The organism is Streptomyces sp. Tek67B01, from assembly GCF_055231995.1.
Map to the genome: position 1 here is coordinate 7,147,443 of NZ_JBUYUY010000001.1, position 57,671 is coordinate 7,205,113.

General features: G+C 68.8%; 41 protein-coding genes, 8 pseudogenes and 2 CRISPR repeat arrays (2 of these 51 cut by a window edge). Of the genes and pseudogenes, 25 read left to right on the forward strand and 24 right to left on the reverse strand.

Annotation, left to right across the window (positions count from 1 at the left end; translation table 11 throughout):
* Positions 1-63 carry the 5' portion of a hypothetical protein gene (locus ACV7NM_RS32800; protein WP_463413711.1) on the reverse strand. It extends 474 nt beyond the left edge of the window, so only the first 63 of its 537 coding nucleotides appear in the window; the start codon lies at positions 61-63; its stop codon lies beyond the left edge, outside the window.
* Between the two features lie 1,703 nt (positions 64-1,766).
* On the opposite strand from ACV7NM_RS32800, the gene ACV7NM_RS32805 reads away from it, so the two are divergent.
* The 4 genes and pseudogenes from ACV7NM_RS32805 (at position 1,767) to ACV7NM_RS32820 (ending at position 8,560) form a co-directional block, all read left to right on the forward strand.
* Positions 1,767-3,665: an ATP-binding SpoIIE family protein phosphatase gene (locus tag ACV7NM_RS32805; protein ID WP_463414144.1), complete on the forward strand. Its 1,899-nt coding sequence runs from the start codon at positions 1,767-1,769 to the stop codon at positions 3,663-3,665.
* Positions 3,666-3,785: 120 nt separating this feature from the next.
* Positions 3,786-4,187: pseudogene (locus tag ACV7NM_RS32810) on the forward strand (transposase).
* Between the two features lie 1,047 nt (positions 4,188-5,234).
* A complete protein-coding gene (locus tag ACV7NM_RS32815; protein ID WP_463413712.1) occupies positions 5,235-7,205 on the forward strand; it encodes an ISL3 family transposase in 1,971 nt (656 codons plus the stop codon).
* A 953-nt stretch (positions 7,206-8,158) separates the two neighbouring features.
* Positions 8,159-8,560 (forward strand): hypothetical protein, encoded by a 402-nt coding sequence (locus tag ACV7NM_RS32820; RefSeq protein WP_463414166.1) that lies wholly within the window; start codon positions 8,159-8,161, stop codon positions 8,558-8,560.
* Here ACV7NM_RS32820 and ACV7NM_RS32825 read toward each other — a convergent pair.
* From ACV7NM_RS32825 to ACV7NM_RS32840, 4 genes and pseudogenes are all read right to left on the reverse strand, one after another.
* Positions 8,521-8,673: pseudogene (locus tag ACV7NM_RS32825) on the reverse strand (IS481 family transposase); the annotation flags it as partial. The gene ACV7NM_RS32820 and the pseudogene ACV7NM_RS32825 overlap by 40 nt on opposite strands.
* Before the next feature lie 381 nt (positions 8,674-9,054).
* Complete coding sequence (locus ACV7NM_RS32830; RefSeq protein ID WP_463413713.1) at positions 9,055-9,333, reverse strand: hypothetical protein; 279 nt, start codon at positions 9,331-9,333, stop codon at positions 9,055-9,057.
* Between the two features lie 448 nt (positions 9,334-9,781).
* Positions 9,782-13,726, reverse strand: coding sequence for a hypothetical protein (locus ACV7NM_RS32835; protein WP_463413714.1), 3,945 nt, complete (start codon positions 13,724-13,726; stop codon positions 9,782-9,784).
* Positions 13,723-16,563, reverse strand: a complete 2,841-nt coding sequence (locus ACV7NM_RS32840; protein WP_463413715.1) for a hypothetical protein — start codon at positions 16,561-16,563, stop codon at positions 13,723-13,725. Before ACV7NM_RS32840 ends, ACV7NM_RS32835 begins: the two co-directional genes overlap by 4 nt.
* A gap of 377 nt (positions 16,564-16,940) precedes the next feature.
* On the opposite strand from ACV7NM_RS32840, the gene ACV7NM_RS32845 reads away from it, so the two are divergent.
* Positions 16,941-17,750 (forward strand): matrixin family metalloprotease, encoded by an 810-nt coding sequence (locus tag ACV7NM_RS32845; RefSeq protein WP_463413716.1) that lies wholly within the window; start codon positions 16,941-16,943, stop codon positions 17,748-17,750.
* A gap of 79 nt (positions 17,751-17,829) precedes the next feature.
* On the opposite strand, the pseudogene ACV7NM_RS32850 reads toward ACV7NM_RS32845, so the two are convergent.
* The 3 genes and pseudogenes from ACV7NM_RS32850 to ACV7NM_RS32860 form a co-directional block, all read right to left on the reverse strand.
* Positions 17,830-18,355, reverse strand: a pseudogene (locus ACV7NM_RS32850) (transposase family protein); the annotation flags it as partial.
* A 4-nt stretch (positions 18,356-18,359) separates the two neighbouring features.
* Positions 18,360-18,761, reverse strand: a pseudogene (locus ACV7NM_RS32855) (transposase).
* A 69-nt stretch (positions 18,762-18,830) separates the two neighbouring features.
* A complete protein-coding gene (locus ACV7NM_RS32860) occupies positions 18,831-19,055 on the reverse strand; it encodes a transposase family protein (protein WP_463413717.1) in 225 nt (74 codons plus the stop codon).
* Positions 19,056-19,703: 648 nt separating this feature from the next.
* Here ACV7NM_RS32860 and ACV7NM_RS32865 point away from each other — a divergent pair.
* The 5 genes from ACV7NM_RS32865 (at position 19,704) to ACV7NM_RS32885 (ending at position 24,318) form a co-directional block, all read left to right on the forward strand.
* Entirely contained in the window at positions 19,704-20,633 is a 930-nt protein-coding gene (locus ACV7NM_RS32865; protein ID WP_463413718.1) for a cyanobactin maturation protease PatG family protein, read from the forward strand.
* A 973-nt stretch (positions 20,634-21,606) separates the two neighbouring features.
* A complete protein-coding gene (locus ACV7NM_RS32870) occupies positions 21,607-22,485 on the forward strand; it encodes a S8 family serine peptidase (RefSeq protein WP_463413719.1) in 879 nt (292 codons plus the stop codon).
* A 95-nt stretch (positions 22,486-22,580) separates the two neighbouring features.
* Positions 22,581-23,189, forward strand: coding sequence for a winged helix-turn-helix domain-containing protein (locus ACV7NM_RS32875; protein WP_463414145.1), 609 nt, complete (start codon positions 22,581-22,583; stop codon positions 23,187-23,189).
* Positions 23,102-23,626, forward strand: a complete 525-nt coding sequence (locus ACV7NM_RS32880; protein ID WP_463413720.1) for a Ku protein — start codon at positions 23,102-23,104, stop codon at positions 23,624-23,626. The genes ACV7NM_RS32875 and ACV7NM_RS32880 overlap by 88 nt, the downstream gene beginning before the upstream one ends.
* Before the next feature lie 512 nt (positions 23,627-24,138).
* On the forward strand, positions 24,139-24,318 hold the full coding sequence (locus ACV7NM_RS32885) for a hypothetical protein (RefSeq protein WP_463408300.1): 180 nt from the start codon (positions 24,139-24,141) through the stop codon (positions 24,316-24,318).
* An 18-nt stretch (positions 24,319-24,336) separates the two neighbouring features.
* Here the strand turns inward: ACV7NM_RS32885 and ACV7NM_RS32890 are convergent, their stop codons facing one another.
* On the reverse strand, positions 24,337-24,570 hold the full coding sequence (locus ACV7NM_RS32890; protein WP_463413721.1) for a hypothetical protein: 234 nt from the start codon (positions 24,568-24,570) through the stop codon (positions 24,337-24,339).
* Between the two features lie 23 nt (positions 24,571-24,593).
* The gene (locus tag ACV7NM_RS32895) at positions 24,594-24,926 is read right to left on the reverse strand and encodes a DUF6233 domain-containing protein (protein ID WP_463413722.1); all 333 of its coding nucleotides are present in this window, start codon (positions 24,924-24,926) and stop codon (positions 24,594-24,596) included.
* Between the two features lie 329 nt (positions 24,927-25,255).
* Here ACV7NM_RS32895 and ACV7NM_RS32900 point away from each other — a divergent pair, with 329 nt between their 5' ends.
* The 5 genes from ACV7NM_RS32900 to ACV7NM_RS32920 all read left to right on the forward strand — a co-directional run bounded on the left by ACV7NM_RS32900 (position 25,256) and on the right by ACV7NM_RS32920 (position 30,128).
* On the forward strand, positions 25,256-26,308 hold the full coding sequence (locus ACV7NM_RS32900; RefSeq protein ID WP_463413723.1) for an ATP-dependent DNA ligase: 1,053 nt from the start codon (positions 25,256-25,258) through the stop codon (positions 26,306-26,308).
* 413 nt (positions 26,309-26,721) lie between these two features.
* Positions 26,722-26,949 carry a hypothetical protein gene (locus ACV7NM_RS32905; protein ID WP_463413724.1) on the forward strand — a complete coding sequence of 76 codons (228 nt, stop codon included), beginning with the start codon at positions 26,722-26,724 and terminating at the stop codon, positions 26,947-26,949.
* Positions 26,946-27,521, forward strand: a complete 576-nt coding sequence (locus tag ACV7NM_RS32910; protein ID WP_463413725.1) for a sigma-70 family RNA polymerase sigma factor — start codon at positions 26,946-26,948, stop codon at positions 27,519-27,521. The genes ACV7NM_RS32905 and ACV7NM_RS32910 overlap by 4 nt, the downstream gene beginning before the upstream one ends.
* Before the next feature lie 5 nt (positions 27,522-27,526).
* A complete protein-coding gene (locus ACV7NM_RS32915; RefSeq protein ID WP_463414146.1) occupies positions 27,527-29,173 on the forward strand; it encodes an IclR family transcriptional regulator in 1,647 nt (548 codons plus the stop codon).
* Positions 29,174-29,450: 277 nt separating this feature from the next.
* Entirely contained in the window at positions 29,451-30,128 is a 678-nt protein-coding gene (locus tag ACV7NM_RS32920; protein WP_463414147.1) for an HNH endonuclease family protein, read from the forward strand.
* Positions 30,129-30,270: 142 nt separating this feature from the next.
* Here ACV7NM_RS32920 and ACV7NM_RS32925 read toward each other — a convergent pair whose 3' ends face one another.
* Entirely contained in the window at positions 30,271-30,726 is a 456-nt protein-coding gene (locus ACV7NM_RS32925; RefSeq protein WP_463413726.1) for a hypothetical protein, read from the reverse strand.
* A gap of 276 nt (positions 30,727-31,002) precedes the next feature.
* On the reverse strand, positions 31,003-31,413 hold the full coding sequence (locus ACV7NM_RS32930; protein ID WP_463413727.1) for a hypothetical protein: 411 nt from the start codon (positions 31,411-31,413) through the stop codon (positions 31,003-31,005).
* A gap of 536 nt (positions 31,414-31,949) precedes the next feature.
* On the opposite strand from ACV7NM_RS32930, the gene ACV7NM_RS32935 reads away from it, so the two are divergent.
* Complete coding sequence (locus ACV7NM_RS32935; RefSeq protein ID WP_463413728.1) at positions 31,950-32,180, forward strand: hypothetical protein; 231 nt, start codon at positions 31,950-31,952, stop codon at positions 32,178-32,180.
* Positions 32,181-32,350: 170 nt separating this feature from the next.
* On the forward strand, positions 32,351-33,403 hold the full coding sequence (locus ACV7NM_RS32940) for an ATP-dependent DNA ligase (protein WP_463413729.1): 1,053 nt from the start codon (positions 32,351-32,353) through the stop codon (positions 33,401-33,403).
* Between the two features lie 152 nt (positions 33,404-33,555).
* Here the strand turns inward: ACV7NM_RS32940 and ACV7NM_RS32945 are convergent.
* Positions 33,556-33,974 (reverse strand): annotated as a pseudogene (locus ACV7NM_RS32945) ((R)-mandelonitrile lyase).
* A 76-nt stretch (positions 33,975-34,050) separates the two neighbouring features.
* Positions 34,051-34,368: an SDR family oxidoreductase gene (locus tag ACV7NM_RS32950; RefSeq protein WP_463414148.1), complete on the reverse strand. Its 318-nt coding sequence runs from the start codon at positions 34,366-34,368 to the stop codon at positions 34,051-34,053.
* Between the two features lie 515 nt (positions 34,369-34,883).
* On the opposite strand from ACV7NM_RS32950, the pseudogene ACV7NM_RS32955 reads away from it, so the two are divergent.
* The 3 genes and pseudogenes from ACV7NM_RS32955 to ACV7NM_RS32965 form a co-directional block, all read left to right on the forward strand.
* Positions 34,884-35,000 (forward strand): annotated as a pseudogene (locus ACV7NM_RS32955) (transcriptional regulator); the annotation flags it as partial.
* 96 nt (positions 35,001-35,096) lie between these two features.
* Positions 35,097-35,279 (forward strand): hypothetical protein, encoded by a 183-nt coding sequence (locus ACV7NM_RS32960; protein WP_463413730.1) that lies wholly within the window; start codon positions 35,097-35,099, stop codon positions 35,277-35,279.
* 43 nt (positions 35,280-35,322) lie between these two features.
* Entirely contained in the window at positions 35,323-35,715 is a 393-nt protein-coding gene (locus ACV7NM_RS32965; RefSeq protein ID WP_463413731.1) for a DUF6415 family natural product biosynthesis protein, read from the forward strand.
* 450 nt (positions 35,716-36,165) lie between these two features.
* Here ACV7NM_RS32965 and ACV7NM_RS32970 read toward each other — a convergent pair whose 3' ends face one another.
* The 7 genes and pseudogenes from ACV7NM_RS32970 to ACV7NM_RS33000 form a co-directional block, all read right to left on the reverse strand.
* Positions 36,166-37,242 (reverse strand): hypothetical protein, encoded by a 1,077-nt coding sequence (locus ACV7NM_RS32970; RefSeq protein ID WP_463413732.1) that lies wholly within the window; start codon positions 37,240-37,242, stop codon positions 36,166-36,168.
* A 3-nt stretch (positions 37,243-37,245) separates the two neighbouring features.
* Entirely contained in the window at positions 37,246-38,142 is an 897-nt protein-coding gene (locus ACV7NM_RS32975) for a serine/threonine-protein kinase (RefSeq protein WP_463413733.1), read from the reverse strand.
* A 415-nt stretch (positions 38,143-38,557) separates the two neighbouring features.
* A complete protein-coding gene (locus tag ACV7NM_RS32980) occupies positions 38,558-39,400 on the reverse strand; it encodes an SDR family oxidoreductase (RefSeq protein WP_463413734.1) in 843 nt (280 codons plus the stop codon).
* 69 nt (positions 39,401-39,469) lie between these two features.
* Positions 39,470-39,936 (reverse strand): annotated as a pseudogene (locus ACV7NM_RS32985) (N-acetyltransferase family protein).
* 64 nt (positions 39,937-40,000) lie between these two features.
* Entirely contained in the window at positions 40,001-41,323 is a 1,323-nt protein-coding gene (locus ACV7NM_RS32990; protein WP_463413735.1) for a UDP-glucose dehydrogenase family protein, read from the reverse strand.
* Between the two features lie 85 nt (positions 41,324-41,408).
* On the reverse strand, positions 41,409-42,653 hold the full coding sequence (locus ACV7NM_RS32995; protein ID WP_463413736.1) for an SIR2 family protein: 1,245 nt from the start codon (positions 42,651-42,653) through the stop codon (positions 41,409-41,411).
* A gap of 61 nt (positions 42,654-42,714) precedes the next feature.
* Entirely contained in the window at positions 42,715-44,001 is a 1,287-nt protein-coding gene (locus ACV7NM_RS33000) for an aminotransferase class III-fold pyridoxal phosphate-dependent enzyme (protein WP_463413737.1), read from the reverse strand.
* A 221-nt stretch (positions 44,002-44,222) separates the two neighbouring features.
* Between ACV7NM_RS33000 and ACV7NM_RS33005 the strand changes: the two genes are divergently transcribed.
* Entirely contained in the window at positions 44,223-45,611 is a 1,389-nt protein-coding gene (locus ACV7NM_RS33005) for a helix-turn-helix domain-containing protein (protein WP_463413738.1), read from the forward strand.
* Positions 45,612-46,735: 1,124 nt separating this feature from the next.
* On the opposite strand, the pseudogene ACV7NM_RS33010 reads toward ACV7NM_RS33005, so the two are convergent.
* Positions 46,736-47,208: pseudogene (locus tag ACV7NM_RS33010) on the reverse strand (XRE family transcriptional regulator); the annotation flags it as partial.
* Between the two features lie 708 nt (positions 47,209-47,916).
* Positions 47,917-48,207, reverse strand: a complete 291-nt coding sequence (locus ACV7NM_RS33015) for a LysE family translocator (protein ID WP_463413739.1) — start codon at positions 48,205-48,207, stop codon at positions 47,917-47,919.
* Positions 48,208-48,810: 603 nt separating this feature from the next.
* A CRISPR array of direct repeats spans positions 48,811-49,145; the repeat unit is 29 nt; unit sequence CGAACCACCCCCGCGTCGGCGGGGAGCAC.
* Between the two features lie 98 nt (positions 49,146-49,243).
* A CRISPR array of direct repeats spans positions 49,244-51,468; the repeat unit is 29 nt; unit sequence CGAACCACCCCCGCGTCGGCGGGGAGCAC.
* Between the two features lie 175 nt (positions 51,469-51,643).
* On the opposite strand from ACV7NM_RS33015, the gene cas3 reads away from it, so the two are divergent.
* Complete coding sequence (cas3, locus tag ACV7NM_RS33020) at positions 51,644-54,532, forward strand: CRISPR-associated helicase Cas3' (RefSeq protein WP_463413740.1); 2,889 nt, start codon at positions 51,644-51,646, stop codon at positions 54,530-54,532.
* Positions 54,533-54,711: 179 nt separating this feature from the next.
* On the opposite strand, the gene ACV7NM_RS33025 is transcribed toward cas3, so the two are convergent.
* Positions 54,712-54,894, reverse strand: coding sequence for a hypothetical protein (locus tag ACV7NM_RS33025; protein WP_463413741.1), 183 nt, complete (start codon positions 54,892-54,894; stop codon positions 54,712-54,714).
* Positions 54,895-55,184: 290 nt separating this feature from the next.
* Here ACV7NM_RS33025 and casA point away from each other — a divergent pair, with 290 nt between their 5' ends.
* The 3 genes from casA to cas7e form a co-directional block, all read left to right on the forward strand.
* Positions 55,185-56,819, forward strand: a complete 1,635-nt coding sequence (casA, locus tag ACV7NM_RS33030) for a type I-E CRISPR-associated protein Cse1/CasA (RefSeq protein ID WP_463413742.1) — start codon at positions 55,185-55,187, stop codon at positions 56,817-56,819.
* Positions 56,820-56,881: 62 nt separating this feature from the next.
* Positions 56,882-57,586, forward strand: a complete 705-nt coding sequence (casB, locus tag ACV7NM_RS33035) for a type I-E CRISPR-associated protein Cse2/CasB (protein WP_463413743.1) — start codon at positions 56,882-56,884, stop codon at positions 57,584-57,586.
* Positions 57,583-57,671: the 5' portion of a type I-E CRISPR-associated protein Cas7/Cse4/CasC gene (gene cas7e / locus ACV7NM_RS33040; protein WP_463413744.1), read on the forward strand. It continues 1,054 nt past the right edge of the window; the window shows 89 of its 1,143 coding nt (coding positions 1-89); its start codon is at positions 57,583-57,585; its stop codon lies off the right edge, out of view. The genes casB and cas7e overlap by 4 nt, the downstream gene beginning before the upstream one ends.

The window sequence follows — 57,671 nt, forward strand, 5'->3', positions numbered from 1 at the left end:
CGCGGTGACGGTGGCCGCCACGAACACCACCGAGAGCCGCGCGGCGGAAAGTGTCCTACGCAAGGGTCCGCCTCCGTGGGTCGGATGACCAGGACAACGAGGCGATGGCGGGGAAGAAGCGTGCCGACGCGGGTGATGCGGGCGTGGAGGCGGTGACGGCGCCGAGCGCCCTCGCGGGGGTACTCGACCACGAAAGCAAGCGTGCACGTCTTTCCGTGGGGTGCACCCGCAAAGTGTTCTTGTGCCAGGCACGTACACATCGGTCGCCTGGCCGGCGGTCCTTTCCAAGGCGAACCAGGCGAGAACGATTCGAAGGAAAGCGTCGGCGTTCGGCCACGCCGGCGGCACGTCTTCCTCGCCGCGGCCAGGACGAGGCGGGAGGGCAGGCGCCGGTACGTCGGCGCGGTGTGCGGGATCAGACCTCCGACCACCAAGAATCGCCCTGGGTCCGGCTACCGGCCTGTGCTGAACAAGATGGCGATAACAGCGCAGCACAGCGTCAAGGTGCCGCCGAAGGCAACGCCACCGCGGGTGAGCGCTGTCGGGAGGGACCCGCCGTCCCAGCGGACGAGAGCTATGGCGGCGCCACCGATGATCATGGACAGCAGGATAGAGGTGGCGAGTGTGAAGAGGAGGACGACAGCGGAACTGGGGATCATTGAGCGAAGCTCCTGACTACTGCGGTTGCAACGGTTATCGGAGGGGCGAAGTCGAGGATCTACCTGCGGAGCTGTGCTTCGAAGCAGTTGGATGTTGTCCACTGCACAACAGGGGGTTGTCCGAAGCACAATGTGGGGGTGGAGCCAGTGGGGGCGAAGAGGCCAGGTCGTCCGTGGGCGCCAGCGCGTGGGTCATGCAGGGAGATCAACACCCTGGTGGATCTCGTACGTGGGTGGCTGGACAGCGCATCAGTCTCGGTATCCCATTTGCATCGGCTGCTGACCGCTGAGCACTTCGTCCTGGGCCGGGTGCCCGAGCTGCGGAAGCTACGGGATCAGCTGGCTGGCGACGGCCTCCAGTGGGATCTGGTCGAGGCCGTTGCCGACTTGTGCTTTCCGCGCGACGCTGCTGCCGATTCCGCAGCCAGACTTGATCAGGCCCGCGAACTCTGGCGTCTGGCACAGGAAGCGCCGACGCCCCTCGCCGGTGGCTTAGCCGACACCGTCCCCGCAGCGGCCCTGCTGGAAGCGCAGGAGCGCACTATCCGGGTGTACGAGGATATGGACCGGGCCCGGCAGGCCTACGCCGCAAGTGAACAGGGACGTCAGCAGGCGCTGCAGATCGCGACCTACCTGTTCGGGATGCTAGGTCAAGCTCACTCCAAGATCGCAGAACTCCGCCGACGCGTCGATGCCCTCCAGTCTTCTCCGGTGGGTCGCGGCGAGCTGCAGGCCGCCCGGCGCCGCCTGGAGCGAGCAGAGGAACAGGAAGGGGAACTCCGTAAGGAACTGCAACGCGCGGAGCGGGAGCGAGACACCGCCCAACAAGTTGCGGATCTGGCCGCCCGCCGCGTGCACGAGCTCGAGCAGGAGCTGAGCCGGATCAGGAGCGACTACCAGGTAGGCGAAGGGCCGGCGGCATCGACACTCGACGAGCCCTCACTGCCTGCCCTGCTCGGCGACGGCAGTGAAGGAGCGGACGCGGAGCTGGACGAGGTGGATCAGGTGCTTGAGAAAGTCCGTGATGCCCTGGATCGGGAGCACGAAACGATCCTTGACGCCGCCGGCGAGGTCGGCTGGGCGTCCCCTGGCACGCCAGCTCCGGGCGTGGTTGTTCCCGGCCAGGTCATCCGAACAGAAGATGACGCGCAGAGCAGTGCCGACGGATTGTTCGGAACAACGCCGGACAATCTCGTGAGCAGCCACGACCATGCGCCGAGCACGGATGTGGCCACTCGTCGGTCCGCCGACCGGTTGCGGTTTGTGGGGGCCGCAACCCGCCGTATCTCACGCGGTGTCGACCTGGATGAGATTGTGCTCGGACTGTGCAGAGCCGCTGTGCCAAGCTACGCGGACGCCATCTTGGTGTACTTACGCGATCCCCTGCCGGTAGGTGACACCCCGCCCACGGGCCCGGTCATCCTACGGCTGCGCCGTACCGACCGGCTCCGGCCGCTTGACGACCTGACCGCCGAAGCGGTGAACGCCGGAGTGCGCCTCGACATCGACTTCGACCAGCTGCCCTTGGCCCTCGCGCAGGTGCACAGTCCCTCCGCCGCCGAGCTGTGCGAGGTTCTGCCTGGCAGCGCGCTCGCCGAGATGCTACGCGGCGTACGGCCAGCCTTCGGGTCTTCCCGGGACGCTCAGATTGCGCTCTCCGATCTGCTGGGTGCGCAGTATCCCGTGCCACGCGATCAGAGAGTCATCCTGGCCCCCTTGCGGGGACGCCGCCGGGTGATCGGCGCGGCCGTGTTCCTGCGCCATCCCGAGCGACCCGCATTCGAGACCAATGACCTGCTGATTGCAGCCCAACTGGTGACGCACACCGCGCTTGGCATTGACAAAGCAGCTCTGTATGGCCGCGAGGCGTACATCGCGGACGAGCTCCAGCGCGAGATGCTTCCCCATGGGCTTCCCCAACCCCCTGGGGTACGGCTGGTAAGCCGCTACCTGCCGGCCTCCGAAACGGCCCGGGTCGGCGGCGACTGGTATGACGCAGTGGCTCTGCCCGGCAGTCGAGTAGGGCTTGTAGTCGGCGACGTCATGGGCCACTCCATGACCTCCGCAGCGATCATGGGCCAGCTACGTAGCGCTGCACAGACCCTCGCCCAGTTGGACCTGCATCCGGCCGAGCTGCTGCGCCATCTCGACTTGCATGCTCAAAGCATGGGCCCAGACCGCTTGGCGACCTGCTTGTATGTGGTCTACGACCCCGTGGCGGACCGGATCACACTGGCCAGTGCGGGCCATCCGCCCCCGATCCTCCTGCCCCCTGCCGGTGACGCCGAGGTGCTGCGGGTACCGCCGGGCGCGCCGATCGGGGCCGGTCACGGCTTCTTCGAAGCCGTGGAAATCGAAGCGCCCGCCGGGGCCACGCTGCTGTTGTACACCGACGGATTGGTTGAGTCCCGGAGCCTGGATGTGTGGACCGGCATCGAGCGACTCCGTGAGCGCCTTACCGTGGCAGCGCAACTGATCGGCCAATCTTCGCCACCTCCCATGGAGCTGCTGTGTGACGACGTTCTCGACATGCTGGAACCCGGGGACCGCGATGACGATATTGCGCTTCTGGCGGCTCGCTTCGATGGAATCCCACCGAGTGACGTGGTGCAGCTGCTCGTCGAGCCGGACGACGGGGCTGCGACAGCCCATGCGCGCCACTTTGCCGACCGTGCGTTGACGCAATGGGGACTGCACGGACTGCTGGAATCGCTGGGCCCGCTCCTCGACGAAGTGGTCACCAATGCCGCTTCCAACGCGAGACGGCCGGTGACGGTGCGCCTGCTGCGGACAACTGCGCTGCGTTGCGAGGTCGAGGACGACTCTCCGCAACTGCCGCAAGCGGGCCCGCACACCGATGAGGGGCGTCGCTTCCTCTTGGTAGACAAGATGGCTCGTCGGTGGGGCGCGATGCCGGTCAGCAGCGGCAAGGTGGTGTGGTTCGAACTTGCGCTTCCCCTCCCCGTCCAGAGGTCAGCAGGCAGTACGAATCAAGATCACCGCTGAGGGCGCCACACTTTGCTGGCGCAGCATGCGCCGTCCTCGCGCTGCCGCCAATTCCCGGAGATCGGGCGAGAGCGCCGCTAACCTCACAGGGCAATACAGGAATCCGGTAGGACTAGGTTCGTGACGCGCAGGCAACTCACCAATGCCCAGTGGAAGTTCATCGAGCCGTACCTGCCGATCGGTAGGTACGGGCCGTACCCGGAGCGGTTGCGGGAGCAGTTCGAGGGTGTGATCTGGCGGTTCCGCTCCAGTGGGCAGTGGCGGGAGATGCCTGCCGCGTTCGGCCCCTGGGCGACCGTCTACGGACGCTTCCGCGTGTGGCGGGACGCCAGGAGGCCGACCCATCAGCCACGACGCCGACCTCTACAAAGAACGGAACACCGTCGAACGCCTGATCAACAAGCTGAAGGCCTGGCGAGGCATCGCCACCCGCTACGACAAGACACCGGACAGCTACCTCGCCGGCCTCCATCTCCGCGCCGCAAGATCTGGATCGACGACCTGTTGAAAACCGCCGACTGATCACGACATCACACAGGCCCTAGCAGCCGTGGGCGGTACGTTTGTTCTGCAGGCGGCGAAGACGATTGCCGAGCTTTCCGCGCCCGCTCGGGAGTATGGTCGGATACGTCCTCGACATCGCGGTGAGCTTTCCGTGGGGCTGGCCGCAGTGGAACACCGGCGACCCCGAAGGCGAGGACGGCCGGGCCGCGTCCGTCGGGCATCTGTCCGTGGTCTACGCAGCCAACCGACTCGCCCGGCGCCTCTGCGTCCTGGGCATCTCTGGCTGGGCTAGTAACGGATTAGCGACGACGGCCCTTTGCCGTGGACATGCCGGGGGGCGCGTTCGCTTCTGGTCATGGAGCGGATCCCAGGCAGTTACGTGGGGCGGCGTGAGGTGGGCAGGGGATCAGGACCCGCTCTTTGTGCGGTTTACCCGACAGGCAGTGAGTCTTCCAGGAGTATGGAACTGCGTTGCGGTGAGGCCGCTCTGTGGGCCGTGGCCGCAGCATCGACAGGGGGGCTGGGGAAGAGGGTATGAGCGTGTCGAGGAAGCAGCGGATTGTGGTGGTGGTCGCCGCGATGGTGGGAATCGTCTCGACCCCTGCCATTTGGTTGCTTGATGGCCCAGATACTGCAGGCCTGGTGGGGGCGTCGATTCAGGCTGCCACCGGGGTGGCGGCGTTGGTGTGGGCGTGGGCTCAGCCCGGGGTGAGTACGGCGGGCGCATCAGGAGACACCGCGACGCAGACCGGATCAGCAGAAGCCAGCGGTGGGGGGCAAGCCCATACGGGCGTACGACGCCGCGGTGAGGGCAGCCCTGGCACAGCTCGGGTTCAGGACACCGGTGACGCCGTCTCGCGTGGCGCGGGTAGCAACGCCGGCACTGGCATCGACTACACCGATTAGTGTGGGCATGCCGGTGAAGCGAACGCTGGACGTGACATGAGGTGGCGTCCAAGGAAGCAGCCTGCACCCTCTGCGGGGGACGATCTCGCGGCCTCTTCCGTCAGCGACAGCGGTGACGCCATCGCATCGGCCGCGGGTGCAGTGGCCGTCAGTGGCCATGTGGATCATCTGACGATCACCCATTCCGTCTCGCAAGGGCCAGTCCAGTGGCCGCTCCATCTGGGATCGGTTCCCGCGCTGGCATCCGCATTTCAGCAGCGGCCTGAAGTTCGGGCCGCGATCGACCAAGCCGTCACCGGGCATACCGCGGTGGTGCTGACCCAAGTCCTCTCCGGCGGCGGCGGTGTCGGCAAGACCCAACTTGCCTCCGCATACGCCCACCAAGCCACAGTCGAAGGCGTCGACCTGGTGGTCTGGGTCGACGCCAGCGAAACAGACCAGGTGATCGCCCGCTACGCGGTCGCCGCTCACATTGTGGATGCCCCGAACGCCTTGGCGGGCCAGACCGGCGAAAAGGACGCCAGAGCATTTCTGCAATGGCTGGCAACCACCAAACGATCTTGGCTTGTCATCCTCGATGACATCACCGACCCGGATGCGATGCAGCCGTGGTGGCCGCCATCATCGGCATGGGGCTCTGGTCGGGTTGTGGCAACCACCCGCCGCCAGGACGCCGCCCTCTCCGGCGGTGGACGTGCGGTCGTAGACGTCGATACGTACAGCTCACAAGAAGCTGACACCTACCTACGCGCCCGGCTCAGATCCGCTCGCGCGGAACACCTGCTGGACGCGCAGACAGAACCGCTGGCCAAGGCACTCGGCTATCTCCCCTTGGCCCTGTCTCACGCCGCCGCTTACATGATCAACGAGGACGTGCCCTGCGCGGACTACCTCCTCCGCTTCAACAACAGTGCCGCGAGACTGGACGATCTGTGTCCGCGCCACGCGGACACTGAAGGCTACGGACGTCACGTGGCCGCCGCCCTCCTTCTCTCACTGGACGTCGCCCAAGCCTGCGAACCCGTAGGCCTTGCAATCCCAGCGCTGCGCCTTGCCGCCGTCCTGGATCCTGCCGGTCATCCTCGTGACCTGTGGGGAGGGAAGGCGGTTACCGACTATCTAACTGCCCACCGAGCACCGACGCTGCGTGAGCATCCTGGGATCGAGGTGATCTGCCGGGATCGTGCCGGCTCCTACGCTGAAGGTGCCCGCGTCGGGGCCCCACAGGCAGTCCAGGTCGCTGACCGCTTTCACCTGTGGCAGAACCTCGGCACTGCGGTGGAGCAATGCGTGCACCAGCACACAGGATGCCTGCGGTCACGCGGCTCCGACCTGGGTGACCTGCCGGACGTCGAACCGCCGTCGGCAAAGGAGATGTCGCCGATCGAAGTCCGCATCCGGGAACGTCACGCCGTCGTCCACGCACTCTTCGACCAGGGCCACGGCATCCGGGAGATCGCCCGCGAGTTACACATGGGTGGGAACACGGTCCGCCGATGCGCCCGTGCGGCGACCCCTGAGGAGTTGCTCGGCGGTCGGCGGCAACCCCGGCCCAGCCAGCTGGACCCTTACAAGCCCTACCTGGACAAGCGCTGGGCAGAGGGCCACACCAATGCCGTTCACCTGCACGCAGAGCTCAAAGAGCTTGGCTACCGAGGCAACTACCAGATCATCAGTCACTATCTGCGGCCGCGGCGCCGCCGCCGCGTCAGCGTCGTGGAGCCCGCGCCACCAGGACTCCGGCAAGTCACCGGGTGGATCATGCGTCACCCCGACCGCCTCTCGGAAAGCGAGAACAAGCAGCTGACCGAAGTCCTCGCCCATTGCCCGGAACTCTCGGCGGCCCACCGCCTCGTCCGCAGCTTCGCCGCGATCCTCTCCACCCGCACCGGCCAGCATCTGAAGAACTGGGTCGTCAGCGCGCGAGCCGAGGAATTTCCCGGCCTCCACTCTTTCGCCACCGGCCTGGAGAAGGACTGGGACGCCGTCGTCCAAGGCCTGACGAGCCACTGGAACTCAGGTCCCGTTGAAGGCCGCGTCAACCACATCAAGATGGTCAAGCGCCAGATGTTCGGCCGCGCCAAGCTCCCGCTCCTCCGCAAACGGGTACTTCTCACTGCCGCCCGGTGATGGCCCTGCTCAGGCAGAACGAAGCCGTCGGAGTACGCACTCCGACGGCCAGCAGAGGGCTCGAATAACCACGTTGGTGACGACGAAGTACCCCGGGCTCACCCATCCGTCCTCTTTGCTCACGAGCCCCGGACGGTCCTCGCGGTAGTAGCGACGCAACATACGGCGGCGCAACGGAGCCCCGGCCACCAACAGAACCGGAGCGACGACGACTGCCCCGACCGTCACGGCGAGCCGGACTCCATGGATCCTGGCGACGCTCTCTATCCGCATCTCTCCAGTCTGCCGATCGGAAGAGACTCGTCCACCGCTCTCACGGAATGTGTGCCAGAACCTGCTGAACGTGAACAAAGCCAGACCACCGACCAGCTGCGCACGCCCCTCGAGGCGTTCAACCAGCAGGCCCGTGACGTCCTCTTGCCGGCCTCGGGGCGCCTGGAGCTGGTGGTCCCGGCGTCCGGCTCCGCCGATACCAGCGTGGACGTGACCGCGCTGAGCTTCGGGGCCGAGCCGACGGTCGGCGACCAAGCGGTGCTGGAGGCCGCGGGCCGGCTCCCCGCCTGGCCCCGCCTGACCGGCCTGACGTCCCGGTTGCCAGCGCTGGACGCGCTGGCCCCGCACAGCGCCGCCGCGCCCGCTGTGACAACGGCGCCCGACCCGGTTCGGCTGACCCTGGACGCGGACTACGTGAAGAACGGACTGGACGCGGCCGGCAAGGTCTACGCCGCGGTGCAGCAGCCGTTCAGCGTCACACCACCGGTGACCTCTTCGGGCGGCATCGCCGCTCTCGCCCAGCAGGTCTCCGGACTCTCAGCCGCCACGGGACTCGTGAGCGGCGACCTGGCGACGTTCAGAGCGGCACCTTCGATCCCGTCTCCTACTTACCGCCTCCGGAGTCCGGACTGCCGACCAAGCTGCTGGGCTTCCTGGATCTCCGGCAGATCGTGCAGCGCGTGCAGCCGATGTCCACCGGTGACGGCGACTCGGTTCCCCGTATCGTCACCGAGTTCCTGCCCGCTCCTCCCGCCCGGCCGCAGGCCGTACAGACCGGACTCGTCTGGCGCCCCAAGGTGCCACGCAACACCGACCTATTCCGTGGTCTGCTGCGCACAGGCGGCGGAGCAGCCCTGGAGCTGCGCAACACCACCCTGACCCCCTTGAACGGCTCGCCGCCGCAATTGGACAGCCGAGGCGAACTGCGCGACTTCGCTCTCTCCTTCCTGGACCACCTGCTGACCGTACGCTTCGAGCGGCTGGCGTTCTCCTCCAGGCCCGGCGCGGCCCCGAGCCTGGACGTGAAGGTCGCGGAGGTGCGGTCGACGTGGACCAGCTCACCGGGACGTTCGCGTTCGTAGCGGCGGATCACGGTCCCGGTGGGCCGGTCCATCCATGCCAGACGGTTGAGCCGGTGACGGGTCAGGATGCGGTGGATGGTCGAGGCGGGCAGGCCGAGGATCGGGCCGATCCGGTCCACAATCGCGCTGCGTACCAGCCGAGAGCTGCGGTCATGGGGTCGGCGAGTTCTGGGCGTACAGGCGGCGACGGGGGTTCGTCCAGAGCACGGGACAGGGGCGCGACCGAGAGCAATCGCAGCCGTAGCTCGGGTGCAACACAGCGCGCGATCACCCCGGGGATCGGGTTCTCTGGGTCGCGTTCCGCCTCCAATGCGGCGACGATGCCGAGATCGGGCAGCAGAGATGCCTCGACGCCGGTAACCATGGCCAACACCGTCGCGAACACGTCGTCTCGGTAGGACCGGCCCGGCATCGGGTCGGCCTGCTGGGGTGAGCAGTAGCCACGAGTACCCATGCCGCCCGTGGGCTCTCGGGTCGACGGTCACGACGATGTTCTACGGCTTGAGGTCACCCACTACCCATCCCGCCTCGTGCGCACCTGCCACGGCCGCGCACAGCGAACGGGTCCAGGAACGTACCAAGGCCAGAGGCAACCGCTGCGCCCTGGCGGCGAGTTCGTGGATGACCGAGGAGAGGGTGCGACCCGCGACCGGCGTATAGACCCTGAAGGAGCTCGACGGCTCGTCCCAGTGGTCCACCAGGCGCGGTGCCACGCCCCGTGGGCCCAGGTCCCGCCAGACACACGGCTTCCGCGGCGAGACGGCTGCGGGCATCGCGCCCGGACAGCTCCTCCATGGTGTGGGCGTATGCCTCCTTGACGACGACCAGCGATCCGCGACACCATCGGCCACCTTGATACCTTCCATGGTTCGCCGCGCAAACAGACACTGGACGCCCTGTGATCGCTCTTCACCCGGGCGAAGAAGAACGGCACGATCTTCAATAACCCGATCAGCCGCATAGGGTGCGACCAGCAGGTGCACGGCGTCATCCAGCCCCCGGACACCGGGCACGTTCAGTCCTCAGTCGCCGTGGTGGCTCGAAGCCGCGGGCCTGCGTGGCCCGGGAATACCAGAGGTGCATGCGCGAGTGCACATACGAGCCCTACCGCTACGACGTGCAGAGGGACGATGCCGACGGTAGCGTCTGGAAGCGGACCGTGTGAGGCATCCTCTATGGATGAGTGCCAGCGGAACGACGGGACCGTCATGCACGTGCACATCATGCCGGGCCGGGTACGGGCAGAGTGTCGAGGTAGGTGAGGCGCTGCGCCGGCTGCCCGTCCGGGCCCGGCAGTTGCTCGTACTCCCGGACCAGCACCCGCATCGCACGGGCGCCGAACGCCACCGGCAGTGTTACGGGACCCTCCCAGCGGCCGATGACGCCGGGTACGTCGCGGGGCAGTTCGACGGCCGGGTGGTTGTCCAGCGTCAGCCAGGTGAAGGCTTCGCCCTCCGGGCCCGCCATCGTGGTGCGGACCTGCACTTCGGCCGTGACGGTCGACAGCATGCCGTCCACTCCGGCAGGCGGCGCGGGGCCGAGGACGGCCACGTCGACGCCGGTGTGGGAGGGCTGCAGCTTGACCGTGGTCTTGCGGTAGGCGGGGATCCTGACGAAGCCGGCGTCCACGCCGGGCGACAGCCGCAGGTCGTCGGGGGTGCGCAGGGCGTTCTGCTGGAGGCGCGCGACCTTGAGCCGCACGAAGGGCGAGTACAGCTTCGTGCCGACGAACTGCACGTCGGCGTACCACAGTTGGTGGTCCGGGTCGTACTGGACGGCGTACCCCATCGCGATCCCGGCCGGGAACGCGATGGAGGTGTCGGCGTCCAGGTCGGACGGCTGTGGGAACGCCACCGTGGTCCCGGCCCCCACGTCGCGCACGGGGTCCCGCCCCCACATGGTGGCCGTGTTGGGCGAACCGCCGCTCGCTCCCGCGAGCATCACGGCCAGCATTTCGCCCTCGCCGGAGACGTACCACGGCCGCTCCAGGTAGACCCGCGCGCCGCCCTCGTGCCGGATGCTGACGACCTGCCCGGGGGTGGTGGACTCCTCCCAACGGAAGGCGGGCACCACCGAATGGACGGCAGGGGCGGGCGGACGCACCGTCGCGAGCACGTGGAGGTGCGCTGTGAGGCCTGCCCGGGTGACGGGGGGCACGACGTAGGCCACCTCGACCTGCTGCCCGTCGGTGATCGCGCTCCCCGGGGTGCGGCTGATCCGGCCTGTGTCGTAGTGGACCACGACGTCGTCGTCGATGCTGTAGGTCACCGCCGGTTCGGCCGGGGTGTTTTGGCCTGTCGTCGCGGGGACCACGGCGCGGACGGCGACAGTCCCGGGCACGAAGGCGGGCACGCCGACCCAGACGTCGTCGTTCCTGGTCAGCTTCACCGTGCGGCGCTCGGTGAAGTAGGGCCCGAAGCGCGAGGTGCCGATCGGGGTGAAGGTCATGGCGTGGTGGCGCGTGTCGCCCACGTCGTGGCGGACCTGGAAGGGCGCCGTGACAATAGGGGGAGCTCCAGGCACCGGTTCCGGGCGGATGTCCTGCTCGCTCTGCCGCAGCACGGCGTAGCCGTCGGATTCCTTCGGGCCCGGCTGCGCGATGTCGTCGACGGTGTCGTGCCACCGCGCCTCGGCGTGCACGTTCAGGGTTGAGGGGTCATGTAGCGTCAGCGCCGGGTCCGACAGCACGTACGCGGTCGCGCCCGGCTCCTGTACGACGGCTGCCTGGACGAAGGCGGGCGGGACGACCGGGCACCGCACCGCGTGGACCATGCGGAGTTCGACCGGCGGCGTCAGCTCCCCGATCCGGCCCGCGAGCGCGTCGGCACGGTGTGCGGCGATCTGCGCCGCCGTCGGGTTCGCGGACTCCAGCCAGGCCCACCACAGCCCCATGTCCTCCTCGTCGCCGGCCGCCAGCATGCTGCTGAGCAGGGCGGTGCCGGTGGCGCCGGGTGCGAGGGCGACGCGCACGACCCGCGCGGCGAGGTCAACGGCCGGCGGCGGGGTGGGCGCGCCGATCGGGCCGGGCTGGATAACCAGCCGCACCGGGAACTGCTCGTGCCAGGTAGTGCCGTGCGGCCACGACATGGCCACGTCGGGCTGGCCGGGCAGTCCTCGCAGCGTCAGGCCGCGCGCGACCGGGTCGGGGAGCCACAGCAGTTGCACCTGGTCCACGTCCAGGTACGGGGCTCCCCCAGCGTTCGCGTCCGGCGTGCCGGCCGGCAGCACTCCGCCGTCGAACTGCTTGAGCAGCGCGTAGACCTGGGCGTCGGTGCGGTGCTGGCCGACGGCGTCCAGCACGCCGTGGCGCTCCAGTTGCTGCACGGCGGCCTTGGGCGGCAGCAGGTGCCGCTCGCACGGCAGACCTGCGACGGGCGCGGACGGGTCCGCGTTGTCGGTCCGGACGACGAGGACGGCGACGGACTCCCCCTCCGTGACCGGCCGCCGGGCCACCAGGACGGCTGCCGGCACCGGCTCGTAGCGGGTGTAGCGCAGCGGCGCGCTGGCGTGGTCGTCCGGGCCGGGCTGCGAGGTGAAGGGGGTGCTGCGCCCCGCCAGGTCGACCAGCCGGGCGCGGAAGCGGTACGAGCGGCCGTAGCGCAGGGAGGGCAGCGACCCGTTCGGCACCTGGACCTGGGAGGAGAAGGGCAACTGCGGGTCCACGGCGGGGCCGGGTTCCTGGACCGTGCCGTCCAGGCCCAGCGTCCTGCCCGGCGGCTCGACTACCAGGCTCCAGCCGCTCCAGCGGAAGACCGACTGGTGCAGCCGGGAGACCGGCTTGCCGGCGGCGTCCTTAACCCGGGTGATCGCCTCGCCGACGGTCGCCTCGTCGTCGATCGGGACCTGGGCCCCGTAGCCCCGCACGGTGTACGCGCCGACTCGGCGACACAGCGGGTACCAGTGGCGGGAGGCCACGTCGAACACGTCTACCCGGTAGCCCTGAAGCACGTTGTCCGCGTTGACGGTGGTGGTGTCGCCGGGCCGTCTCATCGAGAGGTCCTCGTTGAAGTCGTTGGCCTCCTGGAGGGCGTTGCGGAAGGCGACCTGGCGGTCCGCCTGGGCCACGAAGATCCCGTCGGAGCCCAGAGCGGGCGGTACCAGGTCGGGCGGCGGATCGCTGCGGGACAGGCGGCGCAGCGTCGCCGCGTACGACTGGAAAGCGAGGCCGGCTGAGTCCACGTCCAAGTCGTGCGGGGTGAACTTCGAGGTGTCGTCGAGCGGCAGGTACAGCGCGTCCGAGACGCCGTCGGCGCGGGCGAGGAACAGCGTCCCCGACCTCTTGAAGCAGGAGGTGACCGGCTGGAACACCTCCAGGAAGGCGGAGTGGTCCACCTGGGCCTGGATGGTCAGCGGCCCGTCGGGCAGGTCGGTCGGCAGCGGTACGGTCAGCCGCCGCAGCAGGCCGATCGGGGCCATCAGCCCGGGGTGGTCGGCCAGCGCCGCGACGAGGCCGTGGAAGTCCCGCTCCGGCGGTTGCGGGCCAGCGAGTGCCCGCTCGGCCGCGGGTGCCGGTGCGGCATGGAAGGCGGCCAGGCGCGCCCAACCGTCCGCGTCGTCCCCGAGGGCGTCGGGCAGCACGCCCTCCTGACGCAACCGTTCGGACAACCCGGCGGCGAAGCCGGGTTCACCGGTCGGGTCGACCGCCGCGACCAGTTGGTCCACGGCCTGCCACCGCTCGGCCTGCGCCGTTGTCCGCTCGGTGTCGGGCACGACGGGACCGCGCCTGCGCCCGGGACCGTCGACATCGACGGCTGCGAAGAGGACGCCGTACCAGTCCCGCAGCGACTGCGCCAGCAGGCGGGACGGGTAGGACTCGATCGGGCCGTTCGCCACGGTCGTGTCGAACTGGAAGGAGTGCACGGGGGTGGTGAGCGGGAACAGTGCCCGCCAGAGCGCAGCGTTAAGCGGCTCGTCAACGAAGGTGGCGTGCACCGTCTTCGACTCGCCGTTCCGCTTGCGGAACACGACGGAGACCGTGTAATCCAGCTCGGGCAGGTCGCGGACCTGCGGGAAGTCCGAGAGCTGGGGCGGTGGCGGCATCGCACCCGATGGTGCCACCGCGTCGGCGGTCAGCCGCGGGCCGAGCACGAGCGACAGTTCCACGGTGGCGCCGGCGGCGGATTGCTGGGGGTCCGGGAGCAGCGTCCAGACGATCGTCTGCTTCATGCGTCCTCCATTGCTGCGAACGCTCTGCACCGGGCCTGCCAGGGCAGCGGGTCGGGGAAGGCGTCGCCGAAGGTGGGGTCTCCGCCGCTGCCGAATTCGCGCGTCACCTCCAGGGAGACCGACTTGGAGAAGAAGGCGACGCGGACCCTCACCACCACCAGGGCGGTGCCGCGGACGACCTTGGTCCCGCTGTCGTAGGTGAGCGCGAGGTAGAACTCGACGGAGATGCTGATGATGCCGAGCACGTCCAGTTCACCTACGGCCCGGAAGAAGCCGCTGACCCTGGCTTCCAGCGTGTGGGGGTCGGTCTCCTTGGGTTGGATCTTGATGTAGATGCCGGCGGTGATCGAGACCGACCCGCTGGCCACGCCGAGGTCGAGGGCTGCAGCCGCCCCGAACTCCACCTGGGCCTCGAACTCCACGATGTCGCCCGACTCGACGGTGATCCCGAAGAACCCCCTTCCGCCGAGCAGCGAGACCGTCACAGTGAACGGGTGGTCGCGCGAGGACAGCGCGAAGTGCGCGCGGACCGGCCTGCCGTTGAAGGGCAGGGTGACCGAGGACGACAGCGTGAGGTTCTGCATCAGTAGCACGCCCGCGGGGATCGCGGGGATGCCCAGGCTGTAGCCGACCTCGATGCCGGTGGCGTCCACCGAGTAGTGCGGACCGTTGGCCGGAGTCGGCAGGTAGTCCCGCAGACGGTCCAGGAACTGCAGGTCACCCCCGAAGCTGACCTTCTTGACCTTGGCGTCGAGCGCTGGGGTGGCACCGGGCTTGGAGGTGAACGCCAGCCGTGTGAAGTCCATCGCCAGGATGCCGCCGACGAACGACATTGAGAAGGATGTGAGTTCGCCGCGGCTCTCCACCTGGGGAGCGCTGCCGTCGAGCGGGGCCAGGGTGGTGTTGTGAAGATCGAGCCCGGTGTCACTGGTCGTCGTCAGGATGCCGAAGAAGGTGCCTGTCTTTAGTCTCGGGCGCCACGCCATCGTGGTGCGCACCGCCTTGGGCGGTTTGTCGACGCCGTCGCGGAGGATCTCGGTGATGATGCGGGGAACGGTCACGCCGTCGTCGGTCGAGGTGCTTGCGACGATGTCGGGAAGGGCGAGGAACCCCATCAGCGTCGGTGGGAGGAGGCCGGAGGGGTCTCCCGGCTTCGGGAAGTAGCTAGTGGGGTCGAACTGCCCCGACTTGACCTTGTTCAGGGCGCCGCCGACGAGGCCGGCCGTCACCGACAAGCCGGAGACCTGCTGGCTGAGCGCCGCCACGCCGCCGGAATCGGTCACCGGCGGGGCGAAGCTCACCGGCCGCAGCGGTGGCAGGGGCTGCTGCACCGCCGCGTACACCTGGCCGGCGGCGGCCAGTCCGGAGCCGACGTAGGTCTGATCGAGCACGAGCCGCACGGGATCGGGTACGGGGGCCGCCGCTGCGGCGCTCAGCACGGTGCCGCTCCGGGGCTGGAACGCCTGCAGCGCGGGCAGCCGCGACGACACGCCGAGCAGTCGCGGGAACGCGGCGAGGCGTCCCGCCTCGACGAGCGGCGTCACGTCGCCGACCGCCGGCTCGGCGCCCAAGGTCAGGCCCTCGACCGCCAAGGTGGTGGTCTCGACGCCGCCGTCGACGGGCGCTAGCTCCAGGTTCCCGGCCGCGGGCAGCGTCATGCCCATCGACTTCTGCTCGTACGCGGTGAGCACCGCGGCCAGTTCCGCGGCGCCGAGGCCGCCCCGGACGAAGGCCAGGGGCGCGTGAAGAGTCAGTGGGTGGCCGCGCTTGTCGGTGCAGAGGACATCGAAGATGACTCGTTCGGTCTGCCCTTGCGCGTGTACCCAGAAGCCGGACGTGCCGATCGGCTCGGCGTTGACGTCCACGCCGTCGATGGCGAGCGGTCCCTGGAGACGCACCCGCGTGAGAGGGAACGCCCGGCCGTCGTGGGGGAGTCCGGGGACGCTGGCGTAGTCGAGGACGGGCACCAGGACCGTCAGGCAGCTGAACGTGACCAGGCCGAAGTCCAGTTCTCGTTTGGTGTGGGTGGACATCTGGACGGGGAAACCGAACGGCAGCAGGTAGCCGCGCTCCACAACGTGGACGGCCACGTCCCGGCCGGTCACCGAGCGGTGCTGGTATACGGTGACGCCGACGCCGGGCAGCCCTGACCAGTCGCCGGCGAGGTCGACGCTCGACCCGAGGGCGCTCAGGTGCAATTCGCTGGCCAGCAGGGGCCTGCGCGCCAGCGCCGCGGCGATCGACTGGCGCTGCCCCGGGTTCAGGGACGAAGCGAACGGCCGGTTCACGCGCGGACTCCCGCCCGGCCCGAGCGGGACCCTGCGGCCTGCGGCCGTCACGGACCCGCCGCGGGGAAGGCCCAGCCGGGTGTGCCACAGCCCAGTCACGCCCGACGGCCCGGTCAGCGGCTCCGTCGGGTTCGACCACACCGCCGGGCCGGATGGGACACCGAGCGGCAGGCCCCACACGCACTCCAGGACAGTCCCGGCAGGGTCGCGCGGCAAGCCTGCCCAGGCGAGCAGCCCGGCCGTGGTGAAGGGCACCGACGTCCCTGCGGGCACCCGGAAGACGAGCCGGCTGCCGCCGGAGAGCCAGCCGCGTTTGACCCCCGTTGAGGGGTGCGTGTTGACGTCAACAGCCTCCTCAAGGAGCGCCTGCGGCAGGAAGTCGACCGTGACGGAGGCTGGCAGGGCACTGTTGGTGATCACGAGCGATTGAGGGTCGGGCCCGCCGGTCCGCGACAGGTTCGTGAAGTGAAACGTCAGGACGACCATGTCCTCCCGCCGCAGCAGGGTCACGGGCGTCTGGTCCATGGGCACGGGTGCGGTGGCGCACATGCGCAACAGCTCCTTCGGCCGCGTAGGGCAAAGAGGTCTGTGGCTGTCTGGTGACCTGCACCGCGGGGGGTCTGAAGAAGGGCCGAGGCTCGGTGCACTGCCCGCTTCCCGCGAGCGATTACGCGGTCGCCCTGATGGGGCGTGACCCGCAATTTCCACTCTACGACGAGCCGAAGGTCCGCTCGACTTGGGGATACAGACTTTTGCGCCCGGCTGCGTGGGGGAGTGCGCCGTGGGAGAATTTAAGTGGTTCGGTCCGTGACGCCGGCGGTGGCTGAAAGCCCTACCGTCGCGACCACCGTGCGCAGGCGGGCCGTGTGTAGTTCCGTACCGAGCAGCCCCAAGAGCTGCCTATTTCTCCCCGAAAGGTGCTGGTCATGTCCAGCACGACAAAACACGCACGTACGAGAATCGCGACTGTCGAGACGGCGAAGCCCGGGGATTCCCCCAAGGGCTTCGGGAGCGTCCTCGCCTTCCTCCACCGATACGGCTACCTCGCCGACCGTGAGCGGGAGCACAACACGCTCACGGAAAGGGTGTCGGCCGCGCTGCGGAAGTACCAGCGGCTGCAATCCCTGCCCGTCACCGGCGAATTCGACGAAGCCACCCGGGTGCAGATGAACACCGGCCGGTGTGGACTTGCCGACCTCCAGCGCGGCATGGGCTTCTCGACCCATTGCCCCTGGGCCGGTCCCTGGGAGGAGTACCCGTCACTTACCTACGCCTTCGACGTGGGCACCTCGGACATCGACGGGGACGGTGAATTCCAGGCCGTCCGGAACGCCTTCGCGACCTGGGAGGCGTTCCTCACGCCGATGAGCTTCGCGGAGATCAAGCCGACTGACAGCCCCGACATCATGGTCGGCTGGCGGCCCACGGTGGATCCGGATCTCGACATGACCGGCAGTGCCATCGCCCACGCCGACCTGCCGCCCAACTGCGAGACGCTGGACCCGGGCCTCCCCCAGCCCCTCCACTTCGACAACGGCGAGACCACCTGGTGCATCGGAGCGAAACCAGCGGCCTTCGACGTGGAGAGCGTCGCGCTGCACGAAATCGGGCACCTCATCGGCCTAGGCCACTCCACCGATCCCACCGCCGTGATGTTCGCATCCATCGACGACAACACCACGCACCGCAACCTCGAAAACGACGATCGCCAGGGAGCACTCTTCCTCTATCCGTAGGGCCGTGGGCTTGCTCCGCTTTACGAGTTGGTGCGTGATAGCGGGTGAGGCGTGCTGGTCCGTTCGAGGACAGCAGTTCAGCTTGAGCGGTGCGGTCGGAGATGAGGCCAGCGATGGCCCGGTAGGTGTCGGGCAGGCAGTCGCGTCGGTGGGTCCAGCGCGGTAGTTGCTTCCAGCGCTTGCGGTCGGCGAGGGCGTGTTCGACGGTGATGCGGTCGGAGGAGTGCGTGGGGCGGTCGTGTTTCCATTGTTCGACTAGGACCTCGACGTCGGGGAAGTGCTGGAAGTAGACGGCGATTCCTTCGTTGCGGGCGGCTGTGGCATCGTGCATACGACCAGGCCGCAGGGCATCGGTCCATAACGTGCGGCCCCGCCAAGCCGCAATGACGGTGGCCTTCATCGTGTTCTGTTTCTCATTCCCGGAAACGAACTCGCGCCGTCCACCGCGGTCGGCCGGGCGTCTGCGGACTTGAATCTCGGGCATCCAGCCGAAGCTCGATGTTTTCGGCCTGGGCGTAGGCGAACAGATCCGGCAGCGTCCGTAGGCGCAGGCCGGGACGGTCGGGGACCGCGCACCCCCGCTCGGCTAGGGCCTGTGTGATGTCGTGATCAGTCGGCGGTTTTCAACAGGTCGTCGATCCAGATCTTGCGGCGCGGAGATGGAGGCCGGCGAGGTAGCTGTCCGGTGTCTTGTCGTAGCGGGTGGCGATGCCTCGCCAGGCCTTCAGCTTGTTGATCAGGCGTTCGACGGTGTTCCGTTCTTTGTAGAGGTCGGCGTCGTGGCTGATGGGTCGGCCTCCTGGCGTCCCGCCACACGCGGAAGCGTCCGTAGACGGTCGCCCAGGGGCCGAACGCGGCAGGCATCTCCCGCCACTGCCCACTGGAGCGGAACCGCCAGATCACACCCTCGAACTGCTCCCGCAACCGCTCCGGGTACGGCCCGTACCTACCGATCGGCAGGTACGGCTCGATGAACTTCCACTGGGCATTGGTGAGTTGCCTGCGCGTCACGACGTCCTACCGGACTCCACCCCGCAAAGAGGGCGGAACCCAGCAGCTGATCACGACATCACACAGGCCCTAGGAGCGGACGTATCTCTGCGACAGTCGGATGACAGTGGAGCGGTCGACCCCGAACAGCAGGCCCAGCACCAAGTGCGGCAGGTCGTGGCGCAGATGGATCAGCGTTGCCACCAGCCGGTCGACGAACACCAGTTGGTGACGGGCCCCAGCGCCTTCGGCCCGCTTCCGGGCCCCGCCTCGTGAAGCATGGCGACGGTCCTCGATCCCGGCTTGCCACGGCACCGCCAACTCCTCAACCAGGCACGCTAGATCCCGTGAACAGCCGATGCGCCAGCACTGCCCGATTGACCATGATCGCCACAGCCGGATCATGCCACTGCCTGGCACGACGCCTCACCCGCTATCACGCACCAACTCGTAAGGACCTGTGTGCCGACGTCGACCGCTGGCTCGTGCCGGTGTGGCGCTCAATCCATTTGCATGCGTGCTAACTAGTCCCGCATGTCCCCCCGCCGTCGCAACGGCGTTCAGCCGGTGTTGTCGAATATCAAGAGGTCTGCCACGCGTATCGCAAAGGTCACGGCGACGCGTCCCGTGAGATGCGGCCCGGCCGGAGCAAGGAGATGATTGGTACAGAGAGGTGACGGTGAATGGGCCAGGAATTGGGAGGCCGGGCGCGGGACGGAGAAAGCCGTTCCGGTCGCAGGGTGCGCCTTCCCGGATTCGTCGGAGACGACGAGATCGGGCTCGGTGAACTGGCAGAGCGCATCACGCACGCCCTGGGGGTCACACCGTGCGGCGGGTGCCAGAAGCGAGCGCGTCGACTAGACCGTTGGATCGCCTTTACGGGTCGCCGCAGTCAGCGTTGATCTCCCCCGACCCTGCTCGTCACCGGCGCGTCGTTCTGGGCCAGCGAGGGTGGATTCAATCATGAATGAACGAGAACTCACGCCAGACGGCAGCATTGAACCCGTCGAGCGCCGTGTGGATCAGCAATCGGCGATCGTCGTGCCCGAGGAGTGTCACAGCTGCGCCTGCAGAGGACACACCGAAGCGGCCGGCAGTTATGACGGTGCGCCGTCCTACGAGCCGTATCCGTATGTGTACGCGCTCGGAAATATCGCCGCAGTCTTTCCCGACCAGGGCGTCGAACGGGAGTTCTCCCAGAGCATCGGCCGTGCCGACGCAGCGCGCATGACCGACCGACAGGCGCTGCATGAGGTGCTCACTCGGCCGGAGAACCGCTACCTCGTGCACCAGCTCTGTTTTATCTTCAAGGTCCAAGGGATGGAGACGTACGTCCTTCAACCCTCCGATCCTCACACCTACGGAGTGCTGGCTGAGGAGGCCGTACGTCCCGACCCCAAACCGACCGACCTCGACGTGGTGATCGGCTGCCGCGGGCCGCTGTCCTCGCCCGAGGCGTGCAACGGGTTGACCCTGCCGACAGTGCGTCTGGCTCAGCTCTACTCCTTCGACCGGGACGCCCTCGTGCGCTCGATCCAGCGACCGGACAATGTGCCAGAAGAGGGATTCGACGAAGCCGCACATGAACTGCTCGACCGCGTCCTGCGGATGACCGACAACATTGGCGCCACACCGAAGCAGCGCACGATGAACTTTCTCGCTGTTCGGTATCCGGTCATCTATCAGAAGACCTTTCAGGAGTTCGCGAACAACGCCTCGCTGACCTCGATCGAAGTGCAGCAATCCGACATAAGCGAGAACCGCACGGTTATGGACGCCATCTTCACCTATATGGACCGCAAAACGTTCGTCACAACGAAGTACGGCGTTCCGACCGACGTACACAACATGTTTCCGTTTGTACGGAGTCCGCTTTCGCACCGCTACGGATGACGTAGGACTTGGTAAGGGGTGAGCTACTGTGAGAATGCCAGGATTCAGCGCCCAGTCGTTGCGGCCTCTCATCACGCTGCCACAGATTGAGACCGAGGATGACTGTGTCAACAGGTGCGTTGGGTCGTGCCCCCCATGGGGGGCAGACCCGGCGGAAACAGTACGCTGTCAGGTCGGCTGCACCGCAGATTGCAGGGATAAACCAGTGCATTGCGCGGATGAATCGACGTGTGACGCCGATGGAATCCACTGGACGCGTAGCGCATGCCTGTGGAGGTACAGCGGAACCCATTACTCGCCGTGGACGGCGGACGCGCCGGTGGATTGCAGGACCGAAGAAAAGTGTGCCGATGGGATCCACTCGACGCGTAAAGTATGCGATACACAGTGTGGCGGTACCTCCACACCGTGGATGTCGGACAGCCTCTGCGGCGGTTCATTCACCGCTTGAGGACTTCACTCTTTCGACCGGGATGCTCTTGCACCCAATCCAGCGGCCGGACAAACGTGCCCGGAAGAGCAATTTCAGAGAACCGCACCAGTGAGCCCAGTTCGAGGTGGGCGCTCTTTTACTCAGCAAGACCTGAAGAATGCATCCTTGGAAGGGGATGAGTGGCTGTGAGGTTGCCGGGATTCACGGCGGAGCCGGTGGTACTTCCCGCACAGATAACTCCCGAGGAGGAGTGCAGGGCTATATGCCGGAACGACTGCTTGAGCCAGTGTCGGCACTCCAGCGACGTGGCTGGCTGCGTGACCAGGTGCATGCCGCCTTGCATGAGGATGTGCACTTATGAGCCGGTCTGTACAGACGAGGGGAAATGTGACGACGGAATCCACTGGACGCGCACCAAATGCAAGCAGTACAACGGCAGCTACGACTACACGCCATGGACGTCGGACGGCCTGTGCGGCTGACTCGCCACCACCTGACGATCTGAACCGACTGTACGACCTGGTGCGGTTGACTCCCCTGATGGCGCTCGGTGCCGGACACCCGAAGACCGTCATTGCGCTGATCGATGGAACCGTCTCTCGGGACCATCCCGGTCTCAATCGCCGCCGGCTGCGTTTCCTCGGCCCCGCGGAAGCCGAATGTCCTGGCACCCCCACCGACACAGCGTGCCGGCACGGCACACTGGTCGCCGGGCTGCTCGGGACGCGAAGAACCGGTGCGGTGCCGGGTATCTGTCCCGGTTGCACCTTGCTGGTGCGGCCCGTTTTCGGGCCCGCCCCCTGCCGTGCTGCCGCCGGGCGTCCAGAGGAGTTGGCCGCCGCCCTGACCGAAGTCCTGGCGGCGGGCGCCACGATCGTCAACCTGAGCCTGACGCTGCGTCACGCTGGCGGCTTCGGCGACACGGGGGGTCTTCGTCGGCTTAGCGCGGCACTCGACACGGTCGCTGCCCACGGTGTGCCGATCGTGGCCGCTGCCGGCGGTCCCGGTTCGCCCGAGAGTTCCATCCTCACCCGCCACCCAGCCGTCCTTCCGGTCGTCGCCTGCACCGCGGCCGGTACCCCCATGAGCGGCTCGCCGCTCGGTACGGAGGTCGGGCGCTGGGGACTGCGCGCACCGGGAGAAAGCGTCCCTGGGATCGCTCCGGACGGCAGCACGACCAGGTTCGCCGGCGCGAGCGCGGCCGTGCCCTTCGTTACCGGCACGATCGCTTTGCTGTGCTCGCGTTACCCGCAGGCTGCGGCGACCGTGGTGCGCTCGGCCGTCGTGCAGTCACCATTCGGGTTGCGCCGCTCGGTGGTTCCCCCGCTCCTTGACGCCTGGGCGGCGGATGCCGTGCTCGCCTCTCCGATCTCGCTCTGGGGGCCCGCGCCTGCAAGCGTGTCGAGGTACACCGGGTGAAGACGTGCATCCTACTGATCTTTTCGTAAGTTCGGTGGGTGTGGTGGCCGTGTGGGTGGGAGGCTGTCGGCGTGGCTTATCAACCTTCTTCTTCGGTGGCCGGCTCCTCCCTTCCTCCTTTGACGCGGCCTCAGTTGGCGGAGGCTCGTCGTGTTCGGGCCGTCGAGTTGTTCGAGGACGGCGCCTCGAATGCGGAGATCGCGAGGGCGGTGGGGGTGGGTGCCGAGAGTGTGCGGCGTTGGCGGCGGGTGTGGGAGCAAGGCGGTGCTTCGGCCTTGCGGCGACGGGCAGCCACCGGACGCCCACCCAAGCTGGACGACACCCGGGTCGAGATGGTCCGGGCCGCGTTGGAACGGGATGCCCAGGCTCATGGTTTCGAAGCCGACCTGTGGACCCTGGAACGAGTCGGAGCGGTCGTCACCCGCACAACGGGGGTGGTGTTGTCGAGGGTGTCGGTATGGCGGCTGCTGACCGGCCGGCTCGGATGGAGCCTGCAACGGCCTGAACGGCGGGCGGTCGAGCGGGACGAATCGGAGATCGCCCGCTGGATCGCGCATGAGTGGCCGCGCATTAAAAAGGGGCCGCGAACACACGTGCCTGGATCGTCTTCCTCGACTTGGAGCGGTCCTCGAAGGTGGCGGTGGCGAAGTTCGCGATGCGCGACCGCGAGCGGCTCGGGCTGCTGCGGGTCCTGGACGACTTGATCGTTTTGCACGGCATGCGATGGCCGGACGAGATCCGCGACGCCTCCCAGGTCGATGTGCCGGATGTGGAGGTCTCCGACGAGGAGATCGAGGCGGCCATCGCTCTCGCGGACACCCTGTCCGGCCGGGACATCGGCGAGATGCACGACGAGTACCGCGAGGCGCTGGAGAAACTGATCGTGGCCAAGGCCGCCGGCACCCGCCCCGAACCGGTCGAGGCACCCGAGCCGGCCTCGGCGGAGGTCGTGGACCTGATTGCCATGCTGGAGAAGTCCGTCAGCGAGGCCAAAGCCTCCCGTGGCGCCGGCGCCGATGCCACCGTCCACGACCTGCCCGCCGCCAAGAAGACCACCAAGAAAACGGCAGCAGCGAAGAAGACTGCCGCGAAGCACACTCCGGCGAAGAAGAGCGCCGGCCGCAAACCACGCAGCGCCTGAGGGAGGGGGCCTGACCGGGCCGGCGCACGTCTGAGGGTTGCGGACCGGTGCGGTACGCACCAGCTGACCGTCCACGCGAGCGGCGCGTGCGTCGGTGTCGCTCGTCCGTGGCGGTTTCGGACCGGGGCCGTGTCGCCGACCGACGAACCGGCATTGAGCGGGCATGAACACCATCAAGCGCGCGGTAGTGGCGACGTTGGCCGCGGCAGCGGTTGCGGCGCCCACCGCGCCCACCGCCACGGCCGCGCCCGCCTACAAGTGCGCGAGCAGTACGAAGACCATTGACGACGCCGGATACAGCGGCCCGTGGGCGGACAACTGGGACGTCACGGTGAGGACGTGCGCGGCGCGGTCCGGGGGCACGGTCTATGCCTATGCCGAGGTGCGGTGGGAGGGCCCCAGTACCTACCCGGTGGATGACCCGGCGATTTTCGACGGGGCCAAGGTGCGGGTGCAGATCAAGCAGTCCCGGGAGGGCACGGACCCGGTGGTGACCGTGCGGGGATTTCTCGGTGGAAGACCGGTTCGAGGACAGCACGTCGAGCAGCAAGCGCAGCGGAAGCTATCGCACCCCGACGATCAGCCACCGGGCCGGCCCCCGGGCCTTGGGGGACTCGGTGCTGTTCCTGGACTGGCACGGTGACGGTCACGGCTACCAGCGCCACGAGTACCCGGGGACGCCGACCGTCTGACCCACCCCCGCCCCAGGTCTACTCCTCGCCGGGCTCCGGGCTCCACGCGGTGGGGCCGCCGCCGCGCCACTCGATCAGGCCGACGTCGTCCAGGCGGACGTCATCGGGGTCGAGGCCGGCCCGCCGCAGGAACTCCAGAAGATCACGGGGGTCGAGGGCGCGGCCGAGGATTTCACCGTCGCAGCGGATGCGGCGTCCGCCCTGGGCGTCGGGCTGGTAGACGATCACGCGTCGGGCGGGGCTCGTCCTCATCCCTCCACCCTGCTGCCGGGCCCTCATTCCAGCACTCCGAGTGCGGTGTCCGGGCGGCACTGGGGGCATGCGGGCACGCCTTGGGCGAGGAGGTCGCGTATCTGGTCGGCGGTGGCGGGTGTGCACTGTTTGCCGGTGGCCCAGCACGTTCCGACGTGGACGCGGCCTGGGGGTCGGCCGGTGCCGATCTCGTGCTCGACCAGCCACGCGGGCGGGTCGGCGGGCGGGCGTCGCCGTGCGGCGGCGGCCTCCGCCTCCTCGGCCGCTTTCAGTGCTCGCTCGGTGCGGCTGAGTTCGCCGCGCAGGTAGGTGACCAGGGTCCGCAGGCGTGGCAGGCCGGGCGGCAGGACGGACACGGTTCAGGCCCCGTACTGCGCCCGCCTGGCGGCCTTGCACGCCTCGCACAAGGGGCTGGCACCGACCCCGTAGCGGCAGGTGGGGGCGTGGCATTTCGCGCACGCTCCGGTCTGGCTCGGGGCCCAGGTCACGACCTGTGGTCGGGGTGTGGGGGTGGGGGAGGTCATGGCGGGCTCCTGAGGTGCGGCGGACTCTCTTATTCCATCATGTGTTCGATTTTTCTGCCAGCTCCGCCCTGCGGTCGAGCGGCGTGGTTTCCCGGGTTGCGCCGTCCGGCGTCCCTCGGCGGGCCGGGGGTGTGGGCGCGGGGCAGGCTGGCGCTGGCGTCGTGTCCGAGGGAGGTGGCGGGGTGGTGCTCAGTCCGCCGGTGGAGCCGATGTTGGCGCAGGCCGCCGAGGTGCTCCCGCCGGTGCGTCCCCTCACCTCCGGGGTGGGCTATGAGCAGAAGTTCGACGGGTACCGGGCGCTGTTGTTCACCCCGGCCGGGCCGGGTGGGCGGGTGCTGCTCCAGACCCGCCGCGGTTCCCTGGTCCAGGGCGCGTTCCCTGATCTCGTCGCCGCCGCCGAGGCGCAGTTGCCGCACGGCCTGGTCCTGGACGGCGAACTCCTCGTGTGGGATGCCGGGGCCGGCGCTTTGTCGTTCGAGGGGTTGCAGCGTCGGGCCGCCGCCCGCGCCCGCAGCGCCTCCGCGCTGACGGTGAGGCTGCCGGCCTTTTTCGTGGCGTTCGATGTCTTGCAGCTCGACGGCCGGGAGCTGCTCGACCTGCCCTACGTCCAGCGCCGCGCCCACCTGAAGGCCTTGTTCGCTGACCATGGCCTGACGGCCCCCTGGACGCTGTGCCCGATGACCACGGACCCGACCAAGGCCCGCGAGTGGCTGGAATCCTGGACGGACGTGACCGGCGTCGAAGGCATCATCTGCAAACCCCTGACCAGCCGATATGAACCCGGTCGCAGAGGAACCTGGACCAAGATCCGCCGCCGGGACACCACCGAAGCGATCATCGGCGCCATCACCGGCACCCTCACCCGCCCGCAACTCCTCGTCCTCGGCCGCCACGACCACACCGGCCGGCTACGCGCGGTCGGCCGCACCGTCCCGCTGCGCACGGACGCGGCCCGCCTGGTCGGCGAGCACCTCGCGGCCGCTGGCCCCGGACACCCATGGACCGGGGTGCAGTTCGCTTCGACGTGGGGCAGCCGTGACGTCCTGGACGTGCGCCTTATCCGCCCGGAGCTGGTGGCAGAGGTCAGCGCCGACACCGCCGTGGACCGGGGCGGCATCTGGCGTCATCCACTCCGGTTCAAGCGGCTGCGCATGGACGTCATGGTGGACGACGTTCCCCGGTTCGGGGAGGGGCCAGCCGCCGCAGCCAGCTGACCCGTTCTGGGCGAGCTCTGCTCGCGGGACGGGCCCAGGACGGCGCCCTCCGTACGAGGAGTCCTGCGCCGAGGCCTCGCCGGGGGCGGGCCCCTTGCGGTTGCTGCGCGTCGTCGGCGGCCCTGCTCTCGGCCGGATTTTTCGCCTCTGGCCAGCCGTCGGCGCTCCCAGAGGCGGGGGTCGTTCAGGGGGGTGGCCAGGGTGTTTCCGCCGGGTGTGCGCGGGCGCGTGGGGGCACGCCTCCAAGCGGACGTGAGCGCTCCGGAAGATTTTCGAGATCCCTCTGAACGTTTGGGGGGTGTTTTCGCTTGGCTGGTGAGTAGGAGCCGGTCTCACACCGGTTCCCGGCTGCCGGACCTGGGGGGAGGCACGCCTGGACTCTTACTGATCCGCTTGGAAGGACTCCCTTCGACGTGAACAGCTCCGAGCCCCTCGTCCTGGCGCTGATAGGCGCGACTGCTGTCCGGGTGTTCGCGCCCGACGTGGTGAGAGGGATGCGGCGTCTGCTGGGCGCCGGTGTCCGGGTCGGTGCGGCCCACCTGTCCGCCCACCGCCCGCCGCACCTGTATGTGGCCCGGCAGTACGAGACGCCGGCCGCCGGTTCGGACGGACCGGACGAGCAGCCGTGGGGGAGTTCATGACCGACGCCGAGTACGACCCGTCCGGGGAACAGGCGGTCTCCAGCGAGCTCGCCGGCGTCATGCCAGTGGAGTTCGTCGCCTTCCACTCCCAAAACCATCTGGCGTACCTGGAGTACGCCCACCTCGAACTCGGCGGTGAAGCCGCCGAGACCGTGGTCGAGGACGTCTTCACCTTCCTTCTGGAGGTGTGGCCCGACGCCCTGAAAGAAGCCAATCTCCAGGCGTTCGCCTGGGCCCAACTGCGCGAACACGTCGAGCGCTACCGCATCCGCCAGGTCGTGCCCGTCGCCCTGGTCGACACCGCGAAATACGCGGCCCTGCGCAGGGGCTCCCGGCGGAGCCTGGAGCTGATCGAGTCCAGGTCGGGTGTGTACGAGGCGATCGCCGAGCTCCCCGACCGGCACTACGACGTGGTGCTGCTGACCTACCTGCTCGGTCTGGACACCCCCGAGGTAGCCCAGCGGATGGGTATCGCCGTGGGCACGGTCCGCTCCCACCTGCACACCGCCCGGCGCATGCTCGCCAAGAAGATCGGAATCGACTTGACTCCCGGAGAGGAGAAGGACCTGTGAACGACATGACCCGCAACGACGCGGACGCCGACAACGCACTGGACGAGGCTCTCCAGGACGCCGAAGTCTTCACCGACGAGTACGCCTCCTACGACGAGGACGCCGCCCGCCGCCGTATCGCCCGGCGTATCGCAGCCTCCCGCCACAGCCGGGCCCTCACCTCGCCGAGGGCCGCGGACGCCAGAAGCCCTCTGCCCGGCCGGGCCAGCGGCCCGGCCGAACGCAAGCTCGTCCTCGACGCGGCCTGCAACGTACGGGCCGCCCGCACCCTGGACACCCTGGCCCGCGCCCTCGTCGACAGCCCCACCTTCACCCGCATCGCCCTCGACGCCGACGCCTGGCCCCACAGCCAGCCCTCCGCTCTGCTCTTCGCCAGCCTCCTGCACCTGTCCGGCCGCATGGAAGCCGCACAGTTCTGGTTCCAGTACGCAGCCGGCGCCGGATCGCAGACCGCCGCCCGCGCCCTCTACCTCCTGCACCTCTCCCGCGCCGAGATCACCACCGCCCACCACTGGCACAACCAGCCCCACGACCCCGACCCCGAGGCCCTCCCGCCACTGCCGGCCGTCGACACGGTCGAGGACACCCTGCAGGCATCCATCATCTGGACCTCCCCACCCATCTCCACCACCAAGATCACCCCCACCCCCCACGTCCACCCCGACCAGCGACGACTCCCCGACCCGGTGCGCCACGCGCTGCAGAGCACCACCCCCGCAGAGCACGAGGACCTCGGCGACATCTACATCCCCACCGCACGCCTCGCCTCCGCCCTGGCCCGCTGCGCACGCCTGGACCCATCGGGGCTGGCCGCCGACGCCAAGCCGGGAGCCAGGATGGCGAAACGGCCCAAACGGCAGCAGCCGGTCAACACCCGACTCGAAGCCGCCCAGCGCGCCCTGCGCGCCCTGGAGGTCGTCCACCGCTACTCCGAGGGCGTCTCCCGGACGCAGATCGCCCGGGAGACGGGCCTGCCCCAGCTGTATCTCGCCCACGCCTTGGAACACCTGGTCCGCACCCAACTCGTCACCCTGATCGCCCCGGGCATCTACGCCGCGGGCTCCCTCAAACTCGCCGAGACCGGCCGGGACACCGGCGCGCTACTGCGCGAGACGCTCGCGTTCCTGCGCGAGCAGGTCGGCGCCGCCGTCTACGTCGCCAGCTACACCGACGGCGAGGTCTCCATCACCCAATACGCCGACAGCCCCACCGCCCCCGCCGTCCACGAATGGATCGACTTCCGCGAAGCCGCCCACGCCTCCGCCGTCGGCAAAGCCCTCCTCGCACAGCTCGACGACGACGAGCGCCACGAACACCTGCGCCGCCATCGCATGGAGGCATTCACCCCCCACACCATCACCAACCCCGAGGTCCTCTTCACCGAACTCGACATCCGCCACCCCGGCGAACCCCTCCTCGACCTCCAGGAATACGCACTCGGCACCGTGTGCGCCGCCGTCCCCATCCGCACCGGCACCGAACCCGAATGCGTGGCCCTCTCCCTACCGTCCCCCGACCCCCACAAGCTCCAACAGGCAGCAAACGTCCTGCGCAACGAGGCGATCGCCGTCCTCCTGGCCCTCCTTGTCACAGGAACCAACCCGACTGCCGCCACCCAGAGCGCCATTCCCCGCGCGATGATCCACCGATAGCGGCCCTCCGGCCGAAACCGCCTATCGGCTCAAGCAGCGCGGGCCGCCACCCCGTCAGGGGGGCGGCCCGCACAAATCGGAGCGGAGCTGCGCCCCGGCGATCGCAGACAGAGGGGAGCGTCGGCAGCCGGGCGCCGGTGGCAGGGCGGGGGCGTGCGTGAGGGTGCTTCGGTGGTGCAGTGGCGTTTCGCCGGGTGAACCCGCCCACCCGCCCGGGTGAGTTCCGAAGCCCGGCTCTGTCGCAGCCTGGGCGTGCACCGTTACAAACCGGATCGTGATGATCATGATGCGGGCGGCCGTTACGGCCGCTGCTCTCGCCCTGTCCCTGCCCGCCAGCGCGCATGCCGCCGAGACCGCACCCGCTCCCGTGGCTGTGCCGGAGGTTCTGCCGATCCAGGTGGCGGTCTCCGCGCTCCCGCTCGCGGTGGAGGACCGCACGGGCTACCAGCGCTCCAGCTTCCGCCACTGGAATACGGGCGCGGACCCGTCGGATGGCTGCAACACGCGCCAGGAGGTGCTGATCGCGGAGGCTGTCGAAGCGCCGGAGGTCGGGCCGGGCTGCACCCTGACCGGCGGCGTGTGGTGGTCGTACTACGACGACCGCGAGGTCACCCCGGCGGGTGCGCTGGACATCGACCACATGGTCCCGCTCGCCGAGGCCTGGGACTCGGGCGCCAGTTCGTGGACCGCACAGCGCCGCGAGGCGTACGCGAACGATCTGGGGCAGGACGCGTCCCTGGTGGCGGTGACCGCCCGATCGAACCGGAGCAAGGCCGACCAGGACCCCGCGCAGTGGCTGCCGCCGTCGCCGGATGCGCTGTGCCGGTACACCGCGGAGTGGACCGCGACGAAGCTGCGCTGGGGCTTGGCGGTCGACGAGCTGGAGAAGGACCGGCTGCTGGAGATCGCGTCCGGCTGCGGCGGGAACACCGTCACCTACACTCCCGCTCCCTGACCGGTGGGGGACGAGGCGCCGGGAGGACGGCGGCGGAGCGGGTTCGGCTGACCGCGGTGCTGCCGCCATCCGGGGTGGGCTGCCTGGGGCGAAGTGCAGCATCGCCGCCTTCGCCTGTCGGCGGCTTCGCCGGCAGCGTCGGTCAGCAGCCCGCCATCTTCCCGTAGGCGATCCAGACCTCGCCCTTGTTGTTGAGGCTGACGTTCCCGGTCTTGTGCAGCCCGGTGTACTTCCCGCGGTACTTCCGCAGCTCTCCGACGGGTGATTCCAGCGTCATGTAGGGGGAGTCGGGCTTGAAGTCCCCGGAGTACTTCGCGTAGACCTCGTTCGTCCCGTCGGTGCCGCTCGCCCAGCAGACTCGGGAGCCGGAGTAGAGCACAAGGTTGCCGTCGTACTGCATCTCCAGGCGGTAGCCGCTGTTTCGGAGACAGTGGCCGGGGATCAGCCTGTCAGAGAACGACGTGCCGTCGTTACGGCATTCCTCCGCATGGTGCACAGCATCCGAAGAGGCGGCCGTGGCCTGCCCCGCTGTCGTGGCCAGAGCCACCGCCAACAGGTTCGCCGCGACGATGGCGCAGGCACGGAAGGCTGTCCTCATGTGGTTCCGCCTGTTCTTGTGAGTGTTCTGAACGACCCGTGCGGCCGGACGCAGACAGTACTTGCGTACTCGTATCAGGTTGCCGAGATGTGATCAGCTAACGACCCAGGCGCCCAATGGCAACTGACAGAGAAGCGATGGGGGCTGGCGGCTAATTAGGCAGAGGAAGGCGCCGACGTTGCCGGTTTCGATCACGTGCAGGCCCCTCCAAGATGTTGTCGTCCCGCCTGCCCAGGCACCGAGCTGCCAGATCCACGCCACGGTGAGCTCCCCCAGTCATCTCCAGGTGTTGGTGTCGACGATCTCGCCGGACTCCACGTCGATGCGGCCACGGAAATCTCCCGCGTTACGCGTGACCATGATCAGAAGCGGTCGCCCGTCCTGCGGGAAGGCGTCGTAGAAGCCGTGCACGTCGTCTGGGTTCGGCAGCAGGTCTTGCGGCGGGCGCAGCCGGAAACGCTCCGTGCCGTCGGCCTTGAAGACCACCGCGTTGTCCGACGGGGTGAAGGGTGCGCCGTTGAGCGCTTCCACCACCAGCACCAGGGCTTCGTCGTACTCCCGCCACGCCATGACGGCCTGCGGCGGAAGCGCGTACGACTTCTCGACGTTCCCGGCGGGTCCGCTCCATCGGACCGTGGTGTCACCTTCCGCCCAGGCGATCGCGATGTCCGGGTTCTCTTCTGTCACTTGGGAATCTCCGTGGGTGAGCCGACTGGGATGAGCCGGGCTCGGTCTGTGAATTCCATGATCGCTATTTGCGTCCCGCCGCCGGGAAGAGGGCCCAGCTTCGGATCCCATCTGGGGTCCGATGATGCTCTCCTGGACGAGGATCGGGTCACCGTCCGAGATCCGGTAGCGCTGCAGCAGTGACACGTCGTCTTTCCAGTCGGTGCGGACGGCCAGCTGATCGCGGACGAACTGCTGGTTGGGGACGTCATCGAAGGTTGCGGCATCGGTGCCTGCGGGCGGGACCTGGGCGGGGTGGACGGTGATGCACCCGGAGGCCGTGAGCAGGGTGGCGAGGAGCAGGAGCAGGAGCAGGAGCAGGGGCAGGGGCAGGGGCAGGGCCGGCGGCGCATGCAGCCACCGTGCCGCACTGAGGCCCGGAGCCGGCCCAGACGGCTCCGTTAGGCCCCTTGGACGGATGACGGTGCAGCCTCGCGTACCGGGCGGGGTCTGCTTGTCGGACGTAACCCGCCGGGATGCAAGATCGTTGGCTGGGCATGAACAACACCAAGCGGGTACTTGCTGCTGTTGCCCTCGCGGGGGGCGCCCTGTCGTTCACGGGAACCGCGATGGCCGACCAGGGTGATGGCCCTGGCACCATCGGGAGCGTCGTACGGGACGAGTCGTTCAATTTCAACTCGCAGACTTTCGGTGACTCGGTGAACAGCGGGATCGGAAACGTGATCAACGCAGTCGCCGGCCTCGAAGGGACAGGCCAGCTCACCTAGAGGTGGATCTCCTCGGGTCCAGCTCACTCCCGCCCGGTGCAGGGTGTTGCCCCTGTGCCGGGGCGGAGCTGTGTCCATACTCGGAAGGCCCCGCGGGCGCTTCGGATGGATGACGTGGTGGCCGTCCCGCCGGACCGTGCGCGCCGGGTGGGGCGACTCTGGAAAGGGGGGTGACTGCGAGGGAGGCTCTGGGGGTGGTGCTCAGTCCGCCGGTGGAGCCGATGTTGGCGCAGGCTGCCGAGGTGATCCCGCCGGTGCGTCCGCTGACCTCTGGGGTGGCGTATGAGCAGAAGTTCGACGGGTACCGGGCGCTGGTGTTCACTCCGGCCGGCCCGGGTGGGCGGGTGTTGGTCCAGACCCGCCGCGGTTCCCTTGTTCAGGGCGCGTTCCCCGATCTCGTCGCGGCCGCCAAGCAGCTCCCCGCCGGCTTGGTCCTCGATGGCGAACTCCTCGTCTGGGATGCCGAGGCCGGCGCCCTGTCGTTCGAGGGGTTGCAGCGTCGGGCCGCCGCCCGCGCCCGCAGCGCCGCCGGTCTGGCCGCGAAGCTGCCGGCCTTTTTCGTGGCGTTCGACGTCTTGCAGCAGGGCGGCCGGGAGCTGCTCAACCTGCCCTACGTCCAGCGCCGCGCCCGCCTGGCGGCTCTGTTTGCCGACCATGGCCTGACGGCCCCGTGGACGCTGTGTCCGATGACCACGGACCCGACCAAGGCCCGCGAGTGGCTGGAGTCCTGGACGGACGTGTCGGGCGTCGAAGGCATCATCTGCAAACCCCTGACCAGCCGATATGAACCCGGCCGCAGAGGTGCGTGGACCAAGGTCAGACGCCGGGACACCACCGAAGCGATCATCGGCGCCATCACCGGCACCCTCACCCGCCCGCAGCTCCTGATCCTCGGCCGCCACGACCACACCGGCTGGCTCCGCGCGGTCGGCCGCACGGTCCCGCTGCGCACGGACGCGGCCCGCCTGGTCGCCGCGCACCTGACGGCCGCCGACCCGGGGCACCCGTGGGAGGGCGTCACGTTCGCTTCGACGTGGGGGTCCCGTGACGTCCTGGACGTGCGCCTGGTCCCCCCCGACCTGGTGGCGGAGATCAGCGCCGATACCGCCGTCGACCGGGGCGGCGTCTGGCGCCACCCGCTCCGCTTCCGGCGCCTGCGCCTGGACGTGGCCGTAGGCGATGTTCCCCGGTTCGGGGAGGGGCCGGCCGCCGCAGCCGGCTGACCCGTTTCCGGTTCGTGTTCGCGAGGGGTTGCGGGGCTAGGGGGGCGGTGGTGTACCGCGTGCGCGAGCACGGCCCATATTCGCTTGGCGCGAGGGGCCGGCCCGGGCCTGACGAAGGCGTCCTGCCCGGGCTGATGAGGGCGGCGGCTCGGTCAGCGGCTGCGGGTGCGCTTGGCGTGGTACTGCTGGTCGGTGACTTTCTCCAGCCAGGTGGTCTCTGGCCGGTCGTCGTCCGGCGTGGTGCCTTCCCACAGGGCCAGGTGCTGCATGAAGCGTTCTTCGGTGGCGCCGTGCCAGTGCTCCTCGCCGGGCGGGCAGGTCACGGTCTGGCCGGGGTGGGCTTCGAAGACGGTGCCGTCACGGGTGCCGATCAGAGCGGTGCCGGCGACGACGTGGAGGGTCTGGCCGACCGCGTGATGGTGCCAGGCGGTGCGGGCTCCGGGGGCGAAGCGGACCATGTTGGCGCGCAGGCGGGAAGGTTCCTGGCCGGCCTGGATGACGTCGAACCAGACGTCGCCGTCGAACCAGTCCTGTGGTCCCTGCCGGTGGGCTGGGGTTTGACGAACTCCATGGTCGCTCCTTGAGGCGCAAATGGTCGGTGCGGGGTGGGCCCCCGCGGCCGGGTGTCGTGTTGGGGGTGGGGCGGGTCAGGGCATGGTCAGCTCGCCGGTGCGCAGGGCGGAGGTGACGCCGCCGTCCATGAGGAGGTCGGCTCCGGTGATGAAGCCGGCTTGGCGGCCGAGGAGGAACGCGGCGGCTTCGGCGACCTCGTCGGGGGTGCCGAAGCGCCCGGCGGCCGACACCTTGCGGACGTGCTCGAACCACTCGCCGCGCGGGCCGGACAGCTCGTCCAAGGCCAGCGGGGTGATGATGACGCCGGGGCTGACGGCGTTCACCCGGGCGCCCCGCTTGCCCCAGGTGGCGGCCGCGGTCTGCACCCGTAGCGAGTTCGCCCGCTTGGACAGGGCGTAGGCGACGGCGACGACGCTGCGCGGCCAGGGCTACGAGGTGACCACCCGCGTCACCGACGTCTACGTCCGCTCGGTCAAGGGCGCCGCGGGCCCGTGGTACCGGGGGACGCAGACTCGGCGCGAGCGGCATCACGACCAGGAGGTGGCGCGGCTGCCCCCGCATCGCCCCGTCGACTCCTGCTTCCCGAAGGCGGCGCAACCTCGTACGCATCTGTCGGGGGCCATGCACCCAGTGTCACCCGGCTTCCGCTCGACCGGCCGGAGCCGCCGGGATGGCCACGACGGTGATCGTCGGAAAGGAGAGGGGCCATGCCGTGCCTGCGGGACGGTCGGTGGGCGCAACTTCGGGTTCGCCGACTTCATGCGCAACATCACCCTGACCGGCGGCGGCGCGGTCCGCGCCAGCGGCACGATCAGCCGCGTCGGCGCACCGCAGTTCACCGACGTCCGCACGGTCGTGCCGATCTCGTCGCTGGTCAGGAACGGCAGCGCGAGAAGTCGGCTGGTCTCGACAGCCGCGCGAGCTCGCCGACTACGCGAAGGCGTTCGCCGGCCTCGCGGAGATGGCCGTGTACGGCGACGCCGCCCGCGCCTTGATCCGGGCCGCGATCGACGCCCTGGAGTGAAGGCGCGCAATTGCCCGCAGCTTCGTTGAGAGCGCGGCTCGGGGCTGCGTAGCGTCGACGGGACCGACGGACCACCAGCCGGAGAGGCGGGGCCTCATGCGCACACGCACCGACAGCACCGCCCCGGCCCTGGAGGGCCGCGGCCTCCAGTCGCCCGCCTACGGCGTCCCCTCCCCGGCCCTGCTGGCCCGCGCGGACCGTGGCTTCGCTCGGTTCCTCGGTCAGCGCGACGGGGACCAGGACGAAGTCGCCGACGACAGCGAGGACACCCAGCGGTGACCGCCGGCCACCGCGCGATGACGCCCCAGCAGCGAGGCCCGCCATGCACACCAGCACGCACACGGTCCTGTACGACCCCGACGGCCTGATCGAAGCCGGGCTCCCGCTGGATCGCGAACCGTACGAGTGCCTCGTCACGGCCGTCCTCGCCTGGACCGACCAGGACACCCCCACTACCCGCGACTTGGAACAGATCGCCCTTCAGCTGACCGGCCACGCCCGCGCGGTCGCCTCCGACGTCCGCCGCCGCGCCGACCGGCTGCCCAAGGACAGCGGACCCAAGGAGCTTGCCGACGTCGTCCTGCGCGAGGCGGAAGGCCGGCTGTCCGCACCGATCGAGGGCACCGTGCGCTGCGTCCAGAACCGCGCCCGCCTTGTCCGTGCCCTTTACGAACGACTGGACCGCCTGGAAGCCGCGGCCACTGAAGCCGTGTGAGTCGCCCCTCCACTACGCCAGCACGGCGGCCACGCTCTCCAGTACGGCGCGCTGTCGCGGGTCGATGGGCACGTCGGCCTGGCGCAGGGAGCGCAGCGTCGCACCGTTGACGCACAGCCCGGCCGGGAGGTGTGCCTGGGGAGAGGTCCATCTGTATCCCGGGGGCTGGCGGCCGCGCGCGGCGCTGGAGCCGGACGAACTCCCGCGCCTGGTCCTCGCCTGCCGCAGATTCGGCCTTCCCCCGCGCCTCCGTGAAACGAGAGCGGCCAGGTCCTCATGGTGATGCGACTCCTTGAAAAACCCCACCACTGCTTTGGGTGTCCCGCGCCTGCTCACACGGGAGTGACCGCTCGATAGTCGGACGGCTCCAGGTGGCTCTGGGCAAGTTCCGGTTCTGGCTCACGTTCCGTGAAGCATGCATCCCAGCCCGGTGCCGAGGTGTCGTGGTGGTCAGGCTACGTCGGGGCTCTGGCCGGCGCCGTTGTCCCCAACCAGCGAAGGTGCGGTTTCGGGCGGCTTTACTCGAAAGGTGTCCAGTCCTGCGGCACGTTCGTGATGCGGCAACCGCGACACCTTGGAGACCAGTGCCCACATCTCGCGTTCGCAGGCCAGCTCGCCCGGTAGGAGGAGGCCAAGGGATGCTGCGAGCGGTTTACGTCCTGTGTTTACAAGTGCTCTTACAGCCGCAGACCATTCGTCGGTTGCCGACACAGCCGCGCGGTACCACACCGGAATCAGCAAGCTTGGCACAGCAATGGCCGCGAGCAGGCGCGGAGCGTCAGGGCCGGCCGTGGCCAGCGCCGCCGTCGCACCAATGACGACGGCGCAGTGGCCGTAGAGCAGGGCCACGAAGAAATCGACATTCGCGCGGGCGAGATCGACCTGTCGGCGGACCTGCTCCGGCGCATTTCCGGTCAGCTCGTTCCACATCACCTGTGTGTCGAGGCGGAACCGGTCGTAGCCGTACTCCTCGAAGCGCCGGATGGCATTCCCCAGCTTCGTCGGTGCCAACTGCGCGTCGTCGACGGGATAGCGAGCGAGTCGTTCGCGGAGCAGCGCACGTTGCACAGTGGTACGCCGCCGGTCCGTCCGGGCGGCCCGGGCGATCCGCGGGTTGGCGCGCAAGGATGTCAACCGGGCGTCGTCCTCCACTGCCAGCAGGTCCTCCCGCTCTTGGCGCTCCAGACGAATCAGCGTCAGGCGGTCAAACAAATCATGCTTCGCCTGCCGCCGGCGAGCACACCCGTACGTGTAGAGCGCATTCGGCCAGAGGGTGTAGCCCTCCAGCACGCGGTAGAGAGGGTTTTGCAGGGCGCAGAGTGCCAGCCCGAGGAGCACCGAGATGCCCAGTACTCCGACAGACAGAGGCGTGACGTCCTGCGACCAAAGCCCGGGCTCCTCGGAGGTGCGCCGCAGGCTCGGCCAGACCGCCACAGCGAAGAGGCTCACGTTCAACGCGGTCGGCAAGAGCCATCCCACCAGCACCGTCCACGCGCCGCCGAGAGCGCTCCTGGCGATGTCACCCACGATTCACCACTCGTCGTCGTCACCGAAAGGTGGACCAGGCGGTGTACTCCCAGGCCATTCGGCCGGGGCGGGTGCTGCAGGCATCGGCGGCGCTGCGTCCCCCGGGCTCGGGGCATCACGCAACTGAGTAACGAACTCTTGGCACGAGGTATATCGATCCTCAGGAGACTTGGCGAGCGCCTTGGTCATCACCGCATCTACAGCAGGGCCGATTTCGGGACGTCTTTGGGAAAGAGTAGGCGGCGGATCGTACAGGTGTGCCCACAACAGCGTCATGTCGGTATCGCGCTCGAACGGCGGCTTCCCGGCAAGGGCTTCGTAGACGACGCAGGCCAGGCTGTACTGATCGCTCCGGCCGTCTACGTTTCCCCCGGAGATCTCCTCCGGCGCCACGTAGCCGAGCGTGCCGACGGATGTGCCCGCGTCGGTGAACCCACTGAGCGACTGCACCGACGTCCCGAGGCCCGCGAGGTAGAGCCGTTCGGGGCGGTCTCTGCCAGTTCCCCCGGCACCCAGGATGTTGCCGGGCTTGACCTCCCGATGCACCAGGTCATGCTCGTGGGCCGCGTCGAGCGCCGAGGCCACCTGAGCGGCGATGCTCAAGGTCGTCGGTACCGGGAGCGGCCCTTCTCGGTCCAGCCGCGTCCGCAGGTCGAAGCCGGGGACGTAGAGCATCGCGGTGTACAGGACACCGTCGGTCTCGTCCACATCGAAGATCGGCACGATGTGTGGGTGTTCGATCGCAGCTACCCTACGTGCGTTATCGGCGAGACGTCGACGGAAATCCTCGCTCCGCGCCAACTCAGGCGCATACACCTTCAGAGCGAGGTCCCGGCCTAGCATCGGATCCTTGGCAAGATAGACGACGGACATGCGGCCCCGGCCGATTTCGCGCTCCACCTGATAGCGCCCGATCCGTGCCCCGATCAATGAGCCACCGCCCTTATACCGGAGGCCTCTTCAGGGTCGCCTCGGAGGTCGTCACCGCAGCACCGAAACGCTAGCCAAAGGAAGGCGGCTGGCCCAGTGAGACACTCATCCATACCCGACTCTAACCAAATGGGCTCATATCAGGCCGCTTGGACATTGAGACGGGACCGGTAGTGCTTCGACCAGCCCCTTCCCAGGGCGTAGCGCCACGTAGACGTCCTTGACGACTGACGCGATCCGCATACCCGTAAGCGGGATGACCCGTCGACGGCCCACGCCCCGCACGCCAAAACTCCCCACTTCGTTGGACCAAGGGAGGCGATGAGCGAGACTGGCCGTTTTTCAAGAACCTCCATCAGCGGGACCTGGCCGCTCCTTCATGGGCCTACAGGATGGGTGTTTCGCCAGTGCGAGACAGGAACTGTCGAGCGCCGCGGAGTGTGGTGCGCAGTCCGTGCTGGGTGGCTCGGCTGTCGAGGCGCACGTCGAGAGCGCCGGGTAGCGTGCTGTCGGCTCGCAGGCCGGAGGGTAGCCGGGAGGCGTCGAGTCCGTCCCGCTTGGCGATGTGGATGCCTAGTTCGTGACGGCTCAGAGCATCGGGGCCGGCGAGGTGGTGGACGCCGGCTGCGTCAACGGCCGCAAGTTCCAGGAGGGCGGCGGCCAGGTCGGTGACGTGCACGGGGCAGCGGATGTCGTCGGTGAACAGCACGCCGTCGCGCGTGCCATCGGTGAGTTGGTGCACGATCTTCTCGTGTGCTGACCGGCCGTGACCGATGATCAGCGATGTCCGGGCGACAGCCGCCTTCGGATGGACGGCGAGGACCCCGGCCTCAGCGGCGGCCTTGGCCGCGCCGTAGGGAGTGACGGGGTCAGGGAGGCTGGACTCGTCGTAGTGGACTCGCGCACCGGAGAACACCGCGTCGCTGGATACGTGGACCATGCGGATGCCGTACCTTGCCGCCACCATCGCGAGCCGGATGGGGCCCTCTGCCGTAGTCGCCCAGTCGGCCGCTCCACTCGACGCGTTGAGGACGAGCTGCGGGCGCACGTCGGACATGACGGCTTCCAGACTTCCTGCGTTCCGCAGATCAAGGTGGCACCACGCGGTGGGGGAGGCGGCGCCGGGCTTGGTCGCGTACGTCGCGACGGTCGTTTGCCCCGCTGTTCTCGCCTGCCGGACCAGCTCAGTCCCGAGAAAGCCGCTGCCGCCAACGATCAGAACTGTCATTGCGACACCGTAGACCGGGCGGCGACGATGAAGGCGGTCACCCGGGAGTTCGGGTGACCGCCTTCACCGTCAGCGTGCCGGTGGAGGCTTCCACAGGTAACGGACGTCCGGCTCGCGCTCGTCGTTGCGCCGACCGTCCGTCTCCTCGACCGCTGTGAAGCCGTGCCGCTCGTAGAACCGCTGCGCCGATGTGTTGACCTGGAACGTCCACAGCGCCAGCCCGTCTGGCTGCTGCTTCTTGGCCAGGGACATGAACCGGTCACCGAGGCCCCGCCCGCGCCACGCTGGGTCGAGGTAGAGCTGCTTCAGCTCTGTGCCCTTGAGCACCATCACGCGACCACCGTGTCCGCGGTGACCGCGACCCAGGTCTCGTACTGGGGCACGAGCACCGTTGAGAACCAGTGGCGGATCTCGTCGTCGGTGTGGGCACAGTGCACGGTGGGCAGAGCGGCGGCGAAGGAACGCAGCCATACGCCAGCCGCGGGACGGGCGTCGGTGTCACTGGCACGCCGGAGAACAACGTCGTGACTGGTCATGGCGCGGTGCCTCCGGCGTTCCAGAGCTGATGAGGTGGTGCGGGGCTTTCGTGCGGGGCCGGTTCTACTTGCCGGGTCGTCCGAGCTGGTGAACTGTCCAGCCTGCCGTGCGCCAGGGCTCGGGGTCGAGGGTGGTGCGGCAGTCGACCATCAGGAGGTTGGCCGGGAGATAGGCCAGATCGCGGGGGTCGGCCTGCTGGTATTCGGGCCATTCGGTGGCCAGGACGACGAGGTCGGCTGCGTCGACGGACCGGGGGAGGCTGTCGGTGTAGTCCAGCTCCGGGTTGCGGGTCATGGCGGTGGCCACGGCTTGCGGGTCGTGGACGGTGACGGTGGCGCCGGCTTGCTGGAGGGCGTGGGCGAGGGCGAGTGCCGGGGATTCGCGGACGTCGTTGGTGCCGGGCTTGAACGCGGCGCCCCAGACGGTGACGCGAGCCCCGTTGAGGGGGCGTTCGCCCAGGGCGCGGGTGATGAGGTTCATGGCGACGTCGGTGCGGCTCTCGTTGATCTTCTCGGCGGCGCGCAGGAGGGCAGCGGCCTGGTCGGCGCCGAGCTGGCGGGCGGAGGCGGTGAAGGCGCGGACGTCTTTGGGGAGGCAGCCGCCGCCGTAGCCGATGCCGGGGCGCATGCTGCCGGCGCCGATGCGGGGGTCGATGCCGAGGATGGCCACGATCTGGGAGATGTCGCCGCCCGCCGCGTCGCACATGTCGGCGACGGCGTTGATGTAGCTGATCTTCAGGCCGAGGAAGGTGTTCGCGGCGCCCTTGGCGAGTTCGGCGGTCTGGGGGTCGGTGACGAACAGGGGGACACCGGCGTCGAGGATGGGGGCGTAGACGGTGCGGATTGCTTTCTCGCCTTCGGCGGTGGTGAGTCCGGCGATGAGGCGGTCCGGTCGGAGGGTGTCCTCGACGGCGTGTCCCTCGCGGAGGAATTCCGGGTTCCACACGACGTCGACGGCTTCGCCGGCCGGGGCGAGGCGCTGGGCGAGGGCGGTGACCTGGACGGTGGTACCGACGGTGACGGTGCTCTTGCCGACGATGGTGCAGGGGCGGGTCAGGTGGGGGGCGAGTTGGCGGATGGCGCCGTAGACCTGTGCGGTGTCGTAGGAGCGGCCGTCGGCGTCGATGGGGGTGCCGACGCCGATGAAGTGGAGTTCGGCGAAGTCGGCGGCCTCGCGGATGTCGGTGGTGAACCGCAGGCGTCCGCTGGCGGTGTGGCGGGCGAGCAGGTCGGGTAGCCCCGTCTCGTAGATGGGGCATTGGCCGGCGTTGAGCCGGTCGACCTTGGCCTGGTCGACGTCCACGCCGATGACTTCGTGACCCAGTTCGGCCATCGCCGCCGCGTGCGGGATGCCGAGGTGTCCGCAGCCGATTACTGAAATACGCATTGCTTGACTCTCATCCTGGGAGGGGCCCGTGTGGCGGGGCCGGGGAACGAGCCCAGAGGCTAGCGCCGTTCCCCGGCCCGCAAGTTCACGCGCTGGTCGCGTTGAGGGTCAGCAGCCGCTCCAGCTCGCTGACCGCGTCGTGGGCGGTCTGCCGTACGACCACGTCACCGGTCTGCGGGGCCTCCAGCGGGTAGTCGAACCAGGAGCCGTCCGGACGGGGGAATCCCTCCGGGTCGACGAGGAACACCTTGAGTCCGGCCGCGCGGGCGCGCTTGGCCACCCAGCGCCGGTCGGCGTGTAGCCCGATCACGACGAGGGCCTTCGCTTCGGGGTGGAAGGTGACCGGCGGGATCCGCTGGTCGTAGCGGCGCATGAACTGCTCTTCGAACCCGGCGCGCGCGCCCAGTCCGTCGAAGTTGTTCGTGATGAACGGGCCGACCATGTGACCGGCCTCCTCCATGCGCTTGAGCGCGTGCAGGGCCGGGGTGACCTCGGCGTTGAAGCAAGTCCGGTACATCTCCGACAGCTCGCTGACCTTGTCCTCGGTGTCGAGGAACATCTCCGCGAGCAGCGGGTCCCGGCCCGGGGCGAGGACGAACGTGAAGCCCTTGCCGAGCAGTTCGTCCTCGATCTCATTCACGTGGTAGATCTCGTGGAGCCGGTGCAGGGGCGGGATCCCGGCTTCGTAGGAGACGCCGCAGCCGACCTCGACCTGGAACGGCAGGAAGTCGGTGAGCTGCGCCAGGCTGTCGGCGTAGACCGGCTGCCCGGGGGTGTCCTTGACTCGGACACCGTGGGTCAGCACCTCCCACGGCCGGCGGCGGACCGTCCGCGGCGGGAAGGTGTTGACGGAGGTGAACGTGGTGTCGATGACCTCGTAGTGGGCCGGAAGCCTGCGGCCGGCCCGCAGATCCTCCGGGTGTTCTTCGACGCGGATCAGGTGGACGCGCAGGTCCCCCAGCTCGAACCGGCCCGCCCCGACCTGCTTCCAGCCGTCCTCGGTGAGCATGGCGTGGTTCTGCTCCCACGCCTCCTCGATCTCGGCCCGCGGTGCCGCGACCGAGTGGTACAGGTACATCTGCGTCATGGCGAGTGCCGGCGCCGCGGTGGTGTCCACGAGCCCGTACTGGTGCCAGTAGTGGACGATGCGGCGGCGCGCGTCGCCCTCGCCCGTCCAGCCGGAGTTGGCGGCGGTCTCCTCCTGCTGGGTGCGCCGCCAGATGCCCTCCTCCTCGAAGCGGGGGCGGTCGGCGGTCACCCCGTAGAAGTCGTGCCACTTGCGGAGCTGGTCCTCATCGAGCTGGTCGATGACCGTGACGGGAAACTGCATGTCGTGCCTCGATCTCTGAGTCGAAACGGTCCGCCCCCTTGGAAGGGGAGCGGCGGGTGGGCTAGCTGAGGGCGGCCACCGCGTCGGTGAGCGCGCCGGTCAGGAAGCTGAGGTCCTCGTCGCTGGAGTTCAGCGGCGGCGCGACGACCAGGCCCTCGCTGCGCGGCTCCCCGGCCCCGGTGAACGGGTAGAAGAAGACGCCGCGCCGCTCGCACTCCTGCATCAGGGGCCAGAGCAGGCCGGCCGCGACCTCGACCCCGTAGAGGTGGCCGATGCCACGGACGTCTCGCACCGGCGCCCAAGAGGCAAGGGAGCGCAGTGACGTTCCCAGGCGCTCGCCGCGAGCGGTGAAAGCGCCGAAGTCCACGGACTCCAGCTCGTCCAGGACCCCGAGGCAGGCCGCCGCCATGAGGGGGTGGGTGGCCATGGTGCCCATGGCGGGCAGCGGGTCCGCGTCCTTGTGACGCAGCAGCGGCGCGATCTCCGGCGACACCAACACCGCGCCCACCCCGACGTAGCCGGCACCCAAACCCTTGGACAGGATGACCAGGTCGGGCTCGCACCCGTCCCAGTGATGACTCGCCAGAGGCGTGCCGGTGCGCCACAGCCCGGTCAGGACCTCGTCATGGATGACCAGGACGTTCCGCTCCCGGCAGATCTCCGACACCCGCCGCAGATACCCGCCGGGCGGCACGAAGGCGCCGCCCGTGGTCCCGTTGACCGGCTCGATCAGCACCGCGGCGACGTTCTCCGCACCCCGGCTGTCGATCGCCCGCGCCACCTCGCCCGCACACGAGGCATCACACCCGTGCCCTTCATGCGCGTGGCCGTGCGACGGCGGGTACGGGGCCGGGAAGGCGGGGCCGAGACCGTAGCGGTCTTCCGGGCGGGGGTTGCGGATCTGGTTGCCGGCGACCCCCAGGGTGAACATGCTGTTGCCGTGGTACGACAGGCTGGACGTCAGGATGTCCCCGCGCCGCTTCCCGTCGCGGACCCGCACGATGTTCCGCGCCAGGCCCACCGCGACCTCCACGCCGAGGGTGCCGCACGTGGTCAGCGCGACGGAGTCCTCCGGGCGGCCCACCGCCTGGCACAGGCGGACCATCAGCTCCATCTGGATGTGGGGCTGCACGACGGCGGCACCACCGAAGGAGTAGCGGGAGAACTGCCGCTCGATGCGGGAGAGAACCGCCGGACTGCCCTGCCCGACGTTCACACAGAGCAGGCCGCTCGATCCGTCGAAGATCCGCCGGCCGTCGGCGCAGTGCAGCCAGGGCCCGTTCGATCCCACGGCTTCGAAGTCCGGCAGGGGCCTGGACGACGTCAGCAGACGTTCACGTTGACGCAAGTACCGATCCACGGAGAGTCCCTTCCTGGTCGTGCTCACTGGGAGGGTGGAAGTGCGCGGCGAGGGTGGACCGCGGCAACTCCAAGACCACCGCACCAGAACGCGGTACAACAGTCCGTAGCCGCAGAGCTGCAAGGAGTTTGCATCTCATGCAAATACGGACGGCCGCGTGCGAGCCCTGCCCTGAGGGCCACGCAGCCTCGGCTACACCGGGACGGGATATGGACGCAGTGCGCAAGCCGCAAGTGACAGCCACAGCGACGGCAGCCGCAGGCGACGTGGTCCGACGAACGCGCAGAACCCGGGGCATGACCCTGGCCACGCTCGGGTCGCTGACCGGCTACTCGGCCGCCCAGGTATCCCGCTTAGAACGCGGAAAGTCCGCCATGACGGACGTCTCCGTGCTCCAGAGGTTCGCCAAAGCGCTCGACATCCCACCACAAGCCCTCGGCCTCGCACCGGCCACCCAGACCCATCCGGATTCCTCCAGTCCGCGAACCGGGCCGTATCCCGACCTCCCCGCCCCTACTCTGGGAATCCCAGGGCGCGAAGACGGAGAGGACCCGGTGCTGCGACGAAGGCAACTGCTCGCAAACCTGGCGGTCACCGCTGCGGCCGCCATGGGCGCACCCGTCGCCGGAGCCACCCCGACCAAGGCCGAAGAGGCACAGCTCGGCGAAACCCTCGTCGCCGGACTGCGCGACGCGATGCTTGGGCTCGGCCGCACAGCCTTCGACACGCCGGTGGACGTCCTGGCAGCGGAACTCCGCCGCGCCTCGTCCGACTTCAACGACTGCGCCTACTCCAGCCTCGCCCTCCGCCTCCCCCGCCTGATCTCCGCCGGTCACCAGTCCACCAGCAACAGCGACAACCTCCGCCTGCTGGCGCAGGCCTACCTCCTGGCGACGCGCATCCTCATCAAGCTCGACGAACCGCAACTCGGCTGGATGGCCGCCGACCGCGCCCGACAGTTCGCCACCCTCGGCGGTGCCCCCCTCGCGGTTGCGGAAGCGGCCCGCCAGCAGGCCGTCCTCGCCCGCAAGGCAGGGTGGCACGACCAAGCACTCACCCTCGCCCTGCACGCCGCCGACGACCCGGCCCTGCGCGAGCTCGGCAACGCCGGAATCGCCCAACGAGGGCTGTTGGTCCAGTGTGCCGCCTACACCGTCGCCCACCAACGCGACCAGGCCGGCATGCGCGAGTTGACCAGCGAAGCCACCGCCATCGCCAAAAACCTCGGCGCCGTCACCCACCTCCGGGACACCAACGGCGGATTCAGCCAGGCGACCATTCAGCTCCACCTCATCTCGGCGGAGAACACCGCCGGTGATCCCTCAGCCGCCATCGCCGCCGCCGATGCCCTCGCCCCCCGGGCGCTCCCGACCACAGAGCGGCGGGCCCTCTACTTCACCGACCGCGCAAAGGCGTTCGTTCAGTGGGGCCGACGAGACGAATGTATCCGCGCCCTCCTCCAAGCCGAATACTGGGCCCCCCAGGAAACCCACGCCCGCCCAGCCGTGAAATCCCTCGTCTCCGGCCTGCTGCTCTCCGGACGCACGACACCCGAACTCCGAGGCATCGCCGCTCGTACGGGCGTCCTGCACACCTAGCTGACCAGGCCCCCCGCTGAAACCTGCAAGGGTGATGGCGTTCGGAGCCCCTGCACGGTGCTCGGCCGTTCTGCTTCACTCCGCCCATGACCGACACCCGCGAGACCCTCGACCGCGCCGTCACCGCGCTCGCCACGGGCTCCGACCAGACGCAGAGCCAGTCCGTCCGAGCCCTGGTATCGATCGCAGTCAACGAGGCCGCCCACCGCCAGCAGGCGCTCACCGCCCTCGAAGACTTCACCGCAACCAACCCCGGTGCCCGCTCGGACGCGGTGGTGTCGGCGCGCACCGCACTCTGCGGCTTCGACCCGCAGCGTGCCGCCCGCGCCCTCGGGTGCCTTGAAGGCTCAGCAGTCGCACTCCTGGCCGCCTCAGTCGTGGTCGGCTCCTTCTTCGGTGGCAGCGGCGTGACCCGGATCCTCATCGCCGCGGTCGTCTGGGTCGTGCTGTTGACCGCGGCGGCGGCCTTTCGCCGCCTGTGGCAGCCCTACCTGGGGGCTTGGGTGCTCCTGCCCAGCGAAACGTGGTGGCTCTGCGGCCTGCTCGTTGTGCTGCTCACTGTCTGCCTTACCAGCGGTCTCCGAGCCATGCCGGATTCCCTTGGTGGCGCCCTCCTCTGTGTCGTGGGGCAGGCCTGGCGGGATGGCTCCTCTGGTCGAAGACGCCAACGGGACGCTGATGCCGGCCGGTGCCAGCAGGCTGCATGGGCCGTTAGGCAGGCCTATTTCGACGGTGTCATCCGGGCGGTACACGCCGACGGGACCCGCTGTCCCCGCACCGGCAAGGGCCGCCACACCCAGCGCCCGCCCGACCCACGGTGTCCGGGACGCACGAAGTACGTGGCGACCTGCCGCGTCTGCAAGTGGGAGAGCGAGTCTCCTTCGCACGCCGAGCTGCGGGCCGAATCGAAAGAGCATGCCCGGGAGTGCGACGACCGCCAGCCGTACATGATGACCGCACAGGACTTCGTGAACCTCCCGCCAGCCGAGCATGGGACGAGATGCGCAATGTGCTGCCGCCCGAACTACAGCTGCCTGTGCTCACCGTCACACAGCACCGAGAACGCACCACGGCCGCGCCCCTCGCCCCACCGCCCCCTGCACCAGTGCTTCCGACCTGTGCGGTCTCGCTTGTGCGATGCCGCCTGTCTTGTCGCCGGATCGGGCGAGCATCAGTCCGCAGTGGAGTTCGAGGTGGGTGGCGAAGCGGGGCAAGCTGTCGGGAAGTTCGGCGAGGGTCTGGTCCTGGGCGTCGGTGGCGGCTTTCTCGTCGCCGAGGCGGGCGAGGAGGAGGGAGCGGAAGACGTTGAGCCTCCACCAGGGGACGGTGTGTCGGAGGTCTGCTCATGGGAGCCGGCGGTGTCGAAGATCCGCCGCCCTTGGGTGTCGAGGGTGCGGGCGGTGGTGTGGTCGCCTCGGAGGGCGGCGGTGTGGGCTTTGCCGTAGACGGCGTTGAGCAGGCCGAGGGAGGGCCGGCCGTCGCCGATGGCGAGGGCCTGGTCCGCGATGGCGTCCGCGACCCCGAGGGAGGCGCCCTCGTACCCGAGGGCGATGGCGGCCCGCCCGCGCACCCACACGCGGCTGTCGGTGTCGTCGGAAGCTGGATGACGACGAGTTCACCCGTGACGCGGCGTTGGATGTCGGCCGCGCTGGAGGACCCCATGATGCGACGCACGTTCCTGACCGACGCCGCCCGGCACGGCCATAGCGCCCGTGGTCGCCTCCGACCTGTTGGCGCGAGGCTCGCCGCCCGCCTGGCCGGCGGACCCTCGCCGGAGGCCTGGGAGGCCAGACTCGCCGCGTACGGGACGGTTTTCCCCGCCTGTTCTTCCGGATACGTGTCCGTGCACAGTCTGCGAGGCCCCCTGCGTACGCCCGTAACCAGCATGATCCAAACTTTGTGCATCAGGATTGGGCCACCACAACCCGTATGACTTCTGGCGGCACTGTTGCCGGTCCTGTGCCCCACGAGCTTCGCCTGCCCTGAGCCCCAGGCAGTAGGACCGCTTGATCTGATCCGTGGACGGATGCCCTGTCGCGTAATCCCACACTGTGCCGTCCAGTCTGCACAGTGTGGCTTTCGACACCATGGAGACCTGGGCCGACGGGGTGTCCGATGCGACAGCGCCCGGCGCCAGTGCGAGTGCAGTCGAGAACGCAAGTCCCACCGGCTGCGTTTGCAGCCTGCCCGCGCACATGCCCAGACATGGCTGTCGCTGTCACGGGACTTGTCGGCAGCGGTCGCAGCCATGCTGTACCAGCCCGGACGGCCGCGCTCCCGTCGTTGCCGGGGAAGGTAGCTCGACTCAGGCGGAGGCAGAAGTGCGGGACAGCGCCGTGTGCAGGGCGAAGGCGCCGAGCATGCCGCCTGCCGTGACACGTTGGGCGGTCATGGCGCGAGGCCGGGCCGCCAGAAACCCCGAGACCCGGGCTGCGCCCAGCATGATCAGAGCGTTCACGGTGACGCCCACGACGATCTGCACGCCACCGAGTTGGAGCAGTTGTGCCCAGGCCGGATCTGCGTGAGGGTCCAGGAACTGGGGGAGTAGGGCGGCGTACATCAGCGCGATCTTGGGGTTGAGCAGGTTGGTCAGCAACCCCGTCGCGAACAGGCGGCTGACGCATGGTGGACACGCTGGAAGCCGACTATTTCTCCTGTACCGACGGCTTCGATTGCCAACCCGAAGCAGTCGCCGTCGGGCTTGGCAGAAGCCTGCTCTTTCGCCCAGGCTCGGAAGCCCTCGGCGGAGCGAGGTGGGTGCAGCAGGCCTCCGAACCGCTCTTCGTCCACGGCGAATCGCATGAACGCGGTCCAATCGTCAGGTTCGATGCCACGCAGGCGTACCCGTTTGCCAGTCCAGAACGGTGTCATCCCATATTCGATCATGTCGAAGCGTGCGAAGTACAGACCTCGGGACAGCCTATGACCTGGTGTTTCTTGGACCCAAGGCCCTCTCAGGTCCGTTTCGGGGGATGGATCTCCGTGGAGTCTTCACGCGTTTCGGGGACGGCTGCCAGGGATGTACGGCTGAATGTACTCAGCTCGCGGCGAAGCCTCTGGAGCTCGTCGTCCTTGGCCGCCAACGGCTGTGGATGACGAACCACCCCCCGTCGGCGGGAGCACGCGAACTACGCCGCCCCCCCGCACTGGGACACCGAGCCACTTCCGCCACGTCCGCGGACGTCAACGTAGACGTGCTCGAACCCCCCCCGCGTCGGCGGGGAGCACTCGACTCCTGCACCCCAAGTCGGCGCAGTCGCCGAACCACCCCCGCGTCGGCGGGCTGCACGGGTCATCGGAGGACTCGTATTGGGTGGCGACCGAACCACCCCCGCGTCGGCGGGGAGCACTTGGTGAGGGCCTGCGCTGTCTTGTGCAGGGACGAACCACCCCCGCGTCGGCGGGGAGCACCCGTTCTCCCATTGCAAGTCCATCCCGAGTTCCGAACCACCCCCGCGTCGGCGGGGAGCACAAGACGTTCAGGCTGGGCGGCCAGTCGGGGAGCGAACCACCCCCGCCTCGGCGGGGAGCACATGACCGACCCGCAGGTGGCCGGTCTCACGGTCGAACCACCCCCGCGTCGGCGGGAGCACTGAGTCTCTATCTGCTGTGGGTGCCCCCTCTCCGACCCCCCCCCCCCCCCCGCGTCGGCGGGGAGCACTTCGCGGTCCCCTCGGAGACTGCGAGCACCGACGAACCACCCCCGCGTCGGCGGGGAGCACTGGGCCCACTTGCGGAACTGGATGGGACGGATCGAACCACCCCCGCGTCGGCGGGGAGCACCAGAGCAGGCCCGTCCAGTCGTCGATCCACAACGAACCACCCCCGCGTCGGCGGGGAGCACGATACGGACGTCGTCAGGGCCGGCCCAACGCGCGAACCACCCCCGCGTCGGCGGGGAGCACTCGAAGTCCGGGGAGGCTCCTTCGATGGTGATCGAACCACCCCCGCGTCGGCGGGGAGCACTCCGCGTGGCCGGTCGCTTTGAACAGCCGCATCGAACCACCCCCGCGTCGGCGGGGAGCACCCCTGTCCGTGCGCTCTGACCAGCCGCGCCAGCGAACCACCCCTGCGTCGGCGGGGAGCACGCGTCCGTGGTCATCGCCAACGGCGTGGCCACCGAACCACCCCCGCGTCGGCGGGGAGCACCCCTTCAACCAGAAGCGCGCCCAGATGGATGCCGAACCACCCCCGCGTCGGCGGGGAGCACATCGCGCGGGTCGGCCGCGCCCTGGGCGTGCGCGAACCACCCCCGCGTCGGCGGGGAGCACCCCGGGCGGTGGTGGAACACCGCGCCGAGAGCCGAACCACCCCCGCTTCGGCGGGGAGCACTGCTTGACCGCCCGAGCCACCAGCCACGTGAGCGAACCACCCCCGCGTCGGCGGGGAGCACGGAACGCCTTGGGCGTAGATGTGGCCGGCGTCCGAACCACCCCCGCGTCGGCGGGGAGCACCCCCGCTACCGGGGTGGCGCCCAGGTCCAAGACGAACCACCCCCGCGTCGGCGGGGAGCACAACCGCTGCTGCGACTGCAGGAGCTGCGAAATCGAACCACCCCCGCGTCGGCGGGGAGCACGGCTCGCTCTTCTCGCCAGGAGTTCATCGGGTCGAACCACCCCCGCGTCGGCGGGGAGCACTTGTGTACCGCACCCTCCGTTGCCAGCGCAGCCGAACCACCCCCGCGTCGGCGGGGAGCACGACCCATCTCCGGCAGGGCGAGGTCCGGCCGGCGAACCACCCCCGCGTCGGCGGGGAGCACTCCTCGACCCAGGCCGCGGACGATGCCCCGCGCGAACCACCCCCGCGTCGGCGGGGAGCACCCTTTCGGCCTGGTCCACCTATACGGACGGTTCGAACCACCCCCGCGTCGGCGGGGAGCACTCGCGCATGGCTATGCCGTACGACGTCGACCACGAACCACCCCCGCGTCGGCGGGGAGCACCTCCGTCACGGGCTGGAAGGGGGAGGCGTGAGCGAACCACCCCCGCGTCGGCGGGGAGCACGAGCGCCAGGAGCGCGACGACGACCGCCGCGGCGAACCACCCCCGCGTCGGCGGGGAGCACCGCACCGCCGGGCTTGTGCTCGGGTTCTACCACGAACCACCCCCGCGTCGGCGGGGAGCACGGAGATCGTCGCCGAGGGCCTCGCGCGGGAGTAGAACCACCCCCGCGTCGGCGGGGAGCACCTGGTGTGCTCGAACTCGACGCACAGCCTCGACGAACCACCCCCGCGTCGGCGGGGAGCACGTCGGCATGTTCATCGGCGGGCCCGGCACCGGCGAACCACCCCCGCGTCGGCGGGGAGCACAGCGCCTGGGAGATGGCGCCGATGCTGGGGTTCGAACCACCCCCGCGTCGGCGGGGAGCACCAGTTCGAGGAGCTGCGCGAGATCGGCGGGCGCGAACCACCCCCGCGTCGGCGGGGAGCACCCGAACTGGGAAACGCGCGCCTTTACGATTTTCGAACCACCCCCGCGTCGGCGGGGAGCACTCCCGAACCCGCCAACCCATGCACCCCCCGACCGAACCACCCCCGCGTCGGCGGGGAGCACATCTCTCGGCACGCGCACAGCCATTCGCCGCACGAACCACCCCCGCGTCGGCGGGGAGCACTGCCGGGCGATCGACGCTTTCAGCTCTTCCACCGAACCACCCCCGCGTCGGCGGGGAGCACGGGCGCCGGCGGTTTCGATGAGGACGCGGGCGAGAACCACCCCCGCGTCGGCGGGGAGCACCATTGCTGCACCTTGTCCGGCCGGGCGTCCGGCGAACCACCCCCGCGTCGGCGGGGAGCACCTGCGGTAAGGACCCCAGGGTTTACAACGCCCCGAACCACCCCCGCGTCGGCGGGGAGCACACTTTGCGAACTGCAGTTTCTTAGTGGCTTTGCGTTTTCTTTGCTGTTTGTGGTGGTGTTGTGGCTGGGGGCATGACCGAAGCGTACGACGTCTCGCGGTAACTGGGTATGGAGTCGGGGTGGCGCCGGGATCGTGGTTGCCTGTGTGTCGGCTCGCAGCGGGTAGGTGAGGGGTGTGGTGGTGGTGAGTATGCCTGGGGTGGATGAAAGTTTGTGGGGGAAAGCGCGGGGGCTGGAGGGGATGACGTATCCGGTGGTGCGGCATCTGCTTGATGCTGCGGCCGTGGCGCTGTCCTTGTGGGACGTGTACCTCACTGACAACCAGCGTGTGGTCATCTCTGCTGGTTTCGGGTGTGTCGGTCGGCCCGGTGAAGCTCGTGCGCTGGTCGGGTTGTGTGCTGGTCTGCATGATCTGGGAAAGATTTCCGGTTTCCAGTTCTGCAACCGGCGTGCTGCGGAAGGGTTGAGTGCGCGCCTGCTCGGTGATGTGGGGAAGATCGGGGATGAGCAGGTCCGCCACGATGTGGCGGGGATGCGGGCTACTGCTGCGGTGTTGGCCACTTTGGGATTCGAGGATGTGTCGGATCCTGATGACGAGAAGGGCCCCATCGCGCGTATTGCCGAGGTCATCGGTGGCCACCACGGCCGTTTCCACCGGCATGAACCGTTGTTCGGCAGTCCGGCGTACGAGGTGTTCCTCGGGGGTGGGACGTGGGCCGATCAGAGGTCTGCGCACGCCCGTGCTGTTCATGCGGTGCTCGGTGCGCCGACGATGCCGGACAAGTTCGCTGCTCCCGCGGCTGTTCTTGTTACGGGTGTGGTGGTTTTGGCGGACTGGCTTGTCAGCCAGGAAAGCTACCTGCTTGAGCGTTGCGGTTCATTGGATGTGGGCTTGGAGCGGCACTTCGCGCAGTCGTGTGTTGATGCGAAGCGGTTGGTCCGCGATGCGGGATTGATGCCGGTTGAGCTTGTGCGGAAGCCGTTCGCCGAGGCTTATGGGATCGATGGGGCACCGAACGCTCTGCAGCGTTCGCTCGCCTCGGACTTGCCGGTGGCGCTCGAAGGGGCGTCCCAGGTGAAGGGTGCTGTCGGCAAGGCCGGGATTCTCGTGGTGACGGCTGCTCCCGGTGATGGGAAGAGTGAGGCCGCGCTGGAGGCGGAGCGGGTGCTCTCTTCGCGTTTTGGGACGCGGGGGTTTGCTTTCTTGTTGCCGACGATGGCGACGAGCGACCAGATGCACGGCAGGCTTGCCAGGTTCCTTGCCCGGCAGGAGGCGGCCGGGTCGGGGTTGGTGCTGACCCACAGCATGTCCTGGCTCAACAGTGCCTACGCCGAGGATGGTCTGGGTCCTGGTGAGCGGGTGCTGGTGTGTGATGCTGACGAGGCCGGGCAAGGTGGCGGGCCGGCATGCCGGCTGGCGGCCTTGCGTCCGGCGCGGTGGTTGCGTGGTGCGAAGCGGGCTCTGCTGGCTCAGTACGCGGTCGGCACGATCGATCAGGCGTTGATGGCAGTGTTGCCGGTTCGGCACAACATGTTGCGGTTGTTGGGGTTGTCGGGAAAGACGTTCATCGTGGATGAAGCCCACGCCTATGACCCCTACATGCAGGTGCTGCTGGGGCGCGTTTTGAACTGGTTGGGGGCCTTTGGGGTGCCGGTGGTGCTGTTGTCGGCGACCTTGCCGGGGTCCGTGAGCGACCAACTCGTCAGGCAGTACCTGCAAGGTGGCGGGCATACGCCGAAGAGTCTCAAGGCGCGATCGTTCCCGGTGCCGTATCCGGGCTGGCTGTACGTCGATGCCGGCAGTGGCCACTGCACCCAGATCAGTGCGGCGGATCGCAAAGAGCAGGCTCTGCAGCGCCGTATGGACCTGGTTGTCGAGGTCGAGCCTGTCGATGGGAGCCGGCCGGAGGGTGCGCGCGGTCGCCTTGCCGTCATCGGCCGGCTCGTGGCCCCGGCTTTGGAAGAGGGGGCCGGGTGCGTGCTTGTGGTGTGCAACACCGTCGGCGAGGCTCAGGACACCTACACCTATCTGTGCGAGCTGCGTGCCGGCCGGCTGGAGGCGGGGGGTGTGCAGCTGTTGCACGCGCGTTTTCCCGCGGAGATGCGGGAGGCGCGTACCCGGCAGGTCACCGAGGGGATGGGCCGGTCGGGGCCGCGGCCACGGGGACGGATCATCGTGGCCACCCAGGTGGTAGAGCAGTCACTGGACCTGGACGCGGATGTGGTGATCAGTGATCTGGCCCCGATGGCGTTGCTCTTGCAGCGTGCCGGCCGGTGCTGGCGCCACGAAACTTGGTGGGCCGAGCACGGCCGGCCGGACGGCAGGGACCGTCCCGACTGGGCGCTGGAGACCGGGCCCCGGCTGGTGGTCCTCGATCCGTTGAGCGGTGGCGGGGGAGTACCGCGGCAGTGGGGCGAGGTTTATCACGAGGCGGTCTTGTTCGAGACCTCCCAGGCCCTGGCCGAGCGGGGGGTGGAGCCGGTTTGTGTGCCGGATGACGTGCAGGAGCTGGTGGAACGGGTCCACGGAGTCGGTTCGGGTCGCTACGACTTCGACAACCCGGAGGCCTCGGCGGCCTGGAGTGCCTACTTGGGCGAGGAGGCCGCCCAGCGTGGCGCAGGGAGCATGGTGGTGATTCCCCGGGCAAGGTCGGTAATCGGTCTCGACGAGCTGCACCGAACGCCTGGAACAGACGACGAGTGGCAGGCTGCGACACGGCTGGGGGCGGATTCGGTACGGCTGCTGCGTGTGTACGTCCACGACGGCGGGCGGGAGAGCCTGGACCTGGCCGGTGACATTCCCATGTCCTGTGCCGCGGCGGGCGAAGGTCCGACGGCGACCGAAGTCCGCCTGGTGATGGGGCGGACCATCCCGGTCAATGCGCAGTGGTTCCGTGATGCGGACGGCGGTGACTTCAAACCGCCACCGGCTTGGAGGGAACACCCGATGTTGGGTGATCTTGTCGTGCTGCGCCAGCAGATCCGCGACGGGCAGCCGCTGCCCGTCACGGTGGGCAAGCACCGGATCTGGCTGGATGACGACCTCGGCCTGCGGCGTGCATAACGTGCCGCAGACCGAGGTGCAGAACGCCCCCACGTCGGCGGGGAGCTGGGACCGTATCGGCCAGGCAGGCGCATGGGGCCTCTTACGGAACACCCTCACTACGGCGAGGATTTGACCCGATTGCCGGCACGTCGATTCTATCCGCGCACCGTTCAAGCCATGGGGGGCCAGACAACGGCTCACGCGTGACGGAATCGCCGGCACGCCTCGGTGAAGGAGGATAGGAGCGCGCGACAGCTTTCCATCAATGCCCGGTCCGGTTTGATGAGCAGCGCGGTGATGGTGATGAGTGCCAGGAGCATGAAGCCCGTTCGGGACTGCCTGTAGACGGCGGCTGGATCGGTTTGATCGGGATGCTTCAACTGATTACTCCTCGAAAACGGGGCCGGGGGTGGGCAGCCTGCCACGCACACGCCGAGTCTTCCGACGCAAAAGCGCACGGGGCTTCTTACTTCACTTGAATGAGTGGTTGCGGGTGGCCGATTCTGCTCATCCCAGGACAGGCTGCCGTCTGCCTTGCTCTACTAGGCCTCGGCACGGCGGCCCGGGGGCGTTGTCAGTGGTCCCTGTTTCCCTGTGCGCGGGATAGTTGCGCGTGTACGTGTAGCTGCCAGGGGCAGGGCGCGTGTGCGGCTCTGCCCGGGCGGCAGAGATGGCGGACAGCATGGCTGATGGGTTCGACCTGCGGGACGAGCCGTGGATCCCGGTGCGCTTAGGCAGCGGTGCATCGGTGACGGTGGGGCTGCGTGAGCTGTTCCACCGGGCGCATGACATCGAGGACCTGGAGCTACCGGTGCCGCCAGCGGCGTCGGGACTGATACGGCTGCTTGCGGCGATGACGGCCCGGATCAAGCTCCATGACGGCATCGCCCTGGACGATGAGGATCTGGCGGATGAGCCGCCGGAATGGTTCCGGGTGCGTAACCGTGTGCTGCGGCAGAAGGCCTTCGACGCGGATGCGGTGGATGAGTATCTCGACGACAGGGTTCCGGAGGGCCGCTTCGACCTGTTCCATCCCGAGCGACCGTTCATGCAAGACCCCCGTCTGCAGACGGAGTGCGTCGACGGCAAGGGACTGCCGAACCCCTCCGGAGTCAACAAACTGGTTTTCGGGCGTCCGACGGGTGTCAACGGTGCAGTGCTGTTCGGGCATTTCACCGATACGGATCCGCTGCCTGTTCCTGCCGCCGAGGCGGCATGGCATCTGATCGCCCAGCTGTACTACGGTCCTTCCGGCCAATGCACACCCCGCCGGATTACGGCGGTCAAGCCCGGAAACGGCGATGCGGGTCCCTTGCGGAAGTCCCTGTCGTACCACCCTTGGGCGGACAGCCTCTACACGACGCTCATCCTGTCCGTACCTCAGCCCACCGTCGGGGAGCCGGACTCTTCCGACACGTGTCCCTGGGAGGAGGAAGCACTTCCCGATCCCCTGGGCACTTTGCCCGCGCCGAGCTGGCCCGGAAGGCTGCTGACCGGACGAGCCCGGCACGCCGCCCTCCTCGTGCCCTCACCCGACGGCAGATCGGTCACGGACGCCTACCTGACCTGGTCCACGCATGAGCCCGCTGTACCGGCTCCTGACCCCTACGTCATCCTCGACATGCCCAGGGCTGGCGACGGCGAGCCTTACCCGCGGCCCGCAGACGCCGGCCGGGCGTTGTGGCGGGACCTGGACGCGCTGCTCCTCAAGGGTGGGGGCCAGGCCCGGCGGCCAGCGGTGTTCGAGAACCTGCCCGCTTCACTGAGGTCCGGCCTGCGGGTTCGGGCATACGGATTCGACCAGGACGGCCAGCAGAAGGACAGTTCCTGGTTCGAGGCGACGACACCGCCGGTTTTGGGCTGGCAGGAGGACGGCCCCAATCCCGATATGGCGGTGCGCGTCGGACAGCTCAGGGAGCTCGCGGAGCAGACAGGGGACCGGCTGCGCTATGCCGCCCTTCTTGCCTGGAAAGTCGCGACCGACCCGGGCATTGACCCCGCCGGCACCGTGAAACTGGATCGGAAAAAGCCCGGCCCCTGGGCACAGGCAGCCCTCGCCTACTACTGGCCGGCCGCCGAGAAGGTCTTCTGGTCTCTCCTGGCTCCCGGCCGTCTCGACGATCCCGTACGGCCGGCGTTCGTGGAGGCGGCACTCGATGCCCTGGACGCGGCCATCGGGGCCCGCAGCGCAGATGTACGCGTGGCCCGGGCCCGGATGAACGCACGCCGCGTGCTGCGTTCGCTGCTCCGCCAGACCACCATTCCGCAGCAGTCTTCAGGAACGCTTTCGGGAAGTGAACGATGACAACCATCCCTGTCCAGGCATCGTCCCCCGCAACGGATCCCAAGTCCGACCGAGAAGCACACGTGAGGAGCTTCGTCACCAAGGTGATCGCCCTCTGCGCCAAGGACAAGAGGGCGCAAGCCGACCTGCGCAGCGGGTTGGGGCTGCCCTACGAGCGTTGCCACCGCCTACACCGTCACCTCGTACGGCTGATGCCCGAGGAGGTACAGCACCCGGCCGGCCGGCGCCCCTACTACACGGTGGCCGCGCTGATCGCGGCCCGATCCCGTTCCGCCCGGGAACAAGAGGACGCCAGGGCCGAGGAGTCGGCTCTGAATGCGGCGGGGGAACCGGTCGAAAATGCCGCACCCGACGCGGCGACAGCACCACCGGTGCCGGGGCCAGCCGGCCGGGAGCGGGTCAACCTGGGAGCATCACTGGCCGCAGCCGTCAACGCGGGCGTGATGAAACCCGACTCGGCGGAGTCGGAACTGCACTACATGGCACGTGTGGGAAGCGAATCGCTCAACATCCGGCTTCCGGCGCTGCTGCGCCAGTTCACCGGGCGGGGGGTGTTCCTCGACTGGGCCGTGCTGCTGGACGACCTGTCCTGGTGGGACCGGCGCCATGACCACATCGCCACGCGCTGGCTGGAGAGCTACTTCCGCGTCCGCGCGGCGGAGGAACGACGTACCCCTGACGATCCCGCAGCGCCCGGCCCCACCCAAGGCGGGACCGGGCCGGTCCGTGGGCACCACCACAACGACACCACTGAGGAGAACGAGTGAACTCCCTGTTCCTGGACCTGAACGCCATCCAGGCGGTTCCCGCGGCCAACCTGAACCGGGATGATCTCGGCTCGCCGAAAACCGT

Bases quoted from the DNA above. Each gene is read 5' to 3' on its own strand.
- ACV7NM_RS32830 (WP_463413713.1), bottom strand. From the start codon at position 9,333: ATGCCCGCAGCCGTCTCGCCGCGGAAGCCGTGTGTCTGGCGGGACCTG.
- ACV7NM_RS32835 (WP_463413714.1), bottom strand. From the start codon at position 13,726: ATGAAGCAGACGATCGTCTGGACGCTGCTCCCGGACCCCCAGCAATCC.
- ACV7NM_RS32840 (WP_463413715.1), bottom strand. From the start codon at position 16,563: ATGTGCGCCACCGCACCCGTGCCCATGGACCAGACGCCCGTGACCCTG.
- ACV7NM_RS32845 (WP_463413716.1), top strand. From the start codon at position 16,941: ATGTCCAGCACGACAAAACACGCACGTACGAGAATCGCGACTGTCGAG.
- ACV7NM_RS32865 (WP_463413718.1), top strand. From the start codon at position 19,704: ATGAATGAACGAGAACTCACGCCAGACGGCAGCATTGAACCCGTCGAG.
- ACV7NM_RS32870 (WP_463413719.1), top strand. From the start codon at position 21,607: ATGGCGCTCGGTGCCGGACACCCGAAGACCGTCATTGCGCTGATCGAT.
- ACV7NM_RS32890 (WP_463413721.1), bottom strand. From the start codon at position 24,570: ATGAGGACGAGCCCCGCCCGACGCGTGATCGTCTACCAGCCCGACGCC.
- ACV7NM_RS32910 (WP_463413725.1), top strand. From the start codon at position 26,946: ATGACCGACGCCGAGTACGACCCGTCCGGGGAACAGGCGGTCTCCAGC.
- ACV7NM_RS32915 (WP_463414146.1), top strand. From the start codon at position 27,527: ATGACCCGCAACGACGCGGACGCCGACAACGCACTGGACGAGGCTCTC.
- ACV7NM_RS32920 (WP_463414147.1), top strand. From the start codon at position 29,451: ATGATCATGATGCGGGCGGCCGTTACGGCCGCTGCTCTCGCCCTGTCC.
- ACV7NM_RS32925 (WP_463413726.1), bottom strand. From the start codon at position 30,726: ATGAGGACAGCCTTCCGTGCCTGCGCCATCGTCGCGGCGAACCTGTTG.
- ACV7NM_RS32935 (WP_463413728.1), top strand. From the start codon at position 31,950: ATGAACAACACCAAGCGGGTACTTGCTGCTGTTGCCCTCGCGGGGGGC.
- ACV7NM_RS32960 (WP_463413730.1), top strand. From the start codon at position 35,097: ATGCGCACACGCACCGACAGCACCGCCCCGGCCCTGGAGGGCCGCGGC.
- ACV7NM_RS32965 (WP_463413731.1), top strand. From the start codon at position 35,323: ATGCACACCAGCACGCACACGGTCCTGTACGACCCCGACGGCCTGATC.
- ACV7NM_RS32980 (WP_463413734.1), bottom strand. From the start codon at position 39,400: ATGACAGTTCTGATCGTTGGCGGCAGCGGCTTTCTCGGGACTGAGCTG.
- ACV7NM_RS32990 (WP_463413735.1), bottom strand. From the start codon at position 41,323: ATGCGTATTTCAGTAATCGGCTGCGGACACCTCGGCATCCCGCACGCG.
- ACV7NM_RS32995 (WP_463413736.1), bottom strand. From the start codon at position 42,653: ATGCAGTTTCCCGTCACGGTCATCGACCAGCTCGATGAGGACCAGCTC.
- ACV7NM_RS33005 (WP_463413738.1), top strand. From the start codon at position 44,223: ATGGACGCAGTGCGCAAGCCGCAAGTGACAGCCACAGCGACGGCAGCC.
- casA (WP_463413742.1), top strand. From the start codon at position 55,185: ATGGCGGACAGCATGGCTGATGGGTTCGACCTGCGGGACGAGCCGTGG.